The organism is Dryocola clanedunensis subsp. sulfonylureivorans, assembly GCF_016756775.1.
Lineage (GTDB): Bacteria > Pseudomonadota > Gammaproteobacteria > Enterobacterales > Enterobacteriaceae > Dryocola > Dryocola clanedunensis.
The window spans coordinates 113,137-170,439 of sequence record NZ_JAERMU010000008.1; the positions used below are offsets into that span (position 1 = coordinate 113,137).

51 protein-coding genes and 3 pseudogenes (2 of these 54 cut by a window edge) are annotated in these 57,303 nt (G+C 55.1%); 23 read left to right on the forward strand and 31 right to left on the reverse strand.

Going from position 1 to position 57,303, the window contains the following annotated elements; all coding sequences use genetic code 11:
- A protein-coding gene (gene acnA, locus HYQ67_RS10175; RefSeq protein ID WP_202303576.1) for an aconitate hydratase AcnA crosses the window boundary here: on the forward strand, positions 1–2,650 show its 3' portion. 26 nt of this gene lie to the left of the window's left edge; only the last 2,650 of its 2,676 coding nucleotides appear in the window; its start codon lies beyond the left edge, outside the window; it ends in the stop codon at positions 2,648–2,650.
- A 339-nt stretch (positions 2,651–2,989) separates the two neighbouring features.
- On the opposite strand, the gene ribA is transcribed toward acnA, so the two are convergent.
- A complete protein-coding gene (gene ribA / locus HYQ67_RS10180; protein ID WP_202303577.1) occupies positions 2,990–3,580 on the reverse strand; it encodes a GTP cyclohydrolase II in 591 nt (196 codons plus the stop codon).
- Between the two features lie 206 nt (positions 3,581–3,786).
- On the opposite strand from ribA, the gene pgpB reads away from it, so the two are divergent.
- The 5 genes from pgpB (at position 3,787) to yciH (ending at position 7,444) form a co-directional block, all read left to right on the forward strand.
- Positions 3,787–4,551: a phosphatidylglycerophosphatase B gene (gene pgpB / locus HYQ67_RS10185; RefSeq protein ID WP_202303578.1), complete on the forward strand. Its 765-nt coding sequence runs from the start codon at positions 3,787–3,789 to the stop codon at positions 4,549–4,551.
- Between the two features lie 137 nt (positions 4,552–4,688).
- Entirely contained in the window at positions 4,689–4,994 is a 306-nt protein-coding gene (locus tag HYQ67_RS10190) for a lipopolysaccharide assembly protein LapA domain-containing protein (RefSeq protein WP_202303579.1), read from the forward strand.
- 6 nt (positions 4,995–5,000) lie between these two features.
- Positions 5,001–6,170, forward strand: coding sequence for a lipopolysaccharide assembly protein LapB (lapB, locus tag HYQ67_RS10195; protein ID WP_202303580.1), 1,170 nt, complete (start codon positions 5,001–5,003; stop codon positions 6,168–6,170).
- Positions 6,171–6,377: 207 nt separating this feature from the next.
- Positions 6,378–7,115 (forward strand): orotidine-5'-phosphate decarboxylase, encoded by a 738-nt coding sequence (pyrF, locus tag HYQ67_RS10200; protein WP_202303581.1) that lies wholly within the window; start codon positions 6,378–6,380, stop codon positions 7,113–7,115.
- 2 nt (positions 7,116–7,117) lie between these two features.
- The gene (yciH, locus tag HYQ67_RS10205; RefSeq protein ID WP_202303582.1) at positions 7,118–7,444 is read left to right on the forward strand and encodes a stress response translation initiation inhibitor YciH; all 327 of its coding nucleotides are present in this window, start codon (positions 7,118–7,120) and stop codon (positions 7,442–7,444) included.
- A gap of 130 nt (positions 7,445–7,574) precedes the next feature.
- On the opposite strand, the gene osmB is transcribed toward yciH, so the two are convergent.
- The 4 genes from osmB to HYQ67_RS10225 all read right to left on the reverse strand — a co-directional run bounded on the left by osmB (position 7,575) and on the right by HYQ67_RS10225 (position 12,193).
- Complete coding sequence (gene osmB, locus HYQ67_RS10210) at positions 7,575–7,793, reverse strand: osmotically-inducible lipoprotein OsmB (protein ID WP_202303688.1); 219 nt, start codon at positions 7,791–7,793, stop codon at positions 7,575–7,577.
- A 260-nt stretch (positions 7,794–8,053) separates the two neighbouring features.
- Positions 8,054–8,812 (reverse strand): DNA-binding transcriptional regulator YciT, encoded by a 759-nt coding sequence (gene yciT, locus HYQ67_RS10215; RefSeq protein WP_202303583.1) that lies wholly within the window; start codon positions 8,810–8,812, stop codon positions 8,054–8,056.
- 43 nt (positions 8,813–8,855) lie between these two features.
- Positions 8,856–11,288: a formate C-acetyltransferase/glycerol dehydratase family glycyl radical enzyme gene (locus HYQ67_RS10220; protein ID WP_202303584.1), complete on the reverse strand. Its 2,433-nt coding sequence runs from the start codon at positions 11,286–11,288 to the stop codon at positions 8,856–8,858.
- Between the two features lie 5 nt (positions 11,289–11,293).
- Positions 11,294–12,193, reverse strand: coding sequence for a glycyl-radical enzyme activating protein (locus HYQ67_RS10225; protein WP_202303585.1), 900 nt, complete (start codon positions 12,191–12,193; stop codon positions 11,294–11,296).
- Between the two features lie 133 nt (positions 12,194–12,326).
- Between HYQ67_RS10225 and fsa the strand changes: the two genes are divergently transcribed.
- Positions 12,327–12,989 carry a fructose-6-phosphate aldolase gene (gene fsa / locus HYQ67_RS10230; protein WP_202303586.1) on the forward strand — a complete coding sequence of 221 codons (663 nt, stop codon included), beginning with the start codon at positions 12,327–12,329 and terminating at the stop codon, positions 12,987–12,989.
- Positions 12,990–13,031: 42 nt separating this feature from the next.
- Here the strand turns inward: fsa and yciZ are convergent, their stop codons facing one another.
- Complete coding sequence (gene yciZ, locus HYQ67_RS10235; RefSeq protein ID WP_202303587.1) at positions 13,032–13,214, reverse strand: protein YciZ/DeoL; 183 nt, start codon at positions 13,212–13,214, stop codon at positions 13,032–13,034.
- Positions 13,215–13,582: 368 nt separating this feature from the next.
- On the opposite strand from yciZ, the gene HYQ67_RS10240 reads away from it, so the two are divergent.
- Genes HYQ67_RS10240 through HYQ67_RS10250 form a run of 3 tightly spaced genes read left to right on the forward strand, consistent with a single transcriptional unit; the run spans position 13,583 to position 16,445 of the window.
- Complete coding sequence (locus HYQ67_RS10240) at positions 13,583–13,942, forward strand: GtrA family protein (protein WP_202303588.1); 360 nt, start codon at positions 13,583–13,585, stop codon at positions 13,940–13,942.
- Positions 13,942–14,898 (forward strand): glycosyltransferase family 2 protein, encoded by a 957-nt coding sequence (locus HYQ67_RS10245; protein WP_202303589.1) that lies wholly within the window; start codon positions 13,942–13,944, stop codon positions 14,896–14,898. Before HYQ67_RS10240 ends, HYQ67_RS10245 begins: the two co-directional genes overlap by 1 nt.
- A complete protein-coding gene (locus HYQ67_RS10250) occupies positions 14,898–16,445 on the forward strand; it encodes a DUF3329 domain-containing protein (RefSeq protein ID WP_202303590.1) in 1,548 nt (515 codons plus the stop codon). Before HYQ67_RS10245 ends, HYQ67_RS10250 begins: the two co-directional genes overlap by 1 nt.
- 60 nt (positions 16,446–16,505) lie before the next feature.
- Here HYQ67_RS10250 and umuC read toward each other — a convergent pair whose 3' ends face one another.
- On the reverse strand, positions 16,506–17,768 hold the full coding sequence (gene umuC / locus HYQ67_RS10255; RefSeq protein ID WP_202303591.1) for a translesion error-prone DNA polymerase V subunit UmuC: 1,263 nt from the start codon (positions 17,766–17,768) through the stop codon (positions 16,506–16,508).
- Positions 17,769–17,775: 7 nt separating this feature from the next.
- On the reverse strand, positions 17,776–18,222 hold the full coding sequence (gene umuD, locus HYQ67_RS10260) for a translesion error-prone DNA polymerase V autoproteolytic subunit (RefSeq protein WP_202303592.1): 447 nt from the start codon (positions 18,220–18,222) through the stop codon (positions 17,776–17,778).
- 212 nt (positions 18,223–18,434) lie between these two features.
- Between umuD and HYQ67_RS10265 the strand changes: the two genes are divergently transcribed.
- Positions 18,435–20,123, forward strand: coding sequence for a sensor histidine kinase (locus HYQ67_RS10265; protein ID WP_202303593.1), 1,689 nt, complete (start codon positions 18,435–18,437; stop codon positions 20,121–20,123).
- Positions 20,117–20,836, forward strand: coding sequence for a two-component system response regulator BtsR (gene btsR / locus HYQ67_RS10270; RefSeq protein WP_202303594.1), 720 nt, complete (start codon positions 20,117–20,119; stop codon positions 20,834–20,836). The genes HYQ67_RS10265 and btsR overlap by 7 nt, the downstream gene beginning before the upstream one ends.
- Before the next feature lie 14 nt (positions 20,837–20,850).
- On the opposite strand, the gene yjiA is transcribed toward btsR, so the two are convergent.
- The 4 genes from yjiA to HYQ67_RS10290 form a co-directional block, all read right to left on the reverse strand.
- Positions 20,851–21,813, reverse strand: coding sequence for a GTPase (gene yjiA, locus HYQ67_RS10275; protein WP_202303595.1), 963 nt, complete (start codon positions 21,811–21,813; stop codon positions 20,851–20,853).
- 11 nt (positions 21,814–21,824) lie between these two features.
- Positions 21,825–22,028, reverse strand: a complete 204-nt coding sequence (locus tag HYQ67_RS10280) for a YbdD/YjiX family protein (protein ID WP_105592421.1) — start codon at positions 22,026–22,028, stop codon at positions 21,825–21,827.
- A 133-nt stretch (positions 22,029–22,161) separates the two neighbouring features.
- Positions 22,162–24,315: a carbon starvation CstA family protein gene (locus tag HYQ67_RS10285; RefSeq protein ID WP_202303596.1), complete on the reverse strand. Its 2,154-nt coding sequence runs from the start codon at positions 24,313–24,315 to the stop codon at positions 22,162–22,164.
- Positions 24,316–24,599: 284 nt separating this feature from the next.
- Positions 24,600–26,018 (reverse strand): DHA2 family efflux MFS transporter permease subunit, encoded by a 1,419-nt coding sequence (locus tag HYQ67_RS10290; RefSeq protein ID WP_202303597.1) that lies wholly within the window; start codon positions 26,016–26,018, stop codon positions 24,600–24,602.
- Between the two features lie 129 nt (positions 26,019–26,147).
- Between HYQ67_RS10290 and HYQ67_RS10295 the strand changes: the two genes are divergently transcribed.
- Both HYQ67_RS10295 and HYQ67_RS10300 read left to right on the forward strand, forming a co-directional pair.
- On the forward strand, positions 26,148–27,062 hold the full coding sequence (locus tag HYQ67_RS10295; protein WP_202303598.1) for a LysR family transcriptional regulator: 915 nt from the start codon (positions 26,148–26,150) through the stop codon (positions 27,060–27,062).
- 108 nt (positions 27,063–27,170) lie between these two features.
- Positions 27,171–27,464 (forward strand): YicS family protein, encoded by a 294-nt coding sequence (locus HYQ67_RS10300; RefSeq protein ID WP_202303599.1) that lies wholly within the window; start codon positions 27,171–27,173, stop codon positions 27,462–27,464.
- Between the two features lie 104 nt (positions 27,465–27,568).
- Here the strand turns inward: HYQ67_RS10300 and pqqU are convergent, their stop codons facing one another.
- The gene (gene pqqU / locus HYQ67_RS10305; RefSeq protein ID WP_431355435.1) at positions 27,569–29,698 is read right to left on the reverse strand and encodes a TonB-dependent receptor PqqU; all 2,130 of its coding nucleotides are present in this window, start codon (positions 29,696–29,698) and stop codon (positions 27,569–27,571) included.
- A 281-nt stretch (positions 29,699–29,979) separates the two neighbouring features.
- On the opposite strand from pqqU, the gene HYQ67_RS10310 reads away from it, so the two are divergent.
- The 3 genes from HYQ67_RS10310 (at position 29,980) to HYQ67_RS10320 (ending at position 31,813) form a co-directional block, all read left to right on the forward strand.
- Positions 29,980–30,540, forward strand: coding sequence for a fasciclin domain-containing protein (locus tag HYQ67_RS10310; RefSeq protein ID WP_202303601.1), 561 nt, complete (start codon positions 29,980–29,982; stop codon positions 30,538–30,540).
- A gap of 65 nt (positions 30,541–30,605) precedes the next feature.
- Entirely contained in the window at positions 30,606–31,163 is a 558-nt protein-coding gene (locus HYQ67_RS10315) for an RNA polymerase sigma factor (RefSeq protein ID WP_202303602.1), read from the forward strand.
- The gene (locus HYQ67_RS10320) at positions 31,160–31,813 is read left to right on the forward strand and encodes an anti-sigma factor (RefSeq protein WP_202303603.1); all 654 of its coding nucleotides are present in this window, start codon (positions 31,160–31,162) and stop codon (positions 31,811–31,813) included. The genes HYQ67_RS10315 and HYQ67_RS10320 overlap by 4 nt, the downstream gene beginning before the upstream one ends.
- Before the next feature lie 46 nt (positions 31,814–31,859).
- Here HYQ67_RS10320 and HYQ67_RS10325 read toward each other — a convergent pair whose 3' ends face one another.
- From HYQ67_RS10325 to ycgZ, 6 genes are all read right to left on the reverse strand, one after another.
- On the reverse strand, positions 31,860–33,551 hold the full coding sequence (locus HYQ67_RS10325) for a thiamine pyrophosphate-binding protein (RefSeq protein WP_202303604.1): 1,692 nt from the start codon (positions 33,549–33,551) through the stop codon (positions 31,860–31,862).
- A gap of 37 nt (positions 33,552–33,588) precedes the next feature.
- Positions 33,589–34,329 (reverse strand): SDR family oxidoreductase, encoded by a 741-nt coding sequence (locus HYQ67_RS10330; protein ID WP_202303605.1) that lies wholly within the window; start codon positions 34,327–34,329, stop codon positions 33,589–33,591.
- A gap of 77 nt (positions 34,330–34,406) precedes the next feature.
- Positions 34,407–34,613 (reverse strand): hypothetical protein, encoded by a 207-nt coding sequence (locus tag HYQ67_RS10335; protein WP_202303606.1) that lies wholly within the window; start codon positions 34,611–34,613, stop codon positions 34,407–34,409.
- Positions 34,614–35,045: 432 nt separating this feature from the next.
- Positions 35,046–35,324: a biofilm development regulator YmgB/AriR family protein gene (locus HYQ67_RS10340; RefSeq protein ID WP_202303607.1), complete on the reverse strand. Its 279-nt coding sequence runs from the start codon at positions 35,322–35,324 to the stop codon at positions 35,046–35,048.
- Between the two features lie 40 nt (positions 35,325–35,364).
- Entirely contained in the window at positions 35,365–35,670 is a 306-nt protein-coding gene (locus HYQ67_RS10345) for a hypothetical protein (RefSeq protein WP_202303608.1), read from the reverse strand.
- A gap of 162 nt (positions 35,671–35,832) precedes the next feature.
- A complete protein-coding gene (gene ycgZ / locus HYQ67_RS10350; RefSeq protein ID WP_202303609.1) occupies positions 35,833–36,078 on the reverse strand; it encodes a regulatory protein YcgZ in 246 nt (81 codons plus the stop codon).
- A 343-nt stretch (positions 36,079–36,421) separates the two neighbouring features.
- Between ycgZ and HYQ67_RS10355 the strand changes: the two genes are divergently transcribed.
- Together HYQ67_RS10355 and HYQ67_RS10360 are read left to right on the forward strand one after the other, a co-directional pair.
- Complete coding sequence (locus HYQ67_RS10355; protein WP_202303610.1) at positions 36,422–37,645, forward strand: diguanylate phosphodiesterase; 1,224 nt, start codon at positions 36,422–36,424, stop codon at positions 37,643–37,645.
- A gap of 245 nt (positions 37,646–37,890) precedes the next feature.
- A complete protein-coding gene (locus tag HYQ67_RS10360; protein WP_202303611.1) occupies positions 37,891–38,622 on the forward strand; it encodes a MerR family transcriptional regulator in 732 nt (243 codons plus the stop codon).
- An 87-nt stretch (positions 38,623–38,709) separates the two neighbouring features.
- Here HYQ67_RS10360 and HYQ67_RS10365 read toward each other — a convergent pair whose 3' ends face one another.
- The 6 genes and pseudogenes from HYQ67_RS10365 to HYQ67_RS10390 all read right to left on the reverse strand — a co-directional run.
- Positions 38,710–38,946: a biofilm development regulator YmgB/AriR family protein gene (locus HYQ67_RS10365; protein ID WP_202303612.1), complete on the reverse strand. Its 237-nt coding sequence runs from the start codon at positions 38,944–38,946 to the stop codon at positions 38,710–38,712.
- Positions 38,947–39,134: 188 nt separating this feature from the next.
- Positions 39,135–40,133, reverse strand: a complete 999-nt coding sequence (locus tag HYQ67_RS10370) for a hypothetical protein (RefSeq protein ID WP_237391184.1) — start codon at positions 40,131–40,133, stop codon at positions 39,135–39,137.
- Positions 40,134–40,460: 327 nt separating this feature from the next.
- Positions 40,461–40,592: pseudogene (locus HYQ67_RS10375) on the reverse strand (Ail/Lom family outer membrane beta-barrel protein); the annotation flags it as partial.
- Positions 40,583–40,996 (reverse strand): annotated as a pseudogene (locus HYQ67_RS10380) (DUF6862 domain-containing protein); the annotation flags it as partial. The pseudogenes HYQ67_RS10380 and HYQ67_RS10375, both read right to left, overlap by 10 nt.
- Before the next feature lie 44 nt (positions 40,997–41,040).
- Positions 41,041–41,283 carry a hypothetical protein gene (locus HYQ67_RS10385; protein WP_202303614.1) on the reverse strand — a complete coding sequence of 81 codons (243 nt, stop codon included), beginning with the start codon at positions 41,281–41,283 and terminating at the stop codon, positions 41,041–41,043.
- Positions 41,280–43,418, reverse strand: a pseudogene (locus HYQ67_RS10390) (hemagglutinin repeat-containing protein); the annotation flags it as partial. The pseudogene HYQ67_RS10390 and the gene HYQ67_RS10385, both read right to left, overlap by 4 nt.
- 402 nt (positions 43,419–43,820) lie before the next feature.
- Here HYQ67_RS10390 and HYQ67_RS10395 point away from each other — a divergent pair.
- Positions 43,821–44,168, forward strand: a complete 348-nt coding sequence (locus tag HYQ67_RS10395; protein ID WP_202303616.1) for a helix-turn-helix domain-containing protein — start codon at positions 43,821–43,823, stop codon at positions 44,166–44,168.
- Between the two features lie 69 nt (positions 44,169–44,237).
- The gene (locus tag HYQ67_RS10400) at positions 44,238–44,600 is read left to right on the forward strand and encodes a SymE family type I addiction module toxin (protein ID WP_202303617.1); all 363 of its coding nucleotides are present in this window, start codon (positions 44,238–44,240) and stop codon (positions 44,598–44,600) included.
- 47 nt (positions 44,601–44,647) lie between these two features.
- On the opposite strand, the gene HYQ67_RS10405 is transcribed toward HYQ67_RS10400, so the two are convergent.
- The 5 genes from HYQ67_RS10405 to ansP all read right to left on the reverse strand — a co-directional run bounded on the left by HYQ67_RS10405 (position 44,648) and on the right by ansP (position 55,143).
- A complete protein-coding gene (locus HYQ67_RS10405) occupies positions 44,648–44,914 on the reverse strand; it encodes a hypothetical protein (protein WP_202303618.1) in 267 nt (88 codons plus the stop codon).
- A complete protein-coding gene (locus HYQ67_RS23990) occupies positions 44,901–45,728 on the reverse strand; it encodes a VENN motif pre-toxin domain-containing protein (protein ID WP_348519209.1) in 828 nt (275 codons plus the stop codon). Before HYQ67_RS23990 ends, HYQ67_RS10405 begins: the two co-directional genes overlap by 14 nt.
- A gap of 15 nt (positions 45,729–45,743) precedes the next feature.
- On the reverse strand, positions 45,744–51,773 hold the full coding sequence (locus tag HYQ67_RS10410) for a two-partner secretion domain-containing protein (RefSeq protein ID WP_237391186.1): 6,030 nt from the start codon (positions 51,771–51,773) through the stop codon (positions 45,744–45,746).
- 10 nt (positions 51,774–51,783) lie between these two features.
- Positions 51,784–53,469, reverse strand: a complete 1,686-nt coding sequence (locus HYQ67_RS10415; protein WP_202303619.1) for a ShlB/FhaC/HecB family hemolysin secretion/activation protein — start codon at positions 53,467–53,469, stop codon at positions 51,784–51,786.
- A gap of 174 nt (positions 53,470–53,643) precedes the next feature.
- Positions 53,644–55,143: an L-asparagine permease gene (gene ansP / locus HYQ67_RS10420; RefSeq protein WP_202303620.1), complete on the reverse strand. Its 1,500-nt coding sequence runs from the start codon at positions 55,141–55,143 to the stop codon at positions 53,644–53,646.
- Between the two features lie 229 nt (positions 55,144–55,372).
- Between ansP and HYQ67_RS10425 the strand changes: the two genes are divergently transcribed.
- Both HYQ67_RS10425 and HYQ67_RS10430 read left to right on the forward strand, forming a co-directional pair.
- On the forward strand, positions 55,373–55,723 hold the full coding sequence (locus HYQ67_RS10425; RefSeq protein WP_202303621.1) for an MmcQ/YjbR family DNA-binding protein: 351 nt from the start codon (positions 55,373–55,375) through the stop codon (positions 55,721–55,723).
- 23 nt (positions 55,724–55,746) lie between these two features.
- Complete coding sequence (locus HYQ67_RS10430; protein WP_202303622.1) at positions 55,747–56,625, forward strand: LysR family transcriptional regulator; 879 nt, start codon at positions 55,747–55,749, stop codon at positions 56,623–56,625.
- 419 nt (positions 56,626–57,044) lie between these two features.
- On the opposite strand, the gene HYQ67_RS10435 is transcribed toward HYQ67_RS10430, so the two are convergent.
- A protein-coding gene (locus HYQ67_RS10435) for a beta-galactosidase (RefSeq protein WP_202303623.1) crosses the window boundary here: on the reverse strand, positions 57,045–57,303 show its 3' end. 2,837 nt of this gene lie beyond the right edge of the window; 259 of the gene's 3,096 nt are visible here — the last part of the coding sequence; its start codon lies beyond the right edge, outside the window — the gene reads right to left on this strand; its stop codon occupies positions 57,045–57,047.

The following is a 57,303-nucleotide window of genomic DNA, read 5'->3' on the forward strand; positions in this document are numbered from 1 at the left end:
TAAGGATACGCTACAGGCGCTGGATAAAACCTATCACTACTACAGCCTGCCGCTGGCATCAAAGGAACTTGGGGATATCACCCGTCTACCCAAGTCGCTAAAAGTTCTGCTCGAAAACCTGCTGCGCTGGCAGGATGAAGATTCGGTGACCCGAGAGGATATTCATGCGCTGGCGGGCTGGCTGAAAAACGCCCACGCCGACCGTGAAATTGCCTACCGCCCGGCGCGTGTATTAATGCAGGATTTTACCGGTGTTCCCGCAGTCGTTGATTTAGCCGCTATGCGCGAAGCCGTTAAACGTCTCGGCGGTGATACCGCCAAAGTTAACCCCCTTTCACCTGTCGACCTGGTCATTGACCACTCCGTTACCGTTGACCACTTCGGCGATGATAATGCCTTCGAAGAAAACGTGCGTCTTGAAATGGAACGGAACCACGAGCGCTATGTCTTCCTGCGCTGGGGCCAGCAGGCTTTCAGCCGTTTCAGCGTCGTGCCACCGGGCACCGGCATTTGCCACCAGGTCAACCTTGAATATCTCGGGAAAGCTGTCTGGAGCGAAATGCAGGGCGATGAACTCGTGGCCTATCCCGACACGCTGGTCGGTACCGACTCCCACACCACGATGATCAACGGCCTCGGCGTTCTGGGCTGGGGAGTGGGGGGCATCGAGGCGGAAGCGGCCATGCTCGGTCAGCCGGTCTCCATGCTGATCCCCGATGTTGTGGGCTTTAAGCTCGACGGTAAACTTGGCGAAGGGATCACCGCCACCGACCTGGTGCTGACCGTCACGCAGATGCTGCGTAAGCACGGCGTGGTGGGTAAATTCGTTGAGTTTTACGGTGACGGGCTGGACTCGCTGCCGCTGGCGGATCGCGCCACTATTGCCAATATGGCCCCTGAATACGGCGCAACCTGCGGCTTCTTCCCGATTGACGCCGTCACGCTGGACTACATGCGCCTCAGCGGCCGCACGGAAGATCAGATTGCGCTGGTCGAAGCCTATGCTAAAGCACAGGGTATGTGGCGCAACACCGGTGATGAACCTGTCTTTACCAGCACGCTGTCGCTGGATATGAACGAAGTTGAGGCGAGCCTGGCCGGGCCAAAACGTCCGCAGGATCGCGTGGCGCTCGGTGATGTACCCAAAGCGTTTAGCGCCAGTAATGAACTCGAGATCAATACTTCGCAAAAAGATCGCGCGCCGGTCAGCTACACGATGAGCGGACGCGACCATCAGCTCCCCGACGGCGCGGTAGTCATTGCTGCGATAACTTCCTGTACCAACACGTCTAACCCCAGCGTACTGATGGCGGCGGGCCTGCTGGCCAAAAAAGCGCTGACCCTGGGGCTCAAACGTCAGCCTTGGGTCAAAGCCTCGCTGGCACCCGGTTCGAAAGTCGTCTCCGATTATCTGGCAAAAGCGAAACTGACGCCTTACCTGGACGATCTCGGCTTCAACCTTGTGGGCTACGGCTGCACAACCTGCATCGGCAACTCCGGGCCGCTGCCGGATCCTATTGAGCAGGCAATTAAAAAAGGCGATCTTACCGTCGGTGCGGTGCTCTCCGGTAACCGTAACTTTGAAGGCCGTATCCATCCGCTGGTAAAAACGAACTGGCTGGCGTCGCCGCCGCTGGTGGTTGCCTATGCGCTGGCCGGGAACATGAACGTTAACCTGATGACCGATCCGCTGGGCCACGATCGCAAAGGCGATCCGGTATACCTGAAAGATATCTGGCCGAGCAGCCAGGAAATCGCACGTGCGGTCGCCCAGGTTTCCACGGAAATGTTTAACAAAGAGTATGCGGAAGTCTTCGAAGGCACGCCGGAGTGGCGTAACATCCAGGTTGACCGTTCCGATACCTACGGCTGGCAGAGCGATTCCACCTACATCCGGCTGTCACCGTTCTTCGACGACATGGAGGCCGAACCGAAGCCCGTTGAGGATATCCACGGTGCTCGCGTGTTGGCGATGTTAGGGGATTCGGTTACCACCGACCACATCTCACCGGCGGGGAGCATTAAGCCTGACAGCCCGGCGGGACGTTATCTGCAAAACCACGGCGTGGAGCGCAGAGATTTCAACTCCTACGGATCACGCCGCGGCAACCATGAAGTGATGATGCGCGGGACTTTTGCCAACATCCGTATCCGCAATGAAATGGTTCCGGGCGTAGAGGGCGGCATGACGCGCCTGCTGCCTGGTGATGAAATCATGTCCATCTATGATGCGGCAATGCGCTATCAAAGCAAAGGCACGCCGTTAGCCGTTATAGCGGGTAAAGAATACGGTTCCGGTTCAAGCCGTGACTGGGCTGCAAAAGGGCCGCGTCTGCTCGGGGTAAGGGTGGTTATTTCCGAGTCGTTCGAACGTATTCACCGTTCAAACCTGATTGGTATGGGGATTCTGCCGCTGGAGTTCCCGCAGGGCGTGACTCGTAAAACGCTTGGATTGACGGGGGACGAGATATTGGATATCACAGGCCTTAATGACCTGAAACCGGGCGCAACGGTACCGGTGACTCTGACGCATAGCGATGGCAGAAAAGAGGTGATGGAGTGCCGCTGCCGTATCGATACCGGAAATGAACTAACCTATTTCCAGAACGACGGCATTTTGCACTACGTGATCCGTAATATGCTGAAGTGAAAGAGTAGTTCCGCCTGAAGCGTAGGGCGGATAAACGAGGTGTCATCCGCCGCAAGGTTGTCTGGTGGATGGCGCTGCCGCTTGTCCGCCCTACAATTTCTCGAGAATTATTCGGAAAGCAAATGCCCATCTGAAGCGTAGGGCGGATAAACGAAGTGTTATCCGCCGCAGGGTTATCTGGTGGATGGCGCTGCCGCTTATCCAACCTACAATTCCTCGAGAATTATTCGGAAAGTAAATGCCCATCTTAAGCGTAGGGCGGATAAACGAGGTGTCATCCGCCGCAAGGTTGTCTGGTGGATGGCGCTGCCGCTTATCCACCCTACAATTTCTCTATGATTATTCGGAAAGCAAATGCCCCATCTTGGCGGCTTTAGTGTCCAGATAGTGCGCGTTCTTCGGGTTACGCCCCACGATTAACGGCACTCGTTCAACGATATTAATACCCGCCTCGCTCAGAATTTCGACTTTCTTCGGGTTGTTGGTCAGCAGACGCACCGCGTCCACGCCCAGTAGCTTGAACATATCCGCGCATAGGGTGAAGTCCCGCTCGTCTGCCGCAAAACCTAACTGGTGATTTGCCTCAACCGTGTCGTAGCCTTTGTCCTGCAGGGCATAGGCGCGGATTTTATTCAGCAGCCCGATGTTGCGGCCTTCCTGGCGATGATAAAGCAATACGCCACGGCCTTCTTCGGCAATGTGCGACAGCGCGGCTTCAAGCTGGAAACCGCAGTCACAGCGCAGGCTAAACAGCGCATCACCCGTCAGGCATTCAGAATGCACGCGGGCGAGTACGGATTCTTCCCCGGTAATATCACCAAAAACCAGGGCGACGTGATCCTGCCCGGTTGCCAGTTCTTCAAAACCCACCATCAGGAAATCGCCCCATGGGGTTGGCAGTTTGGCTTCTGCCACACGTTTAAGCTGCATGTGATTCTCCAGGTACTTTTTTTGACGCCCGCAGGCGACTGCCAGCTTTCTGGCGGCAATGATTATCGTTATTTTGCCACAAGGCAGAACACTTCGCCTAATAGACTGGTTGGTCTGCTATTTTTACCTGTAGCACAACGTGCCATTTTCCCTTCCGTGCACTTTTTCGGGTATCCTTGGGCGACTTTGATTGTTAAGGAGCAACAATGCGGGCTATCGCTAAACGAACGGCTGCCGGTGCCGGACTGCTGTTAATCATGCCGTTAACCGTCTGGTTTTCAGGCTGGCAATGGGCGCCGGACGGCGGGAATGCATTGCTAAAAGCGATGTATTGGGTCACCGAGACCGTGACTCAACCCTGGGGCATTATCACGCACGTTTTGCTCTGCGGCTGGTTCCTGTGGTGCCTCAGGTTCCGCTTAAAAGCGGCGCTGATGCTTTTTGCTATCCTTGGTTCGGCTATCCTTATTGGTCAGGGCGTTAAGTCGGTTATTAAAGATAAAGTCCAGGAGCCGCGTCCGTTTGTGGTCTGGCTTGAAAAAACGCAGCATGTCCCGACCGATGAGTTCTACAATTTAAAGCGTAAGCAGCGCGGCGAGCTGGTTAAAAACCAACTTTCCACCCACAGCGAAGTGCCGGGCTGGCTGCGTCAGCACTGGCAAAAAGAGACCGGTTTTGCATTTCCGTCGGGCCACACAATGTTTGCCGCCAGTTGGGCATTATTAGGCGTTGGGCTGCTCTGGCCCCGTCGCCGCACGTTTACCATCGTCCTGCTGCTGGTATGGGCTACGGGCGTAATGGGGAGCCGTTTGCTGCTGGGCATGCACTGGCCACGGGATCTGGCGGTGGCTACGCTCATCTCCTGGCTGCTGGTCACGCTTGCCACCTGGCTTGCTCAAAAGTGGTGTGGGCCGCTTACGCCGCCGGCAGAAGAAGACCAGGAAATAGCCGAAAGGGACGAAGAACCTTGAGATTATTGATTTAAGCCCCATTTCTTATGAATTGGACGTCGCTAATGGATTCCCCGGGCTCCCCGGAAATGGTAATTTATACCGTTGAAAAGCATTAGGGCATAACAGTCGCGCAAGACCACATAACGGGAAGTAATGTGAAATATTTATTCATCTTTTTACTGCTGCTGGCGATCTTTGTGGTTTCCGTTACCTTGGGTGCGCAAAACGATCAGGTAGTCAATTTTAATTACCTGTTGGCACAGGGCGAATACCGTGTCTCCACGTTGCTGGCAACACTCTTTGCCGCTGGTTTTATCATCGGCTGGCTCATTTGCAGCCTGTTCTGGCTACGCGTGCGCATTCTGCTGGCGCGGGCCGACCGTAAAATTAAACGCCTTGAGCAACAGGTGACCGTGGACCCAGTGGTGCCAGCGACCTCCGTTCCGGCAGTGAAGGAATAACCGTATATGCTGGAGCTGCTGTTTCTGCTGTTGCCCGTGGCTGCCGCTTACGGCTGGTACATGGGACGCAGAAGTGCGCATCAAGATAAACAACAGGAAGCCAACCGCCTGTCGCGAGACTACGTCGCCGGGGTGAACTTCCTGCTGTCTAATCAGCAGGACAAAGCGGTCGATCTCTTCCTGGATATGCTGAAAGAAGATACCAGCACCGTGGAGGCTCACCTGACGCTTGGCAATCTGTTTCGCTCACGTGGGGAAGTCGATCGCGCCATTCGCATCCATCAGTCGTTGATGGAAAGCGCCTCGTTGACCTACGAGCAGCGCCTGCTTGCCGTTCAGCAGCTGGGGCGTGACTACATGGCCGCCGGACTGTATGACCGGGCAGAAGATATGTTTGCTCAGCTGGTCGACGAAACCGACTTCCGGGTCAGCGCGCTGCAGCAGCTGCTGCAAATTCATCAGGCAACCAGCGACTGGCAGAAAGCTATTGAAGTCGCGGAGCGCCTGGTCAAGCTCGGCAAAGACAAGCAGCGTACCGAAATCGCCCACTTCTATTGCGAGCTTGCTTTACAGCTGATGGGCAGCGACGATCTGGATCGCGCCATGTCGCTGCTGAAGAAAGGCGCGGCGGCGGACAAAAACTGTGCCCGCGTCTCTATCATGATGGGCCGCATTTTCATGGCCAAAGGCGAGTACGCCAAAGCCGTAGAATCCTTACAGCGCGTTATCGATCAGGACAGCGAGCTGGTCAGCGAAACGCTGGATATGTTGCAGGTTTGTTTCCAGCAGCTCAATAAGCCCGACGAGTGGGAAGCGTTCCTCAAGCGCTGCGTTGAAGAGAATGCCGGTGCCGTAGCGGAACTGATGCTGGCCGGTATTCTGGAGCAGAAAGAGGGGGCCGATACGGCGCAGGTGTATATCAACCGGCAGCTGCAGCGCCACCCGACAATGCGCGTCTTCCACCGCCTGATTGATTACCATCTCCAGGAAGCAGAAGAGGGGCGTGCGAAAGAGAGTTTGATCGTGTTACGTGATATGGTGGGCGAGCAGGTGAGGACTAAACCGCGCTATCGCTGCCAGAAGTGTGGCTTCACCGCCTTTACGATGTACTGGCACTGCCCGTCATGCCGGGCCTGGTCAACCGTTAAGCCCATTCGGGGTCTGGACGGACAATAAAACGGCGGCGGGTTAGCGCCGTTTTTAAAAAAGCCCGCACTTTAGTTACAACATACTTATCTGTGGTTAAATCTCCTTATTCCGGCCTCGAGCAGCCATCGCCTGGCAGGGTGCAATGGCAACTGTAAATTTTCCCTGCGCGCGAGTAGAATGCTTGCCGTTTATCCCCTGCGCCGCGCTGGTGCCCAACAGTCAGAAGGTTAAGTCATGAATTCAACTGCATCCTCCTCCTCCCGTGTTGCCACCGATTCGCCCGTTGTCGTTGCGCTCGACTACGACAAGCGCGACAGCGCGCTGGCATTCGTCGACCGTATCGACCCGCAGGACTGCCGCATGAAGGTCGGTAAGGAGATGTTCACGCTGTTCGGGCCGCAGTTCGTCAGCGATCTGCAGCAGCGCGGCTTTGATGTCTTCCTCGATTTAAAATTCCACGATATTCCAAACACCACCGCCCGTGCGGTTGCGGCGGCGGCCGATCTTGGCGTATGGATGGTTAACGTCCACGCCAGCGGCGGGGCGCGCATGATGAGCGCGGCACGTGAGGCGTTAACACCGTTTGGCAAAGATGCTCCGCTGCTGATCGCCGTCACCGTGCTGACCAGCATGGAAGCCAGCGACCTGGCTGATTTAGGCATTCATACAACCCCAGCGGATTACGCAGAGCGCCTGGCACGTCTGACGCAAAACTGCGGTCTGGACGGCGTGGTCTGTTCGGCTCATGAAGCAGTACGTTTTAAAAATGAGCTGGGTCAGGCATTTAAGCTGGTCACGCCGGGCATCCGTCCGGTTGGCAGCGAGGCAGGCGATCAGCGTCGTATTATGACGCCGGTTCAGGCGCAGACGGCGGGCGTGGACTATATGGTTATCGGGCGTCCGATCACCCAATCTGCCGATCCGGCGCAAACCCTACGTGATATTCGCGCGTCGCTGCAACAGGGAGCATAAGCATGAAAGATGACAACAGCCGTCTGGTCTACTCCACGGATACGGGACGAATCGACGAGCCTAAAGCGGAAGTGGTGCGTCCAAAAGGGGACGGTATTGTACGAATCCAGCGTCAGACCAGCGGGCGCAAAGGCAAAGGGGTTTGCCTGATTACCGGCATCGATGCGGACGATGCAACCCTTGCAACCCTTGCCGCCGAGCTGAAAAAGAAATGCGGCTGCGGTGGCTCGCTAAAAGACGGAGTGATTGAAATTCAGGGGGATAAACGCGACCTGATTAAATCATTGCTGGAAGCAAAAGGAATGAAAGTAAAACTGGCGGGTGGCTAACGCTTTTATTTCATAGAAATTATCAGGCCACGGTAATTACCGTGGCCTTTTGTTATGTCTGCTGCAAGACCTGAAAGTCGTTACGTTTTTTATTCGTCAAAGCCCGTTAGGCTCTTGCTGGCATCCTGCCTTATTTACCGACCTGGTGACCAATAATACCACCTACCGCTGCACCACCCAGGGTACCCAGGGTACTGCCATCGGTAAGTACCGCACCGCCTAACGCACCTGCACCCGCGCCAATCGCGGTATTTCGATCGCGTTTGGACCAGTTTGAACAAGCGCTCAGAGACATCGCAACGGTCACAGCCAGCACAATGGCGGCAATTTTTTTGTTATTTAAGGTCATCATTTTTTTCTCCTGAATAATCGATTCACGGAAATTAACCTCCCCACAAGTATAGTGGCTTAAGCGGAGTTATCGTGAAACTGTATGGCAATACCAACCCAGAAAAATAACCCGGGTGATAGTTACATCCTGTTATATGGCTAATTAACATTCTAAGTTTTGCAGGAGATTACGACAGGTAAAAAATCTTAAAGGAGGCGCAGGAAAAATCTGATTCAAGCACTGCCTGCGAAAGCACAGGCAATGGCAAAGGATTTTAGTTAACTTAAAGGAAATTGCTTCACGATATCAACGAGCAAACCATTGTTTTGCAACTGCTGACTTGCCGTGTCGCTCAGACCATCGTCGGTAATCACACGGCTAAAACGATCCATCGGACCAAGTGTATACGGATGCGTTGCGCCAAACTTGCTGCTGTCCGTCAGCACAATTGCTTCACTGCCTTTTTCCAGCACCGCGTTTACCACGTCGGCGCGCATCATGTCGCGGCCGGTAAAGCCTGTTTCTGGCAAGAATCCATCAATACCGATAAATGCCTTACTGAAGTGAACCTGCTGGATGAACTGACGGGTCAGGGGGCCGACCATGCTTTCACTTTTCTTCTGGTAAATGCCGCCCAGCAAAATTACTTCGCAGTTGGTATCTTTGAGAAGATGAGCGATATAGCTGCTGACGGTGATAAGCGTCACACGCTTACGTTCGGCAAGCGTACGGGCGAGAAGTGCATTGCTGCTACCGTTCTCAATGAACACAGTCTCACCGTCGCTAACCAGCGATGCCGCAAACTCAGCAAGATTTTGCTTCAGCGTGAAGTTGTTCATCATGCGGGTTTCGACGTCGTCACTTTCCAGCGGCACCGCGTAACCGTGGGCGCGACGCAGGTAGCTCCGCTTTTCCAGAAGATTCAAATCCTGACGGATGGTCACTTCGGAAACGCCGGTTGTCTTAGCGAGATCGGCCACGCTCATACGGCCCTGATCGATCACCATCTGTAATATGATTTGTTGTCTGGAATTCATGTCAGCCAATTATAGGCGGTGGTTTTCGCCACCGCCGAAGTTATCAAAGAGTGTGTTCAGTTCGGGCTATAATATCATCCTGCGCGTCCGGAGATAAGGCCGTAAAGAATGCCGAATAACCTGCTACGCGCACCACTAAATCGCGATACTTGTCAGGATGTTGTTTGGCATCGAGCAGCGTTTCGCGGGAAACGATGTTGTATTGCACGTGCCAGCCTTTATGCGCTTCGAAGAAGGTGCGCAGCATAAACATCAGTTTCTCACGGTCGCGCGGGTTATCGAGCGTGGCGGGATTCAGTTTCTGATTAAGCAGTACGCCGCCCAGAATCTTGCTGGTTGGCAATTTCCCAACGGAGCTTATTACCGCAGTCGGCCCCAGGCGGTCAGTACCTGATGCCGGGCTTGCCCCTTCCGCCAGCGGCGTTGTCGCCTTACGGCCGTCAGGCGTTGCCATAGTTGCGGCTCCAAAAGGCACGTTTGCAGAAATTGACGAGGTGCCCGCATAGTAGGTGCCGCCAATGGGCCCGCGTCCAAAACGGGTATTGTGATACTGCTTCAGTTCATCAATATAGGTCTGGTAGGCTCGCGCCAGCAGCAGATCCACTTCGTCTTCGTCATTGCCATACTTAGGCGCGCCGTTGATCAGACGCTGGCGCAGCTGTTCGCCGCTAAGCCCGTCAAAATCGTTCGCCAGCGCTTCGGCGAGCTGCTGCTGACCAATCACACCCTGTTCAAACACCAGCTTACGCACCGCCGCCAGGCTGTTGCCCAGGTTGGCGATCCCCACCTGCAGGCCAGAAACCCAGTCGTACTTCGCGCCACCCTGTTTGATGCTCTTACCGCGTTCGATGCAGTCATCCACCAGCGCAGAGCACAGAATATCGTGGGCGTTTTCTTCCAGCACGGTATCCACCACGCATTCGATCTCAATGGACTTCTGCGTGTAGTAGCGAATCTGCTCGTCCCAGGCGTTCATCACCTCGTCGAAAGAGGTGAAGCTGCCGTCAGACAGCGCCTTTTCCTGCGGCAGGAAAACTTTCCCGCTGGTGGCGTCACGGCCATGCTCAAGCGTTGCCAGCATGACGCGGGCAAAGTTGATGAAGCTCATGCCGGTGCAGCGGTAGCCCCACTTGCCGCCGACGGCGGTTTCGATGCAGCCAATCGCCGCATAGTCGTAGGCATCTTCGCGGCTGACGCCGAGCCTGATGAACTCGTCGATAACTATTTCGTCGTTGTTAAAGGCAGGCATCCCAAAGCCGCAGCGAATGACCTGAACGCAGGCGTCCAGGAAGTCATTGCTCATTCCCGCGTGGTAACGCACGCTGAGATTTGGCTGGGTAGATCGCAGCTGGCCGCAGGATTCCAGTACGGCATAAGAGAGCGGGTTGACCGCATCGACCGCATCCCCGTTGAGCAGCGTCTGGCCGCCGATGGTCACGTTCTGATACAGCGGGCTGCCCGCCGAGGCTTTGGAATGCGAGCCGGAGCGAATTTTGTTTACCTCCAGCAGCTTAAGCCAGCAGCTTTGCAGCAGTTCGATGGCCTGCTCGCGGCCCAGGGTTTGCTCCAGCTCAACGTCGCGGCGATACCAGGGATAAAGGTACTGGTCCAGACGACCAAAGCTGACGGAGTGGCCGTTGGACTCAATCTGCAGCACCAGCTGTACGAAGTAGCTCAGCTGTAGCGCCTGCCAGAAGGATTTCGGCGGCCGGTGGGCGATATATTCGCAGTTATCCGCCATTGCCAGCAGCTCGTCGCGGCGGGCAGGGCGAGATTCTTTGCCCGCCATCTCTTTTGCCAGCGCCGCAAAGCGCAGGATATGGTCGCTCAGGGCGCAGAAAGTAATCTCGATCGCCTTCAGGAACTGCTCTTTATGCAGATCGTCCCAGTCGGTGAGATGCAGACGTTCGCGGCGTTCGGCGACTTTCTCGCGCAGCCCGTCAAGCCCCAGCTCCAGCAGCAGCGGGAAATTCACCGCCAGGTGCGCGTCGCCGGAGGTCATGTTGCCTTCAGCTTTGATAATGCCAGTGGCCAGCAGCGCTTTTTGCTCGTCGGTAAACATCCCGTAGCAGCGGTCCTGCACAGTCTGGCCTTTCCACCACGGGCAGATTTCATGCATCACGGCTTTGTCTTCTTCCGTAATAGAGAAGCCCGCGCCCGGACGGTCGCCCAGCTCGTCGATCTCTGTTTCAATCCAGCCCACGGTATATTCCGGGAAGAAAGGCGCACCGCGCACGTGGCTGGCCTGGTTGCCGACAATCAGCTCATCATGTTTGATCCAGATGGTGCGTTCGGCGAGATGATGTGCCAGCGCCAGCGCGCGGCGAACCGGCAGCGGTTTATCCTGATGCTGCTGATAAATAGTAGTGTAGTGCCGGGCGCGCTCGGTACACACCGGCGGCTTCACGATATGGATCAGCGCTTCTTTGTGCGCTTTGACGCGCGGGCTGAGAAAGTTCAGGTTCAGTTCGGTCATGATGTTTATCCTCTTATCCAGGCGGTCATGCCTTTCTGGCTGGCATACTGTTCGGCAAACTGCAGCAGGTCGGGCGCATCAAGGGGTTTCTGCGCTGCCAGATAGGGCACGTTCAGGAGTTTGTATTTGTTGATACCTAAGGTGTGGTAGGGCAAAAAATGAATCGCCTTCGCGCCGATTTCGTCGGCGGCAAAATCGCTGATGGCGCGAATGGACCGCTCATCAGCGTTAAAATCAGGGATCAGCGGCACGCGAATGGTCATCTCCACGCCGTGGGCGGCAAGCCTGCGGAAGTTATCCAGCACCCGGTCGGCATTGCCGTCCGTCCACTGCTTAAAGCGCTGTTTATCGACGTGTTTGAGATCCGCCAGCAGCAGATCCAGATGCGGGAGTGAAGGTTCGATATACTTCCACGGCACGTGCAGACAGGATTCTACGGCGGTGTTGATTCCGGCTTCTTTGCTGCGTTGCAGCAGCGTGCGCGCCAATTCAGACTGCATAAACGGCTCGCCGCCCGAGAGGGTAATGCCGCCGCCGCTGCGGTCGTAAAACGGCTTATCGCGCAGCACTTTTTCCATAATGGCGTCTGCGCTATGGGTTTCGCCGCACACGGTCAGCGCCTGCGTCGGACAGCAGTCGTTTAAAGCAAGAATGTCGGCATCGGTGACTTTTCCCCGGGCGATAACCAGTTTGTTATCTGTGCGGGAGATCGCCTGCGGCGCGGCATGCTGGCAAAGCTCGCATCCGGCGAGGCAGAGACGTTCGTCAAATAAGATGTCGTGCGTGCGGGCGCGGCTTTCAGGGTTCTGGCACCAGCGGCAGCCGAGAGAGCAGCCTTTCAGGAAGACGACCGTGCGGATGCCCGGGCCGTCATGTGTCGAGTAACGCTGAATATTGAAAAGCATAATTACGCCCTTAACTTTCTTTCGTAAATTAAATAGGTTTCGAATGAAAGTTTTATTGATTTCGATCAGGAATCAATCAGAAGGCGAAGCTATGATGACGGCAATGAGATCTGCAACGAATCTGGAGAACCTTATGGAACTGTATTTAGATACCGCCGACGTGGCTGCCGTTAAGCGGCTGGCTCGCGTTCTGCCCCTGCAGGGCGTGACGACTAACCCATCGATTGTTGCCAAAGCCGGCAAGCCGATCTGGGACGTATTACCTGCGTTGCAGGATGCGCTGGGTGGAGAAGGCAAGCTGTTTGCTCAGGTCATTGCGGCAAATGCGGATGAGATGGTGCGTGAAGCGCAGCTGTTGACCAGCCGTATACCGGGAATCGTAGTGAAAGTACCGACGACGGTCGAAGGCCTTGCGGCGATGAAACAGCTGAAAGTTCTGGGCATCCCAACGCTTGGCACCGCTGTCTACGGTGCGGCACAGGGGCTGCTGGCCGCGCTGGCCGGTGCGGAATACGTTGCGCCGTATGTGAATCGCCTGGACGCGCAGGGCGGCGACGGCATTCAGATGGTTCAGGATCTGCAGCAGCTGCTGACGCTGCATGCGCCGCAGTCCAAAGTGCTGGCCGCGAGCTTCCGCACGCCGCATCAGGCCATGTCCTGCCTGCTGGCGGGCTGTGAGTCCATCACCTTACCGGTAGACGTCGCCGATCAGCTGCTGACCACACCCGCCGTCACCGCCGCCATCGCTACCTTTGAAAAAGACTGGCAGAGTGCTTTTGGTTCTTTAAGCCTCTGATAAATGACCTCCTCTCCGCCGGGAGAGGAAATATCAGGTGTCTCAAATCTCCCACGGCGATTTTTTCAACTCGCCGTCCTGCGGCGCTTCGCCGCGGGCAATGCTCAGCAGCTCCGCCTTCAGGATCTCAAGGTTGTTAATCGCCGAGGCGTGATCGCCGCCGACCAGAATATCCAGTACCGTATCAATACGTCTGGCGAGCTGCTGCGGGTCCACTGTAGGCATAGCGCATCCTTTTATCTGCGGGTTAACGTTAGCGAATAATGCAAAAAAAGGCCGCCAAAGAGAAGGCGCAAGAGCCATTTTTTCCGCTATTCATCAACAGATTATCGCACAAGATATAAGTAATGATGATTAAAGGCGGCTATCCGCGAGCATGAGCCACGGGCACGTCGCTGATTTTTGTTGTCCAGGAGGAGGCTGGGCTGTACCGCCCAGTGGATTTCAGACTCTCCTGTCTTGACAAAACGTTTTAAGGAAGCAACGCAACAGCTAAATTTTGTGCTTTTCAGTGATAAATGTTGATTTGAGTTCGGGATGTCCAGGGAAATGATGGTAAACTTTCCCGCTTTGCATAACTCATCAAATTGATAATGTGGCATTACTTCATTAAATACACGTCTGTCGGCGTGATAAATACGTTAATACACTGGTTGGTGTTCGCGGTTTGCATCTACGTGTATCACACCCATCAGGCCCTCGCTAATTTCCTGGGATTTAGCCTCGCGGTCAGTTTTTCTTTCTATGCTAATGCCCGCTACACCTTCAGGATGACAACAACAAAGCGGCGCTATGTGATGTATGTCGGTTTTATGGGCTTGCTTAGTATTGCCTCCGGCTGGGCAGCAGAAAAATGTGGTCTGCCACCGCTTGCAACGCTTGTTGGTTTTTCCGCTTTGAGTCTGATCTGCGGTTTTATCTACTCAAAATTCATTGTATTCAAGGACGCATGATGAAAATCTCACTGGTTGTTCCTGTATTCAACGAAGAAGAAACCATTGGTATTTTTTATAAGGCGGTTCGCGAGTATCAGGCGTTACAGGCCCATGATGTTGAAATTGTCTTCATTAATGATGGCAGCCATGATGCTACAGAATCGATCATCAACGCACTAGCTGTTGCCGATCCTCTTGTTGTCCCCCTCTCGTTAACAAGAAACTTTGGTAAGGAGCCGGCACTTTTTGCCGGGCTGGATAACGCCAGCGGTGACGCCATTATTCCTATTGATGTGGACCTTCAGGATCCGATTAGCGTCATTCCACAACTCATTGATAAATGGCTTGAAGGCGCAGATATAGTGCTGGCTAAACGCTCAGATCGTTCCATTGACAGCCATTTGAAACGTAAAACGGCCGGCTGGTTCTATAAGCTACATAATAAAATTAGCACCCCGCATATTGAAGAAAACGTTGGTGATTTTCGGCTGATGAGCCGCGAGGTGGTGGATAACATCAGGCAGTTGCCTGAACGCAACCTGTTCATGAAAGGCATTCTGTCCTGGGTCGGTGGGCGTACTGAGGTCGTCATGTATGCCAGGGCAGAACGTATCGCCGGTAAAAGTAAGTTCAACGGCTGGAAACTCTGGAACCTGGCGCTGGAAGGTATCACATCTTTCTCTACTTTCCCTTTGCGTATATGGACTTACATTGGTCTGGTTGTGGCAATGCTCTCCTTCACTTATGGCTTCTGGATGATTTTAGACAAGGTGATTTGGGGGAACAGTGTCAGAGGGTATGCCTCGCTAATTACCTCTATTTTATTCCTGGGCGGTATCCAACTCATTGGGATTGGGGTTCTGGGTGAATATATTGGGCGCATTTATATTGAGGCGAAAAAACGCCCAAGGTATATCCTCAAGAAACAAATCATTACCAGACGACAAGAAACAAAAGAAGATAAGGATCGTTAATGAAAAGCATCACCAATAAACTTGTACTTTTAATTGCCTTTTTTTCTGTATTCATTATTGAATGGTATACCCCGATTCACTCAGATGATTATCGGTATGCATTACTGGGACTCTCCTTCGACGCGCACCTGCATCATTACCTTACGTGGAGCGGACGTATTGTCGCTGACTACAGCAGTACACTGCTACTCGCTTCCGAATCAAGGTTCATTTTTTCTGCGCTGACGGCCCTGGTGGCGGTACTATTCTGTTATATCATCGTTAAAACGCCGACCGGAACATTGCGATGGAGAAAATATGATGCCGCCATATTTACGCTCATTTTTGTCACATTTTGGGTCGCTAACCCAAACATTGGACAAACAGTTTTTTGGCTAGTCGGTAGTGCGAATTATCTCTGGACCAACCTGTTTGTCGTCGCATGGATATGGAATCTTTACCGTATTCAGATTCAGCGAGAGGAACGTACGCAATTTGTTATGCTCCTTTTAGGCGTACTCGCGGGTTGCTCCAATGAAAGCGCTGCCCCCTTCGTTGTGGGGCTTGCGGCGCTCGCTGTTGTCTATGATTTCTGGTTAAACAAGAAGTTACAGCTTAACAAGTGTCTTTATTTTATCTCGACACTGTTCGGTGCCAGCGTATTAATTTTTTCGCCAGGGAATTTTATTCGTGCATCAGGATTACATGCCGTCAACTGGTACAATAAATCTATCCTCGAGAGGCTGGAAATTCATCTCAGCGAGCGTTTCTTCAACCACCTTGCGCTGATCTGGATCTCCTATGTCGTGCTGGCTTTGCTCGGCATTATCTTTGTCTTTGCTCGTAAAAAAGAGTGTCGGTTTAACAAATTCAACCTCAGCATAATTGTGCTTATGCTGTTGGTCGGGGTCGGCACGGCCTTCATTATGATGGCTTCTCCTTCTTACCCGGATCGGGTAATGATGTCGACTTTTGTGTTTTTCCTGTTAGCGATCTCGTTTCTGGTACGTGAGCTGGTTAATACCACAAACAAACAAGTGCTCAACGGTGTGTATGTGTTGACCGCCATCGTGTGCGCGGTGTTTATCTGGTCGTTCTCTCTGATGTATGCAGCATATACCCGTGTATACCAGCAGGATCAGGTACGGCTTGATGTCATTAAATCCCAGTTAATGCAGAAAAAAACTGACTTTACGATCCCTGATTTTCACTTCCTGAAAATGCAGAACAGCGGCGGCGAGTTTGGCTTTTTCCACGATCCTGCGGTCTATGGGGAGTATTTTGGGGCGCGCACAATCAACAGGAAAAAAGTTAATTTTGATTATTCTGTGTTGGCTGCAGGTAAGAGTGTCGCGCTGAACGACTTCACCACGGTCAGATATAACAACGACGGAGATTTGATGCTGGTTAGCCTTCGTCCGTTAGAGGGCACGTTGCATTTCAATGCCGGGGGCATCGCAACTGAAATGCCGATGTCACGATGGAAATTTGCACAAATCAACAACCAATACTGGTATTACACCCATATCAACAAAGGTGACGTAACCAACGTTACGCTGGCCAAGTAAATCAGGCGGCCTGCCGCCATTGGTGGCAGGCCGTGATCGGTTGCTGACAAAGCAAATCTTTCATCCGCGAGCATGAGCCACGGGCACGTCGCTGATTTTTGTTGTCCAGGACTGGGAAAGCAGAGCGCGTTTCATCTGCCACTCCTGCTGAATACCCTGACCGGCAAACCAGAGTTTGCTCATACCTTTCTTTTTCACCTCGTCGAGCAGGCCCATCAGGGCTTCGCTGTTGGGGCGCGGAGCACGATCGTCAAACAAATTCAGCTGCGCTACGCCCTGACTGTAGAAATCCCCCAGCATGACTCCCGCCTTTTGATAGCGTGGCCCGCTCTTCCAGATTTCATCCAGGCAGCGAGTCGCCGCCGCTATAATGTCACGAGTGTCCTGCGTGGGGGTCATAAGCCGGGTGCCGCAGCTGTTGCCGTAATAAGGTTCGTGAAGATCGAACGGGCTGCTTTTGATAAAGGCGCTGATGTAGCAGCAATACTGGTGCTGGGCGCGAAGTTTTTCGGCGGCGCGTGCGGCATAGTTGCATATCGCTTCCCGAACGGAGCGGTAATCCTGCACGCGGGTGCCAAACGAGCGGGAGCTGATAATTTCCTGTTTTACCGGCACAAACTCCTCAAATGCCAGACAGGGCTCACCGCGCAATTCGCGAACCGTTCTTTCCAGCACGACGCTGAAGTGTTTGCGGATAAACCGCAGATCGCTGTCTGCCAGCTGGAGTACGTTGTCGATTCCCATAGCGTTCAGCTTTTTACCTATTCGCCGTCCCACGCCCCAGACTTCGCTGACGGGCATCAGCGCCATCAGCTTTCGTTGCCGCTCGCGGCTGGAAAGATCGACCACGCCTTCGGTCTGCGTCCAGAGCTTAGCCGCATGGTTGGCGAGCTTCGCCAGCGTTTTGGTGGGCGCTATTCCCACCCCTACGGTCAGCCGGGTGCGTTTATAAATAGTCCTGCGGATCTCTCGTCCAAAAGCGTCCAGATCGCGAATACCGGTTACGTCGGCGAAGGCTTCATCGATGCTGTAAACCTCCACGCGTGGGCAGATCTCTTCCAGCGTATCCATTACCCGATAGCTCATATCCCCATACAGCTCGTAGTTGCTGCTGAAGGTGATAACGTTATGCTTCTCGAAGATATCCCGCTGCTTGAAGTAGGGCGCACCCATGGTGATAGCCAGCTTTTTAGCTTCTGCCGAACGGGCGATCACGCAGCCATCGTTATTGGAAAGCACCACCACCGGCAGGCCCTGTAGCTTTGGGTTCCAGGCCAGCTCGCAGCCGGCATAAAATGAATTCACATCGACAAGGGCAAACATAGCGCGATCAACTGGCTGACTGGCGGGCGCAAACGCGACGAAAAGTATTAATGACGGTAGTGACAACGCCCACGATGCGGGTATCGTCCTCATCATTAAGCAAAATAGGCGCATACTCCGGGTTTTCTGCTCGCAGGTGTGGTGTGGGGCGCAGCACCAGGCGCTTCACGGTGAACTCACCGTTCAGGCAGGCGACAACGATATCGTAATGGTCGGCCCGCAGGCTGCTGTCTACCAGCAGCAATGAGCCGTCCAGAATACCGGCATCCCGCATTGACTCACCCGAGACGCGCAGCACGTAGGTTGCAGAAGGGTGGGAGATCAGGTGCTTTACCAGGTTGATCCCCTCATCCATATAATCGGCCGCCGGGCTGGGGAAGCCAGCAGAGATACGCTCCAGGTACAGGGGAAGCGTCGGGGAGGTCGGGCTGACGTCAAGACGGTACAACATCATGATCGGTTACTCATATGTACTGTGAATATATACAGTGTTAACTGAATCGCTGTCGCGATCAAGCCGCTTGCCGACACTTTCTGAAAAGCGCTTGATGTACTGATGAATTTAGCTCGTTATCACGGCGCGTTTCGGTAACTTCAGGCTAATTCAAAGAAATCGTTTCCGTTGCAGGGTAGAGTAGCGGCGTGTTGGATAACGGATGTCCGGATATGTATGAATTCAATTTAGTTTTGCTGCTGTTACAGCAAATGTGCGTGTTTCTGGTTATCGCCTGGCTGATGAGCAAAACGCGCCTGTTTATTCCGCTGGTGCAGGTCACCGTGCGTCTGCCGCACAAGCTGCTGTGCTACATCACCTTCTCCATCTTCTGCATTATGGGCACCTATTTTGGCCTGCATATCGAAGATTCAATTGCCAATACCCGCGCTATTGGTGCCGTAATGGGCGGCCTGCTGGGTGGGCCGGTGGTCGGTGGATTAGTGGGCCTGACCGGGGGCATTCATCGCTACTCCATGGGCGGAATGACGGCGCTCAGCTGCATGATCTCCACCATTGCGGAGGGGCTGCTGGGCGGCCTTGTTCACAGCGTGCTTATCAAGCGCGGGCGGCCCGATAAAATTTTTAATCCGCTGGTGGCAGGCGGCGTCACGTTCGTGGCGGAAATGGTGCAGATGGCGATCATTCTGCTTATCGCCCGGCCTTTCCAGGACGCGCTGTCGCTGGTCAGCAATATTGCCGCGCCGATGATGGTGACCAACACCCTGGGCGCCGCGATGTTTATGCGCATCCTGCTGGACAGGCGCGCCATGTTTGAAAAATACACCTCGGCTTTCTCGGCGACGGCGCTGAAAGTGGCGGCCTCGACGGAGGGGATCCTGCGGCGGGGCTTTAACGAAGAGAACAGTATGAAGGTGGCGCAGGTGCTGCTTAAGGAGCTGGATATCGGCGCCGTGGCGATCACGGATCGCGAAAAGCTGCTGGCCTTTACCGGCATCGGTGACGATCACCATCTGGTGGGCAAACCCATCTCTTCTGACTACACCTGGCGGGCCATCGAGCACGACGAGGTGGTCTATGCGGACGGCAACGAGATGCCTTACCGCTGCTCGCTGCACCCCAACTGCAAGCTCGGCTCAACGCTGGTGATCCCGCTGCGCGGTGAAAATAAGCGGGTTATCGGCACGATAAAATTGTACGAGGCCCGTAACCGACTCTTCAGCTCCATCAACCGTACGCTGGGGGAAGGCATCGCCCAGCTGCTGTCGGCCCAGATCCTTGCCGGCAAGTTCGAACAGCAAAAGGCGCTGCTGGCGCAGTCGGAAATCAAACTGCTGCATGCCCAGGTGAATCCGCACTTCCTGTTCAACGCCCTGAACACGCTGATGGCGGTCATCCGTAACGACAGTGAGAAAGCGGGGCAGCTGGTGCACTACCTGTCGACGTTCTTTCGCAAAAATCTTAAGCGCTCCTCCGGCACGGTCACCCTGGCCGACGAGCTGGAACACGTGAACGCCTATCTGCAAATTGAGCTGGCGCGCTTCCCGACCCAGCTGAAGGTGGATTTACAGGTGCCGGACGCGCTGTCACAGCACAGCCTGCCCGCATTCACTTTGCAGCCGCTGGTGGAAAATGCCATTAAACACGGCACTTCGCACCTGCTGTGCAACGGCAATATCATTATTCGCGCCTACGGCGAAAACGAGCTGGTGGTTGTTGAGGTGGAAGATAACGCCGGGCTGTACCAGCCGGAAAAAATCAGCGACGGGCTGGGCATGAGCCTGGTGGATAAACGTCTGCGCGCGCGTTTTGGCGACGATTACGGTATTACCGTAAGCTGCAAACCCGATGAGTTTACCCGCGTCACTTTAAGACTGCCGGTGGAGGGATCCGCATGTTGAGAGTACTGATTGTTGATGACGAACTGCTGGCGCTCGAGAATTTACGTTTGCTGCTGGAGGACGAAAGCGACATTGAGATCGTCGGGGAGTGCGCCAACGCCATAGAGGCGATTGGCACCGTTCATAAGCTCCGTCCCGACGTGGTGTTTCTGGATATTCATATGCCGCGCATCAGCGGGCTGGAGATGGTCGGCATGCTTGACGAGCAGCATCGCCCGCACATTGTTTTTCTCACCGCCTTTGATGAGTATGCGGTGCAGGCTTTTGAACAGTGCGCCTTTGACTACCTGCTGAAGCCCATTCAGACGGCACGTCTGCAAAAGACGCTGGACAGGCTGCGGCAGGGAAATCAGACGCAGGATGTCTCGACGTTGCCTGACTACCAGCAGCCGCTAAAATTTATCCCCTGTCTGAGCAACAGCCGAATCTGGCTGTTACAGATGGAAGATGTGGCCTTTGTCAGCAGTCGGGTAGGCGGAGTGTACGTCACCCGGCAGGATGGCACGGAGAGCTTTACCGAGCTGACGTTGCGCACGCTGGAAACGCGCACGCCGCTGCTGCGCTGCCACCGGCAGTACCTGGTGAACATGAACTACCTGAAGGAGATCCGCCTGGAGGATAAAAATCAGGCGGAGCTGCTGCTGCGCGACGGGCAAATCGTGCCGGTCAGCCGCCGCTATCTGAAAGCGCTGAAGGAGACGGTGGGGCTGTAAAGCCCACCGTTGTATCAGGCAGGCCGTAGCCGGGCAAAGGCCTCACGGATTTCGGCTTCGGGCAGCTGCAGACCAATGAACACCAGCGCGCTGCGCGGCGTTTCGTCCGGCTGCCATGGGCGATCCCAGTCTGCGCTGTACAGCCGCTGTACGCCCTGGAACAGCAGGCGGCACGGCTGCTCTTCGATCCACAGCATGCCTTTATAGCGCATCAAATTATCCGCAAAGCTGCTCAGCAGCTGTTCCATGACGGCAGACACAGCGGACAGCGCGACCGGGTAGTCCAGCTCCACAACAATAGACGAGACGGCGTTTTCAGCTGGCGCGATGCGGTGGAAGAGGGGTTTTGCAACCACCACATCTTCTTCCAGCATAAAGCCGCGGGTATCAAACAGCAGCGTCAGGTCGATATCACCCTGAACCACTTTATAAACGGGCGCGCGAGCGTTAATGCGCTGCAGCCGCTCAATCAGCTCGGGACTGTCGCCGGCAATATCAGTTTTGGTCAGCAGGATGCGGTCGGCATAGCCAATCTGCGACTGGGCAATAGCGAACTTATCCAGCTGCGAACCCGCATGCACCGCGTCCACCAGCGTGATAACCCCGTCCAGCAGATAGCGTTCGCAGATGATTTCGTGGGCGAAGAAGGCCTGTAAAATCGGCCCCGGGTCAGCCATGCCGGTACACTCGATAACCAGCCGGTCAAAATAAACCTCGCCTTTGTCGTAGCCGTCCAGCAGATCCAGCAGCGCCGCTTCCAGCTCGCCGGAGCGGGTACAGCAGATGCAGCCGTTGGCAAGGGTGGTGATGCGGGTGGCGCCGTCGCCAAGCAGCTGGCTGTCGATGGGCATCTCACCAAATTCATTCTCGATAACCGCTATTTTATGATCCTGCTGCTTATGGAGAATTTGCTGCAAAAGGGTGGTTTTCCCTGCGCCGAGAAAGCCGGTTAAAACTGTTACCGCAATCGGGGTCATAATTTTTCCTGTTAACAACAACGCATTCCGCCTTTACCGTCCCCGCCATAGCGCGCCTGCTGGCGTTCACGGAAAAACTCTTTGTAGGTCATCACGGGCTTATCCGGATGGTTAGTCTGCATATGCAAAACGTAGGTATCGTAATCCGGGATGCCTACCAGCATGCGGGCGGCCTGGCCGAGATACTTTTTTGCCGCGCCTAAGTTATCAAACATACGTCACCTCTGGAGCTTGCTGAAACCTCTTTTGCAGATTGGATAAACGCAGCGTCACCCGTTAGCTTCACCTGTCGAAGCAGGCAAAGCGGTGGATGACGCTGACGCTTATCCCCCCTACAAAACCCAGAGATTAATGACCGTTGGAGATCTCAATGCCGCCTTCAGGCACCGGCACAAACGGCGTCTCTTTGTCGGTTCGCTGGTCGTTATTACGGGCCTGCTTAATCGCGCGGATGCCGTAGAAAATAATGCTGTACACCACGATCAGGAACAGGATGCTCAGCCCGGCGTTAGTATAGTTGTTGATGACGATGTGGTGCATGTTGCTGATTTGCTCCGGCGTCAGATCCGCACCGGCGTTAGCGATGCGCTCTTTATACTGGCCGGCCATATAGAAGAAGCCTTCCATCTGCGGATTGGTGCTGAACAGCTTCATGCCCAGCGCCCAGGTAGTGCAGAGCAGCAGCCACAGTGCAGGCACCACGGTAACCCAGATATAGCGGGTGCGTTTCATCTTCACCAGCACGACGGTGGCGAGGATCAGCGCGACGGCGGCCAGCATCTGGTTCGAAATACCAAACAGCGGCCACAGGCTTTTCACGCCGCCTAACGGATCGACCACGCCCTGATACAGCAGATAGCCCCACAGGCCAACACAGCCAGCGGTGCCGATAATACCTGCCACCAGCGAATCGGTTTTTTTCAACCCCGGGATAAAGTTACCCAGCAGATCCTGCAGCATAAAGCGGCCGGAACGCGTGCCCGCATCCAGCGCCGTCAGGATAAACAGGGCTTCAAACAGAATACCGAAGTGATACCAGAAGCCCATGTCCGCCAGCGGCATGATCTTGTGGAATACGTGCGCAATCCCTACCGCAAGCGTAGGAGCACCGCCCGCGCGGTTCAGCACGGATGGCTCGCCGATATCTTTCGCCGTTTGCAGGATCTGCTCAGGGGAGATAACAAAGCCCCAGGAGCTGACGGTGGCGGCGGCATGGGCGGTCACGTCTTTTAGCTGCGCCATGATAAGCGGTGCGTTCTCACCGCCCAGCTCGTGCAGGTTTGGCATGGTAATGCCCAGGCCCGCAGGCGGCGTATTCATGGCGAAGTAGAGGCCCGGTTCGATGATAGAAGCGGCAACCAGCGCCATCACCGCCACAAAAGACTCCATCAGCATGGCGCCATAGCCAATGAAACGCGCGTCGGTTTCGCAGGCCAGCAGTTTTGGCGTGGTGCCGGAGGCGATCAGCGCGTGGAAACCAGACACCGCACCGCAGGCAATAGTAATAAACAGGAACGGGAACAGCGCGCCTTTCCACAGCGGGCCAGTGCCGTCCGTGTACTGGGTCAGTGCAGGCATTTTCAGCTCAGGATTCAGGATCACGATGCCGATGGCCAGCCCGACGATAACGCCGATTTTCAGGAAGGTCGCCAGGTAGTCGCGCGGGGCCAGAATCAGCCAGACCGGCAGCAGGGCGGAGACAAACGCGTAGCCAACCAGGGCAAAGGTGATGGTGGTATCTTTAAAGGTCAGCGCCGGGCCCCAGTACGGGTCGTGGGCAATCACGCCGCCGAACCAGATGGAAGCCACCAGCAGGATCACGCCAATCACCGAGATCTCGCCCACGCGCCCAGGACGGATGTAGCGCATGTAGATCCCCATAAACAGGGCAATCGGCACCGTTGAGCAAACGGTAAACACGCCCCACGGGCTTTCCGCCAGCGCCTTAACCACGATTAAGGCCAGCACGGCCAGAATAATAATCATGATCAGGAAGCAGCCGAACAGGGCGATAGTGCCGGGAACCGGGCCCATCTCTTCTTTGATCATCTCGCCCAGGGAAGCCCCGTTACGGCGCGAGGAGATAAACAGCACCATAAAGTCCTGCACGGCACCGGCCAGTACAACGCCCGCCAGCAGCCACAGCACGCCGGGTAAATAACCCATCTGCGCGGCAAGCACCGGCCCGACCAGCGGACCCGCCCCGGCGATAGCGGCAAAATGGTGGCCGAACAGCACGTTGCGGTTCGTTGGCACGTAGTTCAGTCCGTCGTTGTTCAGCACGGCTGGCGTCGCGCGGTTAGGGTCGAGCTGCATAACCTTTTGCGCAATGTAGAGGCTGTAGTAGCGATAGGCCACGATATAAACCGAGACCGAAGCCACGACTATCCACAGCGCGCTGATATGTTCACCCCGTCGCAGGGCAACCACGCCCAGGCAGCAGGCGCCGAGGATGGCAATCACCATCCATGGCAGGTGCTTGAATATCTTATTTTTGTTCATAATCATCCCAGTGTTTAATGACCAGCGAAATTCCCTCTCAGGCTTGTCCGTTCAGGCTTAATGTCAGAGGGAGCCTGTTTTCGGGCAACAGGGTGCCAAATCTGGCGGCCCGAAAGGGGAAAAATTGCCCAGCGGTCACAGAGGGGAATAAGCGGTTATCTGACGGGATAAGCGGTTAAGGGGAGGCAAAACGGCCTGAAATTTGCGAGTCAGATCACGGTGAACGGGGCGAAGGCCAGCAAAACGTCAGCCGTCGCGCCTCGTTATTAGGGATTTAAATAGCCTCAGGCCCGGTGTGGCTGGCGGCGTCGGTTACGCAGGCTGCTGAATCCAATGGCTAAAATCGTAGCTGCCGCAGCCAGCCACAGGCTCATGCGCACCGCCTGAGCTTCCTGCATCACGCCAGCTCCCGAGTGCAGCCAGAACGACAGAATCACCCCGACCAGCGCCGCGCCCAGGCATTGCCCAAAAGTACGCATTACCGCCAGCACGCCAGAGGCATAGCCGCTGTTTTCTCGCGACGCGTTAGCCAGCATCTCGCGGTTGTTGGGGGTTTGAAAACAGCCGAACCCGAGGCCGCAAATCAGGCTGCGCAGCGCGATATCCCAGGTCTGAGCCTGTTCCGGCAGGAGCGCGAGCAGGATCAGACCGGCGGCAAATACGCACAGCCCAACGGTGGAAATCATTGCGGGCGGATAGCGGTCCGCCAGGCGTCCGGCGTGCGGGGCGGCAAGCATGATGCCAACCGGCCACGGCATAAACAGCAGCGCCGAAACGAAAACGCTGTGGCCGTAGACGCTCTGGAACAGGAACGGCAGGGCGACGAACGTGATGCCCTGGCTGACAAAAGAAGCAAGCGAGGTGAGCGCAGCAAGAGAGAATCGCGATGAGGCGAACATTTCAAGCGGCAGCAGCGGCTGCGCGGCGCGGCGTTGACGCCAGATAAACAGCCCGGCCGCGGCGATGGCGGTCAGACCATAGGCCGATGCGCTGAGCAGCTCGTGAGCGTCTGCTTTGGCAAAGCTATCTGCCGCCACGATCAGTGCGCCGAGCATAACGGCCGAAAGCAGGGCGCCCGCGTAGTCAAAAGGTTTGCTCTGGCTGGTCTGATTGGCGGGCAAAACTCGCAGGCTGAGCAGAAACGCGATAACGCCCAGCGGAACGTTTATGGCGAACAGCCACGGCCAGCCTAAAGAAGAGAGCAGGGTGCCGCCGAGCAGCGGCGCGACGGCGGTGCTGGTGGCAATCAGCAGGGCGTTCATGCCGAGGATGCGCCCCAGCAGCCGGTTGGGGAATATTGTCCGCAGGATGGCGGGTGCGATGCTCAACGTTGCCGCGCCGCCGATCCCCTGAACGATGCGCATCACGACCAGCATATCGAGAGAGGAAGAGAGCGCACAGCCGAGTGAGGCAAAGGTGAACAGCGCCAGGCCAAAGGTGAACAGGCGGCGGAAGCCAAGGCGGGTGGCGAGGGCGGCGAAAATCGCCAGCGTCATTGCCGCAGATAATAAATAGCCGTTGGCGACCCAGACGGACGCGCCTGCCGTCACGTTCAGCGCCTTTGCAATCTGTGGAAGAGCGATATTAACCATCGAGCCGTCGAAGACCGCCATCGTTGTGGTGGTCATTACTGCGATTGTCGCTAAACGCCGCTCGCGCCCCGGAAGTCCTTCATCGCCGGGTTGATCTGAAAAAAGTGACATTAACTACCTCTGCCGTTCGGTGGGGAATTGTCGATGCGGGGACTATAGCCAGCGGGGAGATAAGGCGGAAGGCGCAGCGGTTGCAGTTATAACCTGCACGAAACGCCATATGTGATGCTAAGATGCGGTATGACTGAACCAGATCTCAATTTACTCATCGCCCTCGACACGTTTCTGGCTGAAGGAAGCGTGGCCGGGGCTGCCCGCCGCCTGGGATTAAGCGCTTCGGCGATGAGCCGCACGCTCGGCCGCCTGCGAACGGCTACGGGCGATCCTCTGCTGGTGAGAGCGGGGCGCAACATGGTGCTCACGCCCTATGCAGAAGCGATCCGCGAGCGGGCGCGAAATGCGGCATTTGAAGCTCGTGCGCTGCTCAGCCTTTCAACCTCGGAACTCTCCCTCACCACGCTGGAACGCACTTTTGTCATCCGGGCCAATGATGGCTTTGTTGAAGCGTTTGGCGCGCAGCTGATAGCGGCGGCCGCAAGCACCGCACCGCTCGCACGCCTGCGCTTTGCGCCAAAGCCCGAAAAGAGCGCGAAACACCTGCGGGAGGGGCTGGTCGATCTGGAGATTGGTACGCTGGGGGAGATGGGGCCGGAAATCCGCCTACAGGCTCTGTTCAGAGACCATTTTGTCGGCGTGGTGAGGAGAGGGCACCCGCTGTCAGAGGTGGCCGTCATAAGCGCTGAGCACTATGTTGCCTTCGGTCATGTCGTGGCGTCGCGCCGGGAGCGAGTGACGGGACCGGTGGACGAAGCGCTGGCGGATATCGGTTTGCAGCGCAATATTGCCGCTATTGTACCGAGTTTCCCGGCCTCGCTGGCGGTGGCAAAAGCTTCCGATCTTATCGCGCTGGTGCCTGGCTTATTTCTGCTAAATCAGCCGGCGGACGCGTTTTATGTGTTTGAACTCCCGGTAAAAACCAGGGGGCTGACCGTTTCACAGATGTGGCATCCCCGTAACGAAGTTGACCCTGCTCAGCGTTGGTTAAGACGGCTGGTGCTGGACGTTTGTCGCGAGCAGCTGCCCGCCAGCCGTTGATATTCATTTTCAGCGGCCCAGGCCGCACGTTTGCGGATCTCTGCCGACTTACATATAGTTAACAAAGGAACAAACCTATATCGCTAACTTATGATTCAAGGAGATCCAATGGGTGCTTTAAGAGTGACTGTGCTGTTGTTTTCCTGCCTGTTTTATATCAACGCCCAGGCAGATTCACCCTTCAGGGACCTTCAGTTTGGGGAGAATAAACTGCAGATCCTGAGCGATCTGAAAAAAATCTGTCACACGCAAAAGCCGATGACAGACGATGCGCTGGCCAACAAACTGCTCGCCTCAGATGAAAATAAAGCGCATCTCCGCGACGCCAGAATAGCGCTTGAGCGGAACAATCAGCAAAACTACTGGGACGCGCTGGGCAAAGTAGAGTGCCCGGAAATGTGAAGGTGCAGAAAAGCTGTGAGGTCGGGTGACGCTTGCGCTTATCCGACCTGCGCCTCAGTTGGTAGGGTAGATAACCGCAAACGTCATTCACCGCAGAGAGTGAATTATAAGAACGAATAACTCAGGTTGACGCCAATGCCGTAATTCCGTCCCGGTGCCGGTTCGAAATAGCGGTCATTACCTTCGTTAACGATGACCGATCCGACATACTCCCGGTCGAACAGGTTATCTACCCGCCCCCAGACGTCCAGCTGCCAGCTTTCGCGAATACGGAATTTGTAGCCGCTGTTCAGTGACGCTACGGTGTAAGTCGGGGCTTTCGCATCATTTTCATCATCTGCCTGAATATCACTCATATAACGCACGTCCGCACCGGCGTAAAAACCTTCCGCAGGGGCGTATTCCAGCGCCGCGTATCCCATGTTGCGCGCGATACCCGGCATCCGGTTGCCTTTGCAGTTATCGTCACCGCAAACATTGGTACGGTAGGTTGCGTCAAGATAAGTCCACGCGGCCTTCACCCGCCAGTCGTCAGCAAACTGCTGATCGAGAGAAACTTCAACGCCACGACGGCGGGTTTCACCGGCATTTTTGTAGGTGGTGCGTCCGCCGCTGCTTTGATCTACCACGATCTCATTGTCGGTATCCGTCTGGAACACGGCGGCGGTGAACAGGCCGTTGCCGACGCGGGTTTTGCTGCCCACTTCGATGGTGTCGCTGGTGGACGGTTGCAGACCAAAGTTCAGCCCGGACAGGCCATCGTCGCGATAGGACAGTTCGTTGATGGTCGGGGTTTCAAAGCCGCGGCCCGCGGAGGTATAGACATTCCACGAATCGGTAATCGCGTATTTCAGGGACGCGGCTGGCAGCCACTTATGATAGCTTGCATCACCGCTGTCATCGCCGTTGGCACCGGTGATGTAATAGTCGTTAGAGTCGAAATAGACCGAACTGAAGCGGACCCCGGCATCCAGACTCAGCTTATCGGTGAACTGCCAGGCGGTTTGCAGATAAGGGTCAACGTTCCACATCAAGTTACGTTCGTTACGGCGCAGGTTGCCTTTTTCTCCCAGCTCGGTCGTGCCGTTTTCCACCACGAAGTTTTCATAACCCTTGCGCTTTTCAGACATGGTTTCGTAATCAAGGCCAGTGGTGAAGGTGAACGGCATAGAGAGCAGATTGCCACGATGCGTCCAGCGAGAATCAATGCCCTGATAGTGACGGGCCAGCTGGATCACGCCTCCCGGATGGGTCGGATTAAGCTGTGGGCCAACGGGAATTGACTGGTATTGTGTTGTTTCGCGTTCACCGGCGTAGGCCATGATGCTCAGATCGTCATTCGCCGTCAGCTGGCGCTCGTAATGCAGGCCAGCCTGCGTCTGTTTGGTGGTTTTACGGGTGTTGTACTGCTCGGCACGCGGGGCCTGGGTTGGGTTGTCGTGCCACTCCTGTTCGGTCAGGCCGCCCGGATCGTTTGCATCGATATCCACGCTGTTGAACAGGAAAGTCAGCTTGCTGGCATCGTCCAGGCGCACGCCCAGTTTGGCATTGCCGAGGTTTTTCTGCGCGCTGCTGTGGTCACGATAGCCGTGGGTGGTAAAGCGTGATGCGGACACAGAATAATCGACATCGCCAGCCTGCGTACCGTCACCGGTAGAGCCAGACGCTTTGACGCTGTTGCGCCAGCTGCCAAAACTGCCGTAATAAGTGCTGGCCTCAAGCGTCGGCGGCTGCGTCCCCGTGGTGGTGGTGACATTGACCACGCCGCCGGATGAGTTGCCGTAGAGCGCTGAAAATGGGCCGCGCAGAACTTCGATGCTGTCCACGCTGTTGATATCAATGTTAGAGGTCTGACCCTGACCATCCGGCATGGTGGCCGGAATCCCGTCAACGTACATGCGTATACCGCGTACGCCGTAAGTCGAACGCGAACCAAACCCACGTATTGAAAGTTGCAGATCTTGCGCGTAGTTCTGACGGTTCTGCACCTGCAAACCGGGCACCGCGCTCAGACTCTCTGACAGATTGACGCGTGGCGCGGCCTGGCGCATATCGTCGCCATAAACAACGCTAACGGCCGCGGGGGTATCCAGTTCGGATACAACGCCGGGGCTGGCGGTCACCACCATAGTTTGTTCATTTTCTTTGGGTGTCTCATCCGCAAGAGCCGGAGATACCCATGGCGACAGGGCTGGCAGCAGGAGCAGAGACAGGCGGGACTTTCCGTGTGGCATCATTTTCATCAGTACAAATTCATCAGGTGAGAAGGGCGAGCGTCCAGACGAACCATCTGGAACATTTGCGCATATGTTAATACTTATGAAGAAAGTTTGAAAACTGTAAAGGCACTTTACGTTAATGATAAGTGTTGGTGAAGAAGGTGGTTGAGGCAAGCAGGGCTGGTGTTTTTCTGTCTTTTTAAAAAACTTTCATTTTAACTGCATCCGATTTTCATCCTCATCCGTATATCAGAGTGTGAGCACCTTTCCCGCTCCCTACCATAGAGGACAGAACCATGAACAAATATCTCGTTTCCGCCTTCTCCACGACCTTACTGTTCAGCGCGTTAAGCTCGGCCGCCATGATGAATGATTCCGTGATGGTGGGCGGCGCGGCAATGTATCCTTCTAAAAACATTGTTGAAAATGCCCTGAATTCAAAAGATCACACCACTCTGGTTGCCGCCGTTAAGGCCGCGGGCCTGGTCGATACGCTGCAAGGGGCGGGTCCCTTCACCGTCTTTGCGCCAACCGACGCGGCTTTTGCCAAACTGCCTGCCGGGACCGTGGATAAGCTCATCAAACCAGAAAACAAAGCCATGCTGACCAGCATCCTGACCTACCACGTGGTGGCCGGGAAATATGATATGAAACAGCTGGAACAGAAAATCAAAGCGGGTGGCGGTCATGCGGAGCTGAAAACCGTGAACGGGCAGCCGCTGTGGATCATGAGCAACGGCCCGCACAATATTCAGCTTAAGGATGGGAAAGGCAACGTGGCTAACATCAGCACCTATGATGTGAATCAGAAGAACGGCGTGATTGACGTTATCGATACGGTTCTGATGCCTAAGTAATCTCTGTCTATACTCGGTGTGGGCAGGCGCAATCGGTGACCTGCCCACACTCAATCAGGACAGCTATGGATAATGCGTTAGTGCAGCAGCAGGTGGCTTTGGTCAGGGCAATTGCCGGAGGCGATCGCCACGCGTTTGAACAGCTCTATCGCCTGACGTCGCCGCAGCTTTTTCCGGTGGCGCTGCGTATGTTACGGCGCTCCTCGTGGGCCGAAGAAGTCCTGCATGACAGCTTTCTGGCCGTATGGAACCGGGCGGCCAGCTACGATCCCGCCTGCAGCTCCCCAATGACCTGGCTTACGCATATTGTTCGCAACCGCTGCATCGACTGGCTGAGAAGCGGAAGCGCGCAAAGCAGCGGGCTTGAAGAGGAGCTCACCGAATTCACGCCGACGCCAGCGTCGCAGACAGGTGTGGATGCACTACATGACGATGATGAAGTGGATAAGCTCACCCGATGCCTGGCCCATCTCGAACCCGATCAGCGCCAGAGCGTGGTGCTGGCCTATTATCAGGGGATGTCGCACAGTGAGATTGCCGCCTGGCTGCACCAGCCGCTGGGCACGGTGAAAAGCTGGGTGCGCAGGGCGTTAACTCACCTCAGGGAGTGCGTCGGGCTATGAACAGCAAACAAGAAAACGACAGCGCGCTGGCGGCCGAATATGCTCTGGGCACGCTGCGAGGCGGAGCACGCCTACATTTTGAGAGACGTCTGGTGAGCGATCCCACCCTGGCTGAACAGGTAGGACGCTGGCAAACCATGCTTTCCAGGCTGGATGCGACCGTCGTGCCGCTACGACCACCTGAGCGCGTGTGGAAGAAAATTAAGCTCAGTTTACCGCCGCAGCGCAGCGCATCACGCTGGAACTGGAGCTATCTGGGCTGGGCGCTTGCCGCCGGACTGGCTGCGGTGGTGCTGATACCGTATATCACATCGAAACCGCAGGTGCTGTCGCCGCTGGTGGTGTTAAATAGCAGCGACGCAGGGAAAGGGCAGTGGATTGTCAACGCCGACCGCGAGCGCAGCCAGCTAAGCCTGACGCCGGTGCAGTCGCAGTCGGTAGCCGCTACGAACAGCCTGCAGCTCTGGGCGATACCCGCGGGTGAAAAACCTGTTTCACTCGGTCTGCTGGACAGCGGTAAGCCAACGCTGCTGAAGGTCGCTAACGTGACGTTGTCACCTGGAACGACCATTGCTATCAGCCTGGAGCCTAAGGGAGGGTCGCCGACCGGACAGCCAACGGGGCCAGTGGTCTACAGCGGGGCGTTGTAAACAAACGAGGAGCGGGAAAACCGCTCCAGACGTCAGGCCGGGCTGGCTAACCCGCCGAGATTATCACCTCAATCAGATTTGTCTTCCCGCTGGCTATGCCGCTCTTAACCGCCGCTGCGATATCCACTGCTTCGGTGACCCGGCATGCGCTGATGCCCATCGACACCGCGAGCGACTGAAAGTCAATGCAGGGGTTGACGAGATCCATGCCAATGAATCTCCCTTGGGCAACGGAAGTGTAGGATGCTTGGCTTTTCATGAAGTTTTTAAGCACGTTGTACTCAAAATTATTCATGACGATAAACGTCACCGGCAGTTTTTCGTGGGCGGCAGTCCACAGCGCCTGTGGTGAATACATTGCTGCGCCGTCGCCCACCAGACAGACTACCGGCTCGCGGCCGCGCCCCAGCGAATGACCTACCGCAGCAGGCATGCCCCATCCCAGGCCTCCGCCGCGCATAAAGTAATATCGCTGGTACTGCTGGTCGGAAATAAATTTCCTGATGTAGTCGGTTGTTGCAATCGCCTCATCAACGATAGTGACGCCCGGCGGGATAGCGCGAAGAACCTCGTGGGCTGCGACCAGGGGCGAAATAACGGGGTGGGTAAATTCCGATGAGAAAACAGCCTCAAGCAGCTGCTGGTTTTTTTCACGCTCGCTTTTCGCTTCGTTAATACGCTTCTGAAAAAGCGTTTTCTTACGACAGGTCAGGCGTTCGAGCTTAGGCAACAGCTGCTGAAGCGAGATTTTGATATCGCCCATCAGCGACAGCCTGGTGGGATAAGTTCTGCCTAACTCGTTCATATCTGAAGAAAGCTGATACACCACACAGTCCTGTGGAATAGCTTCAGCTTCGCTGTAGAGAATAGTGATTAAACTTTTGCCGCCCAGAATGAAGACGGCATCGTAGTTCATAATGATTTTTGCGATATCCCGGGACACCGTAGGCATATTCCCTCGCCACAGGGGATGATGGGGCGGGAAGGGCAAATTTAACGGCCAGGACGAACCGTAAACGCACGCCCCCAGCATTTCTGCCAGCAGGACAGTCTCATCCGTTGAATGGTTGCTGTGAATTTCATCACCGGCAATCATCATCAGCTTACCTGGCTGCACATTGCTTAGCTCAACCGCAAGCTCATTCAGCGAGCTGGCGACGGTATGGTAATTCACCCGCGAAGAGGCAAGAATACTGGCATCGTGCATCTCTTCCATGACGTCCATGGGGAGCGACAGCAGCACCGGACCAGCCGGGGGATAGCTGGCATCGTGAAACGCTCGCCTTACCAGTACCGGAAGCTGAGCGGCGCTGGTCACTTCTTTTGTCCACTTCGCGACGGGAGAGGCAATGGACACCACATCATCATAAAGCAGAGGCTCGCGCACATAGTGCCGGGTGTCCTGCTGGCCGACCGTCACGACAAGCGGCGTTTTCATGATTCGCGAGTTAATCAGGTTACCCATGCCGTGGCCCAGTCCGCTTGCGGTATGCAAATTCAAAAAACCTGCTTTACCTGATGCCTTTGCGTATCCGTCGGCAATCGCCACCGCGCTGCTTTCCTGCAATGCCAGAACATAATGAATATCCTCGTGGCGAAGCAGGGCATCGATGAGCGGCAGCTCTGTGGTGCCAGGATTGCCAAAAATATATTCAACGCCTTCGCTTTCAAGCACTTCAAGCAGCATATCTGCACCCGAACGCAGCGAGAAGTCTGCCAGCGTATTGATGGATTTCATGGCCTGTCTACCTTATTCAGAGGAACGTCATACGGCTTCAGTATTCTTCGCGAGTCGGGCGGATGACTATCTCATTCACGTCAACCTCCGCGGGCTGTTCTATGGCGTAAGCAACAGCTTTTGCGATAAACAGCGCCGGAATGGCCTGCTGATAAAATTCGCCCAGAAACGCCTTGCTGTCGGCGTCAGAGCTACCGTGCAGCAGTTCACTCTCAACGGCGCCAGGGGAGATAAGCGTTGTGCGGATATGACTGCCAGCCTCGTATCGCAGCCCCTCGCTTAGCGCCCTGACGGCAAATTTTGTCGCGCTATAAACCGCGCCTCCCGGACTCAGCACTTTTATCCCGGCGACCGAGGCCACGTTGATGAAATGTCCAGACTTCTGGTTTTCGAAAACGGGCAGCGCCGCAGCGATACCGTTAAGCACCCCTTTAATATTGGTATCAATCATCCGATCCCACTCCTGCGTTTTAAGCGAGGCCAGGGGAGCGATTGCCATGTAACCTGCGTTGTTGATAAACACATCAACACGACCAAATTTTGCAACAGCCACGTCCACTACACTTTTAACCTCGCTGAGACGGGTCACGTCGGCCTTAATAGCCATAGCCTGGCCACCTGTTTGGATAATTTTTTCGACCAGTGCGTTGATGCGATCGATGCGCCGGGCTACGAGCACCAGCGTTGCCCCTTTTTCGGCAAGAAAAAGAGCGATAGCTTCACCAATTCCACTGCTTGCTCCGGTAACGACGACAACCCGTTGAATTAAATCACTCACAAATCACCTCTTGATTACTAATTAAACCAGATGTTCGAATTTTAAATATCAATAAGCGGAGCATTCTTTTAGCGTTGTCACGCGTCATTAGCACGCACATTAATTAATGGGTGGCGCAACTGGACCGCATGCAGGGCTACGGTCCAGGCATCTAAAGTCGTATTACCGGCGATCTCGGCGGTAACCGTGAAATGTTTTGGGTTAACCGGGTCGATTAACCATGCATAACTTTCCAGTGGGCCGAGTGTTCTGAGAAAAACTTCGCTTTCGGTTTCAGTTTTCATAACGCCCTCATGAAAATATAATTAACACAACGAATGTTGTCATGTGCGTGTCAGCACAATAAATATATTGTATATGCAGGGGGTGATATCTATCTAAAGTAACTATTTGAAGTAGATTATTGATCTGTTTTTTATGAAAGAGTGAGTTCTTATATTCTTCGTGATGACTATACGTAGAAAATAGGTTCTTGCAAATAAAAGTAACGCCGATGGCATAGCAATAAAACAGCAAAGTAATATTGTTTTCTTATGGTCTTATAAATATATTATATTTTCGGGATCTGTTGCGTGCGGATTTTATGTTAAAAAGAGAGTTTATTCTTTGCCACTACAAAGTGTTAAACATTTGGGAGAACTTTAGCTGGACTTGAAATCATTTCAGAAGCGGGGGAGAAAAAATTATCCATCCATGGATAGCACTAAACGTTACGTTCAGATGTCGTCCATTGTGTAACCAACAACGATTTCCAGCGTCTTACGAATCACGTCAGCCGTAACGACGTCATCGGTACATTCCAGGGCGTTTACCAGCCACAGAATGATCGTTTTGTTCGTGACATGGCCTTCCGAGGCGAGAATATCGCTAATCGCGGAACCCAACAGGGCAGACTCTTCGGCCAGCAGGTCGCCAGCACAACGAAAATATTCTGACATAGCCGTGTTTGACAGGGCTTTATAGATATCTGATTGCTGTTGCGTAGCCTGTATCATGTCGTTTCACCGTAAGTTGATTGTTAGTGACCTTTTTAAGTCAGTGGATGTTGTCTTTGCCCTGTGGCTGTCCGTCGCGAAAAAACGAACCGGGCATTTCGCTATTACCTTGATCTCTTTCATTTAACTCATGTTTGAGACGGCGGCGTTTTGTTGCCATCTCCTTGACATCATTAATAACACGCACGATGGCCTCACGGCGCTGAAGGTCGGTTTCTCCAGCCTCCATGGCCCGCAGTTTTGCTAACAGGGTCTGAGTATTAATCGCCCCCTTACCCCTCAGCAGGGCCAAAACCGCTTCACCAATAAGTTCATCTGCCTGTCGATCAAATTCACTACTTTTCATAACTACGTCTCTGATGGCCACACTATCCAGCACCGGAAGCGCAGCAAGAAGCCAACTTTCCGATGGAACAGGTCCGCCGGAGACTGGCAGCCAGAAGTGAAATCGTGAACTTACCTCTGCCAGAGTTGACAAAAATAAACGGATAAATCGTAACCGTTGGTCTTATACCTCGCGTTCAAACAGCAGGCCAATCAGCGCATGATAATGACTCTCTTCTTCCGGCCCGGAGGCATGTTCAAGGCGGGAGAGCAGTTTAGTACACAGCGTTTTACGGTTCAGGTTACGGCGGTCGCCAAGGATCTCCACCACAATCTGTCCCAGCGTTTCCTGTTGGGTCGGTAGCTCAGCCTTGTTGAAATATTGGGCAATATCATTGGCGGCGTCCGGTAGGCTGCTGTTCTGGCGCATTTGTCGCTCCTGTAAAAATTAAGTCATCAAAAAGTTATATTTAAACTATACGCATTTTAAAAATCTGTACATAAAACTTGTACAAAAAAATGAGTGTTTTTGAGATGAAATTTTATTTCTTTTTTTATTCAATTGGTTAGGCTGGTAAGTTTAATGGTTTCGCTCCGTTAATATTGTACATTTAAAATATAGAAGGGATGAGAGCGAGGCGAGAAGAGCTAAGCTGCTGTCCTGAAAGGTTTTCTTTGTGTAAATAGCTTGTTAATTTCAGGCCCATTTCGAGACGAGCTGACAACAATCTGCTAATGTAAGTGCTCTAAACAGCCATCGTTTCGGAAAATTCATGCTTACAACAATCCTGTATCGCAGCCATATTTGCGACAACGTTTCGGTTAAATCGCTGGAGGAGATGGTCGCTACAGCCAACCAGCGTAACGGCGATGCGGATGTCACGGGTATTCTGCTGTTCAACGGCACGCATTTTTTCCAGCTGCTGGAAGGACCCGACGAGAGCGTTTCGACAATTTACCAGCATATCTGCGGGGACCGCCGTCACTACAACCTTGTGGAACTGATGCGCGATTACGCCCCTGCGCGGCGGTTTGGTAAGGCTGGCATGGAACTCTTTGATTTAAGGGAGCATGACAAGGACGACGTCCTGCAAACCGTGCTGGATAAAGGCACGACAAAATACCAGTTATTCTATGATGACAGGGCGCTACAGTTTTTCCGTACCTTTGTCGAAGCCACTGAAAAAGAAAACTATTTTGAAATTCCCTCCGCTGATTCATGGGAGTTTATTGTCGATGATTCTCTTCTGCCGCCCGCGAAGGTGGTCCCGGCGGATTCAGCGGCATGCAGTTTCGCCTTCCAGCCGATTATTGACCCGCTTGCCAGGGAGGTGGTGGCGCTGGAAGCACTGCTTCGTACTCCGGACGGTCTTCCCCCGCAGGCCTGGTTTGAGGGGCTGGCGGGTGATGAAATCTACAAAGCAGACCTGAACAGTAAAAAAATCGCCTTCGCCATGGCCAGGGACTTAGGGCTTCGGGATCGGACGCTGTCCGTGAATCTATTGCCGATGACGTTAGTGCACATCCCCGGCGCGGTGGGGTTATTACTGCAGGAAATTGAAGCCAACGGCCTGGTGGCCGAGCAGATTATTGTCGAGTTCACCGAGCGGGAGGTCATCTCTCGTCTCGATGCGTTCACCGATGCGGTCAGGCAATTAAAAGCTGCGGGTATCCGGGTTGCGATTGAGCACTTTGGCGAAGGCTTCGCGGGGCTATCGCTGCTGGCCCAATTCCAACCTGATAAGATTAAAATTAATCGTGATTTGATCAGGGATGTGCATAAAAGCGGTCCGCGGCAGGCTATTATCCAGGCCATCATACGCTGCTGTACTTCTCTTGAAATTACGGTCACCGCCGTGGGCATTGAAAAAGCTGAAGAGTGGATGTGGCTTGAATCTGCGGGGATTTATCAGTTTCAGGGGCATCTTTTCGCCAGCCCATGTCAGGCTGGCATTCCCGCTATCCGCTGGCCGGAAAAGAAAATCCCTTTCATTTAAGCCACCTCAGTCTGGCGGCCGGCGTGTGCTGGCTGCCGCGCATCATTAATCCTCTCTGCTTGATGAAAAATCCTGTACAACCTGGCGTGAACTATCTTTCAGACGCAGCCCTTTGCTATGCTTAATCAGCGTAAGATAAGCTGATTATCCGCTCTCCTTCCTTTTGTACAAAAAATTAAATTTGTACAACCTGGTGAGAATGGTTAGTTTAGGGATCGACGTATCAGGTCAGCGTGGGGAGATTTATGGCCTATTACAGTATCGGCGACGTTGCCGAACGATGCGGGATTAACCCCGTTACGCTGCGTGCCTGGCAGCGACGCTATGGTTTACTGAAGCCGCAGCGCAGTGAAGGCGGCCATCGTCAATTTGACGAGGAGGACGTCCAGCGTATCGAAGAGATAAAACGCTGGATGCAGAGCGGCGTGCCGGTCAGTAAAGTCAAAGCGCTGCTGGAAGAGAAAAAGAACCACTCTGATGACAACTGGACATCGCTTCAGGAAGAGATGATGGGCATCCTGCGCCAGGTGCGTCCCGCGAGATTACGCGCCGCCATTGCGACTCTGGGGCGTGATTATCCAGCGGACGACCTTATCGACCACGTCTTTGTTCCGGTACGCCAGCGGCTTTGTCTGGAGCAGAATACAGCGCGCGCAATGGGCAGCCTGCTGGACGGGGCGCTGATTAACTATGCGGCGTTGTGTCTGGGCGAATCGCTTAAAAAAAGTGGGCGCGAGGCGCTGCTGATTGGGTGGGGCACTGAAGATCGTACCCGTCTGTGGCTTGAGGCCTGGCGTCTGTCCAGGCGTGGCTGGCACATTGATGTCCTTGCTGAACCGCTGGACTCACCGCGCCCAGAGCTTTTTCCCGGGCAGCACATTTTTGTATGGGCAGGACAGGTGTTGTCACTCCGTCAGCAGGAACAGCTGGATCACTGGCAGGAGCAGGGATATACGATGTATTGCCACACGGCATAGTCAGCAATATTTTAACAGCAACCCGGGCTTACAAGTCAGAATAGTTACCCGGGCTTTGAAAGATATATTCCCCTTACGTTACGCTTATCAGGAATTTATCTCGCTGGTGCTCAATAAAAATGTCAGGGTTTGCCGATAAATATCGACCAGAATGACATTCGTTTCGCTTTCCATCTGCTTCGTCATTATCATCCGCACGTCACGAAGGGTGGCAAAACCTTTCTCGGCCAGCAATTTTTCTTTTACTGCATTGACCAACGCAGAGTCTGATAAAAACTGCGCAGGAATAGTATGAACAAAACTGTTCACTGAAATATCAGTCATGCAAAACGATCCTCAAAAGTTAAATACAATTCAGGGTTGACGGGAAATTATCGGTCAAGGCCGAGGCTAAAAGCAGGCAAAACATTCGTTGCTTTGCCTGCTAAAAAGTCCATTACTTATAGTCGATGCTGCATTATTCGTCGGATAATCTCACTGTTTTAAGATAAATCCTGGTACGGCCCGGCGGCTTATCGTAAAGGTCTTTGATGGCTCACGACCCTGCGCGAGTAGCCACGAAAGCCCAGCATCCCCATGGCGCCTGCCAGAACAGCCTCGATGATCAGCATGAAGAAGGTGAACCAGCTGGCTTTCGCCGTTGCCGAGGCCGCTTTTTCCCCTGCTTCACGCGCCTTTTGCTCGGCCTGTTTTTTCAGCTCTTCATATTTCGCCCGTGCTGCCTGATAGTTTTTCTCGGCTTGGTCAACTAGTTGCTGAGCTTCAGCATCAGTTTTGCCGGTGCGGGCAACAATAATATTTTTAAGCGCTTCTTTATCCGCGGCTTCAAAGGTATTGCTGTTGCGGGACACCAGGCCTTTCACGAAAGCAGTGATGTCTTCCCCCTGGCCCAGCCGATCTTCTGCTCTTTGCCCCTCGTTAGCCGCCTGTTGTTGCAATGCTTCCGGCTGGAGTTCAGGCTTGCCCGTTTGCCTTAGCGTTGTCAGCAGCTGGTTCTGGAAATCATCAAGGTTGATGTTATTTTCGTCGAGCTTCTCTTTGGCCATATTGGCAACCGAAGGGGCCGCGGCCGAAAGACCATTCCCCAGCGTTTGTACGCCTGCCCCCAGCACATTAGCTGCGCCGGTGACGGCATAGTTCGCCATAGCGAGTAAAAAAGCGCTGCAGATTAGTGTGTTGACGCCAAACATCATTACGCCATGCAGGCATCCATCACGGTGGGCCAGATAGCCGCTGAGATAACCTCCTGCGGCGATAGCAATCAGCATGCTGATACCGGTCCAGATAGCCGCTCCGGTCGCCACCCCGTCAAGGGGGTTTTGCTCTTTCAGAGGATCGATTGTTGTTGCACCCACGGCGGTTCCTAACACCATGAGAAGTAGATAAATCACCATGGAAATAACCACACCGGCAAAAATAGCGCTCCAGGAAATACGCTTCAGTAATGCTCCTCGTGCCGGAATAATTTCGGTTTCATAAGTGCTGGTATCATCAAAGTTACGGTCGGTCATATCGAACTCCACGTTTTTGTGATAGCGAAGAAAGCCCAACGGGAGCTGCGCTTTTATCTGACGCAGCGGACTGTATAAGAATAGTCCTTTAGTTAAATGCCCACCTTAATTGGCTTAAAAAAATGTAGTTAAGCGGATTGCGGGGAGGGATTTTGACAGTGGGAGTGTTTAATTATTTGAAATATTGCTGAGGTGTTAGACTAAAAGCACTATAACGCCAGTTAATAACCTGGATTATTTTCTGGCCGCTGAAGTGGATACCTTGCGAGAAGCGAGACGGCATTATTTAGCTGGAGCGGAGAAGCCGCTCCAGCAGCATAAGCTCACTCAGAAACGATAGCCGATGCCTACGTTGAATCCATTGATAGCGAAGGTATCACCGTCACCGTTCTTATAATCAGAGCCTTCGTAACCAACATCAATAACCAGATTATCCATTGGGTTTATTTGTACGCCTGAGCTGTCTGTCGATCAACACCCAACACATCCATTGCATACTGCGTTAGTGCATCCTTCACCTGCTGCTGATTCTGTGCATCAACACTGGTGATATTCAGCAGATTTGTTATCTGACCGTAGGCATCCGCATACTGCTGACTGGCTTTTGAGTTGTAGTTGCCGGTGGTCTCGTATTCACCTTTGGCCGCGATAACTTCCAGCCTTGCTCCGGCACACGCCGCACTTCCGGCATTTCCGTTACCACAGGCATCAATGACCTTCTGGTCACTGGCGATATCTTTTTCACGCAGCTCGTTCACTGCCTGCTGCGCTTTCTCACGTTCAACCGGATCTTTACTGTTGAGTTTAAGCTTCGCCAGCTCAAGCTCCGTCTTATCCGACACGCTCAGGAAGTTATTTTCAACTACAGTTCCTACTCTGTGAATGAATTTTTTATCTTGTCTTCATTCTAAAATCCTTTTAATTTAAATAGCCTGGCAATAACAAAAATAGCGCCAGTGAAACTGCCAATTACACAAGCAATTTTAATAGTTTTCAGAATATCGGCTTTTGTCAAATCGAAAGATCCTGTTAGCATCCAAACTAAAACGTCTATAGACAAGGCTATACACAGGAAACTAATCACAACCCCCAGCGTACAGGCGATAAAAAGAATCAGCAGGCTTGATACTCTCTCATTGAAAGGTTTCATTTCATTTTATCCTCAATGATTGGTTCGAGTTTTTTTCCGCCATACTCGGAAGAGAAAGATGCTCCTATGTCGCCAAAACTGCCAGGAATGTTACTCGGTATTACTTCTTTTGAAATACCAAAATCGCCCTTAATCTCAGTATACTGTTGCAGAGTCGGATTATATTTCGGGTCCCATCCACCTTTCCACCAGTTTGCCCCAGCATTTACTCCCCATGAGAACCCTTTACCAATGCCATAGCCGACACCCGATCCAGCACCATTGATGAGCGCGCCAGAAAGTGGATCCTTATCGTCTATCCAATTACCAAATGCTCCACCGGCTGCATTCCAGCCGACAGTACCTGCCAACCCATTGCCCATACTTATAACATTCACCCAGCCACCAATCGCAGCGTTTGCCGGATCTATCGTGCCATCTGCAAGATAACTAATACCGGCATTTGCTCCAGCGCCAAGTGCCCACATAGCCTGAGCACTTCCTGGCAGTAAAGCAACTCCGCCCCCCGCAAGCGCCAGACCTACAGCATCACTTTCATTTTTCGCTTTTTGGCACGCTGATCCGGCCGGATTATCGGAACAACTCGCCATATCTGCTCCATGCTGACGTATCCATGCCGCTTGTGACTCTTCATTTCCGCCAAACAGGTTATTCTCAACCACCGTCTTCCCGGTCTGCGCCCCGGCAACGGCATCGGCTGTGCTGTTTCCGGCCAGTCCGCCCGCAAGACCGGCTGCCAGTGTAGCAAGAGCTGAGACGGTTTGCTTCTCCGTTTCGCTCAGTTCACTGACCGGCTTTCCGTAAGCATTCAGCGCTATCAGTCCGACCAGTTCCCCGGTTGCAGCACCTGCTGCACCCACCAGGGGGCTGTTTTCCTGGGCCGCGGCGAGGGCGGCGTTCACGACGGCGTGGGCCATCGTTCTGGCAGCCGGGTCGTCAACGCTGTCGGCAATCACTTTGGTTATATACGGGGCGGCACCGTTGGCGAGTGCTCCGGCTATATCGCCCCCGACCAGCCCCTGTACCGCAGCCGTGGCCGCCTGTATCCCCTGCTGGATGGCGCTGCCGGTGCCATACTTCTGCATTTCAGCTTTGTAGACATCCGTTTTTCTCAGCTCGTCGGCGCTGAGTTCAGGATGTTTTTCTTTCGCCTTTTCCAGCCCGTTGATATCACCCTGCGTCCGCGCGATGTCAGCGGCCTGGCTCCCGATTTCCCCAATCAGCTGCGCTTCCTGCAGGCGCCTCTGCTCTTTTTCCTTGTCAAAGATAGGGGAGAGCGTCTGGTTGGCGTGCTCCACGTCGCGGCTCAGGCTGGCGACGTCCTGGGGCTGGCTGTCCTTGTCCCGGATGGTTATCGTGCCGTTACTCACCGCCGAGCGGGTCGTCGAGTCCGCGCTGTCGCTGCCGTTAACGCCAACCAGCAGGCTGTTGGCCATGTTGCCGGTGAACTGGTCCGCAATGCTGCCGCCGGTGCTGGCTCCGATGCTCAGGTGCTCCACCTTATACTCCGCGTGGTTGTTGATATCCCCGAAGCCCAGCGTGCCGGTGTCGAGGCGGTTCTTCTCCGCGCTGCCCGTTGAGCCAATCACGGCCCCGTTCAGCTGCGTGTGTTCACCCACCGTGATATCAAAGCCGCCGTTACCCGCAAAGATGCCGGTCTGCTCGATAACCGAGTCCCAGGTGCTGTGCATCTTGTCCAGCGCCAGGTTCACCGAGGCGGAGCCGCCACTCATACTGCCGCTGATGCCGCCGCTGGCGCTGGTCTGCTTCGAATCGTAGCTGTCGCTGTCCTGCTCGCTGGTCAGAACAAGGCTGCGGCCCACGTCCATCGTCACCCGGCTGCCGCTGACCTGCGCCCCGGTCAGCGCGGTGTCGCGCCCGCTGACGATGCTGACGCCGCTGCCCGCGTCCAGCGTGGTCTCCGAGTGGGTGGTGCCGTTGCCGCGCTCGTTGCCCCTGCTTTTGTTGCCGCTGGCGTTAACGGTAAGGCCGTTGCTGCCCTGGCCGAAGTTAATACCCACGCCCACCGCGCCGCCGTGGCTCTCGTTTTTGCCGTCGAGCCTGCTGGTGTTGACGCCGGAGTCCAGCAGCACGTCGCGCTTCGCGCCGAGCGTCAGGTCGTTCCCGGCCTGCATGCCCAGCTGGCCGTCGTAGAAGGGATAAGTTTCATAAATCATCCTTGATTTACTCAATAATATTTAAGAACAGAGTGATGGAATATACGTAAATGTCAGGACCAATAGAATAACATCAGTACTATTCCTGATAAATTAAAGATTAATGTTAGCCTCTGTAAACTTATGATTTAATAATTACTGAAGCTTTGAATGCATTATCTGTTGTCTTTTTCAGTAATTCGTATCGAATTTACATGGAATGGTAACCTAAATATTTTTATCAGCAGCCGTAAGAATGAAACTGAATGAAAACGATATAAATATATTGTGCACTGTTACGCATAATCTTTTTATACCTGTTGAGACAAAACTGTGTCCTTCGTAACATGAAATAATCAGTTATACAGACGAAGGAATTATATGGACCTCTCTGCGCGTCTTTACAAGATCCGTAAGCATAAAGGACTCACCCGAAAGATGATGGCCTTGTCTTCAGGCGTAAATCTCAATCAAATCAGACGATACGAAATCGGACTAGCGACGCCATCACTGGAGGCTTTGAAGAGAATAGCGCAAGCGCTACGGGTGACAGCAGATTCATTAATTTTTGATGAGAGTGAACGTCTGCCGGAGAACGACCTGCTTCTTCAGTTCAGAGCAGTTTCAGAGATGACGGCAGAACAGCAGTACATTGTTAAGCAGTTGATAGAAGGGATGATCATTAAGTACGAAACGGAAAGGTGGTCATCAAGAATGAAAGGGGAATAATGTGCGCAGTGATAACGGGTTGCCGCCCATTACCACCGCTGACCACCATTAACTATGAAGGAGTTAATCATGGCTGAGAACGATTCTAAGTCAGAAGTCGTCACAACTGAAGTACCAGAGTTAAAAAATCGCCGTTATACCGTGGGTTACATTCGGGACTGGAAAACGCATGAACCTGCCACTTCCATCACGCTTAAGGGGAACTGGCTAAATGATGCGGGGTTTGCGACCGGGACGCCGCTGAAGATCCGCGTCATGCCCGGTTGCCTGGTGCTCACCGCTCAGGAACCATTACCCGCACCGCCGCCAGAGCCGGAGATTATGCAGACGCTGAAGAAGGTCTGTAAGCTCCCGATCCGCAAGCAGCGGCAGATCACTGATTTTATTGAGATGATCATGGCTAAACGGCCGTCTGTCGGGAAGTGGAGTTGACGGCTGACAGGCAAAAGATCCCAACCAGAAATGGTTGGGATCTTTGGTTACTCCTTGGGGAGTGATTGCTTATCTTTGCGTGCCTTCATCCAGGACATAAACCAGATTCCTGCACCTAGAGGAAGACCGCCACTTAAACCATATTTCACAGAATAAAAAGCTTCTTTTTTCCAACTGAAGAAAAACTTACCGTCTTGTAAGTAAAATATTATTGCTATACCCAAACTCACTAAGAAAACGGTAATAAATATAACAAATGGCCAATATATACATAGAAAAAGAAAATAATAAAAACCGGTTTTATTTATTTTCATTATCTTTCTTCCTTTTATCTAACTGGTCCGTTACTTTTCCGCCAGCGACTTCTGATGTTAGAGAACCAACAACAGCCCCGCCAATTTCTGAAGATACTTTCTCAGTAATCTTACCGGCAACAGACCCTGCAGCCGTACCCACTCCAGCCCCGATCATCGCATTAGTCGGATCTTCACCTTTGATTGTGCTGCCAATATAAGCACCACCAATGCTGACTCCTTCCGTAAGCAATGGACCTTTGCCCTGCGTTAACGCCCCTGTTCCTATCGCGATCAACGCATCAGTATAACTAAAGGGTTTGTCACCATTCACCGTAAGCTGCGTACTCACATTAGCCGCACCACCGATAGTACCGCCCGTTGCCACCGCTCCCGCATCGACTACGGAACCCGTCCCCATCGTAGCAGCGGTACTCATCAGTAACGCCCAGGATTTCACCAGTTCACTGGCCGGTTGAGGTGCACCTGTTCCCAGTCCTTTCGCAAGATCGCTTTGTGCCTGCGCTATTTCTGTGGCAGTAGCGCCGTTCTGCGCCATAAACAGGCCTAATGAAGACGAAGCCTGAACACTGTTCATCATACCGCCGGGCAGACTCAGGGCATTTTGTTCAACCACCGTTTTCCCGGTCTGCGCCCCGGCTACCACATCCGCCGTGCTGTCTCCGGTTAAACCGCCCGCCAGGCCTGCTGCAAGGGTAGCAAGGGCCGACACGGTTTGCTTCTCCGTTTCGCTCAGTTCACTGACCGGTTTTCCGTAAGCATTCAGCGCTATCAGTCCGACCAGTTCCCCGGTTGCAGCACCTGCTGCACTCACCAGGGGGCTGTTTTCCTAGGCCGCGGCGAGGGCGGCGTTCACGACGGCGTGGGCCATCGTTCTGGCAGCCGGGTCGTCAACGCTGTCGGCAATCACTTTGGTGATATACGGGGCGGCACCGTTGGCGAGAGCCCCGGCTATGTCGCCGCCTGCCAGCCCCTGTACCGCAGCCGTGGCCGCCTGTATCCCCTGCTGGATGGCGCTGCCGGTGCCATACTTCTGCATTTCAGTTTTGTAGACATCCGTTTTTCTCAGCTCGTCGGCGCTTAGCTCAGGATGTTTTTCTTTCGCTTTTTCCAGTCCGTTAATATCACCCTGCGTCCGCGCGATGTCAGCGGCCTGACTCCCGATTTCCCCAATCAGCTGCGCTTCCTGCAGGCGCCTCTGCTCTTTTTCCTTATCAAAAATAGGGGAGAGCGTCTGGTTGGCGTGCGCCACGTCGCGGCTCAGGCTGGCGACGTCCTGGGTCTGGCTGTCCTTGTCCCGGATGGTTATCGTGCCGTTACTCACCGCCGAGCGGGTCGTCGAGTCCGCGCTGTCGCTGCCGTTAACGCCGACCAGCAGGCTGTTGGCCATGTTGCCGGTGAACTGGTCCGCGATGCTGCCGCCGGTGCTGGCTCCGATGCTCAGGTGCTCCACCTTATACTCGGCGTGGTTGTTGATATCCCCGAAGCCCAGCGTGCCGGTGTCGAGGCGGTTCTTCTCTGCGCTGCCCGTTGAGCCAATCACGGCCCCGTTCAGCTGCGTGTGTTCACCCACCGTGATATCAAAGCCACCTTTCCCGGCAAAGATGCCGGTCTGCTCGATAACCGAGACCCAGGTGCTGTGCATCTTGTCCCGCGCCAGGTTCACCGAAGCGGAACCGCCGCTCATGCTGCCGCTGATGCCGCCGCTGGCGCGGGTCTGCTTCGAATCGTAGCTGTCGCTGTCCTGCTCGCTGGTCAGAACAAGGCTGCGGCCCACGTCCATCGTCACCCGGCTGCCGCTGACCTGCGCCCCGGTCAGCGCGGTGTCGCGCCCGCTGACGATGCTGACGCCGCTGCCCGCGTCCAGCGTGGTCTCCGAGTGGGTGGTGCCGTTGCCGCGCTCGTTGCCCCTGCTTTTGTTGCCGCTGGCGTTAACGGTAAGGCCGTTGCTGCCCTGGCCGAAGTTAATACCCACGCCCACCGCGCCGCCGTGGCTCTCGTTTTTGCCGTCGAGCCTGCTGGTGTTGACGCCGGAGTCCAGCAGCACGTCGCGCTTCGCGCCGAGCGTCAGGTCGTTCCCGGCCTGCAGCTGACTACCCTGAACGTGGACGTCGGTGCCGGTGGCGCTGACGCTGAGGTTTTTGCCCGCCTGCACGGTGCTGCCCTGTGAATAGCGGTTGGTCTGGGTCTGTTCGGAGGTGGACGACTGGCTGCCGTAAGACAGGTTCACCCCAATCATGCTCTCAGGGTTACCGCCCTGCGCCTGGCTCAGCTGCGTACCCTGATAAGCCTGCACGCCGGAGAGCGCCGCTTTGACGCCGTTGAGGGCGGCGAGCCTGCCGCTGTCTTCGTTACCGGCGGTGTTGGCGCTGCTGACGGCGGTGCTGATGGCGCTGCCGACGGTGCCGGAGAGGGCGAGGGTGAGGCCGCTCTGCTTCTGCTCCACCTTATGGGTCTGGCTGCTCTGGCTGTCCGCGGCGAGGATGTTCACCGCTTTGCCCGTGAGATTGATGTCCCGGCCCGCCAGCACGTCGGAGCCTTTTACCGTCAGGGTATTTCCGGCGGTGAGGTCCACGCTGCCGTTAATGCTGCCGACGGTGCTGCCCGCGCTGGTCAGGGTGCTGCCGGCGTCGGTGGTTTTAACGTCTTTTTTGCCGTAGCTCACGCCGATGCCGCCGGTGCCGGACAGGCCGGTCTTTTTCACCTGGCGCTGATGGTCCTCCTGGCGGGACTCCTGCGCGTCGAGAATGGCGAGACTGTTTCCGGCCGCCAGGCTCAGATCACCGGTGCCGGCAACGCTGCTGCCCTGGACGGTCAGGTCATGTCCCGCCTGCATCCGCACCGTGTCGCCGCCAAAGTCGCTGCCCACGGCGGTACGGCTGCTTATTTCGTCGTGGGTGAGGGTGGTTTTTTTCGACAGCGCGCCTTTCGCCGTCTGGCGGCTGTTCTCGGTCAGATGGAAGGCGGCGTCCCCCTCGCGGATGCTGATATCGTTGCCTGCGACGACCAGAAGATCGCTGCGGGCGTTGACCGTTGCCGCGCGGGCGCTCACGTCATGTCCGGCCTGCAGCTGAATATCGCCGGCGCTTATCTGCGTGCCGACGTCCGTACTCTGCGTCAGGGTGCGGTCGGTGCCTTTGCCCCACGAGCCGGATTCGCTATGGGTGATGGTCAGCGTGCCCATCGTGAGATCGTGACCGGCGAGGATCTGCGTCAGGCTGCCGCTGCCCGCGCTGCCGATGTCGGTGGCGGTCAGGTTCATGTCGTTCCCGGCCTGCAGGCCCAGCTGGCCGTCGTCGTTCTGCACGTAAATGCCCGCCACCCGGTCAATGTGGCGCTCCGCATCCGCGCCGCGCAGGGTGCTGCTGCTGGTGAAGTCCCGCCCGGCGTAGGCCGTTAGCGCGTCTGCGGCCCACAGCGTGCCGCCGGTGTTGGTGATGTCGTTCCGTGCCTGCAGGTTTACCTGGCCGCCGCTAATCAGGCCGCTGTTGAACAGGTTCTCCGCGGTGAGCTGCGTAACGTCGCGCCCGGCAATGGTGCCGCTGTTGGTCAGATCCCCGCCGACCGCCAGCCCCACCTGCCTGCCCGCGAGCAGGGCGCCACTGCCGTCCAGGTCGCCCGGCACCCCCTTCGCGTAGACCTGCGGCACCAGCACCTGCTGGCGGCTGCTGTCCGGGAGCAGCACGGTCTGGTTCACCATCCACACGATGTCGGTGGTGAGCTGGCTCATCTGTTCGGCGGTCAGCGCCACGCCGGGCTTCAGGCCCCATTTTTGTCCGATCTCAATGCCGTTGTTCATCAGCATCTTGTACTGCTCTTCGTCGCTGCGGGTCTCGCCGAGGTAGCGCTGCCCGGTCAGGGCGATGACCTGTTCGCGGATCAGCCGCTGCTCGTAATAGCCGTCGCCGAGCCGTTTCTGGATGTTGTTCGGGTCGGCGATAAACGCCTGCATCATGTAGTCAGAGCTGAGCCATTTTTTCCGATCCGTAAATCGCGGGTCGGTTTCTATCAGGTACGTGGCGGTATTTTCAGGATGCCTGCGGAACAGGCTGCCGTCGGGCAGGCGCAGCTCGGGAGTGGAGGTGGTCATGCCGTCCATCGTTGGAAGTCCCTGAGACAGAGAGCTGGTATCCCTGCGGGCGATCGTGGTTCCGCTGCTGGTGATATCGACGTTTCCCTGACAGGCCATCGTTTTGAGGTCGATAGTGCGCACGACCGGGGCCGGTTGGTAATTGCTTTTTTTCGTGCCCTGGGAGGTTTTCGTGCCGGTGATGCTGTGCTTTTTCCTTGCATACCAGCGGGTCTGTTTGCCGACATCCGTCGTGATCTGCTCGCCCATGGTGGCGACATTGTTCAGGGTGCTGATTGCCGCAGAAAGTAACCCACCCGCGACAATACGGCTGTCGTGGTTGTTCAGCTCGCGGCTTTTAATGGTCATGCTGCCGCCGGCGATAATCTGCCCCGGGTCGGTTTCCACCACCTGGGTTTCGGTTACCGTGCGGTCGTATTTGTACTCGTAGAAGGTATTTCCGCTGGTGCCGTCCGGCATTTTCGCTTTATGTACGCCGTACTTGTTCTTGCTGGATGTGTCGATGTCCGCCCAGTCAAAACGCTGGGTGGCACCGGAAAGTCCCCCTTCGTGGTGCGCTGATTGCTCGGTCACCACCGTTCGGGTCACCAGATTATCGTTGATGTTGTTGATCTGTCCGATGCTAAGCCACATGTCCCCGGCGGATTCAACGGTAGAACTGTGGTTGTTGAGCCTGTCGGTCTGGCCTGTGGCGGTGAGGTTCTCGTCAAGTGCGCCGCCGATAGCTAAGCTTCCGCCGCTGTAGATCAGCCCGTGGTCAAGGTTGTTAATGGTGCCAGCGCCGATGTCGAGCTGCTCGCGTGAGGCAATTGTTGCCGCCGTTCCGTCTTCGGCAAGGTTATCGAGCGTGCCGGTGATGATGGCGATATGGTCACCATAAATTCGTCCGGTGCCGGTATTGAGCAGGCTGACGGAGTCAATGTGCGTCAGCCCGCCGTCAATCAGCCCCCGGTTGGCCAGCGCGCCTGCGATGCGCAGATGGTTCTCACCGGCGCTGATTTCCGCCGCCGCGCTGTTCAGCAGGCTGGCTGCATCCAGATTCAGTACGCCACCGGCTTTGATAATATTGTCGTTGGTCAAGCTTTGCGGGGTAGAGAAGGTCAGGGTGCCGTTGGCAATCACCTCGCCCTGGTTGTGGAAAGCCTGACTGAGCGCAAGCGACATGTCTCCCTGCGACAGAACCTGCCCGTCGCCGGTAAGAGACCTGGCGACAAGATCCAAAGACTGCCCGGCGATCATCGTGCCGCCCAGGTTGTTGATATTCAGAGCTTGCCCCGCGCTAGTGTCGCTGACCTTCATGGCCGCACCGGACGAGAGCAGGCCTTTGCTGTTATCCAGACGCTCACTGGCAATCTCCAGCATTTCGCCGCTACGAATGATGCCCGTGTTGTTATCCAGTATGGCGGTGGAGAGTTTTAGCGTTTTTTGGGCAGAGACGGATGCCCGTGAAGTGTTGATATTTTCGCTGGCAGAGACTGCCAGACTGCCGCCCGCCGTCCGGCTGTCGCTGATATCTACCGATACGCCCTGCATGCGCAGGGAGCCAGCAGCGATATTCTGCCCGTGGGCGTTTAGCCTCCCCTGGCTGTTGAGGGTTAACTCTCCGGCACTCTGGCTTTTACCGGTACTGTCTACGCCCGCGGCAAACACGCTTTGTTTGCTGGCATCAATGGTTTTTGCGCTGATTTGCGTCTGTTTCCCACCAGCAATAATGCCGCTGTTCACCAGATTCTCCGTGGCGCTGACCGTCATATTTTCTGCTGCGTAAAGCGAGCCGCTGTTTTCAATTCGACCGTCAGCCGTAACCGTCACGCTGCCAGCCGAAGCGCCCAGCGAGCCGGCGTTACGCACGCCAACGCCTTTTTCGGTGCCAATCAGACGGATTTTCTGCGCGTACATGCCGCCAAGCTGGGAAACATCTATCGCTACCGCAGGCGGAGAGGGAGAGGCGGACGTTTGTTTTTTCATGGCCTGGTGATCGGCGGCGACGAGGTTCTGGCCTGCGGTAACATTCAGCTCATTGGCCCAGATCCCAGCGTTGACTTTGACCGTGCGGGCAATGAGATCGGTGCTGTCCTGGCCGGTAGAATCCATGCCGCGGCCCTGAATAACGATCTCACCCAGGCGTACGTCGTAACCTGTTACCTGACCGTTGCTGAGCTGCGTCTGGCCGGTGGTCAGCGTGCTGCGGCTGGCGTTGATGAAACCGCAGCCGTCGCAGGTGATGCCCGCAGGATTGGCGATAATAACCTGGGCTCTTTGACCGGCGACTTCAATCGCGCCGTTAAGCTGGCTGGGGTTGCGGGAATTCACCTCGCTTAAGATGATTTTCGCTTCACCTTTTGCCAGCCAGGGATTGGCGGTGACCATGCCTCCCAGCTGGCTCTGCGCGGCCTTGTGGGAGTTATTGAGGATGACGCCGCGCTGGTTAACATCAAACTGGCTGTATTTGTTATGAGAAACGCCTTTGCCGTTCGGCGTCTGGATGTTGACCTGCGGCGTTCCGTTTGCGCTGTTGATGATAGTAGGTCGCTGATTTTTAGCGGCGGTATTATCGGCAACCAGACCTGCCTGAGCGTTCACGCTGATGCAGCCCAGTGCCAGCAGCAGGCTAAAGCTGAGCCTGGACAAAGCACAGGTACGCTGGGCCGTCTGTTCCACGCAGGATGAAGATGATGAAGCTGCACGGCCTGACGCCGCGATATCTGCGACCACCATCAACATGCCGCGCGCTTTGTTATAGATGACGCGATAGCGATTTTTATTCATCCTTGAATCCTTAGTATTGCCAGTTCAGGTTAAAGCCCAGCGTCACCGGGTCGGTGATGAAGCCGTCTGGTTTTGAGAACGGGACCCCGGCGAACAGATCGTAACTGGCTCCCCACAGGCCGCCGCGGATCCCCGCTACGCCACCCGCCAGATGATGGCCGATGAGGTAATCATTGCTGTGGCCGCCCACCTCACCATAATCCGCTGCCACATAGAGCTGCTGGTTGGACAGCGGCGTTTGCCATGACAGATCGTTGCGGATGTACCAGCCGCGATCGGCGTTCAGGGTTCTTTCGCCGTCGAAACCTCTCACCGTCCAGCGGCCGCCGAGAGAGAACTGGTCCTGCGGGGTGAGCGGCGTGCTGCTGATTTGCCGCAGATACTGGGCGTTGTAGCGAAAGTTTTGATTCAGCAGCGCAAACGGCAGATCGAGCTGGGCATTTATCTGGGTAATTTTGCTTAGCGCCGTGGCTTCGTTGAAATACTCTTCAGAAGCCGGCACGGCCCCGAACCAGCGGGTGCCCCGTTGGTAGCTGATGCCGGCATCCAGCGTGGCGGCCGCAATGTAATGGCGGTGCTGAAGGCCAATTTTCCAGGCGGAAGTCTGACGGCGCTGAACGTCTATCTCTTCACCGTCGACGTAGTTTTTAGCGTCGCGGGTCAGGACATCATAGGTGAACGTCGTTTTCTGACTGCCGTTGCGGTGCAGCAGGCGGCTTAGCTGCAGATCGAGATTGTTGCTGCTGCCGCTGTAGCGATAATCGCCGTTCAGCCCCGCAACGGTCTGGTGATAATCATTGCTGCTGGCGGTTAGTGCTGCCGTCCAGTAGGAAAAGGGCAGGGAATACTGGCCGGTATAGTTGTGCGTTCCTTTGCCGTCCGCGGCGAACAGCGAACTTCCCGCTGACAGATAAAGGGTATCGCTCAGGCTCAGCAAATTGTCGCCGTAGGCGGTGACGCTGCCCTGATAGCGCCCCGTGCTGCGTGAACCGGAGTCATCGAGCGAGAGGCCAACGCGCCACATGCGCGACTGCTGCCAGCTCAGCGCAATATCGCTTTCACCTGCCTCTTCGCCGGGAAGGATCTCCATGCTCGCCTGCACCGTCGGCACTCTTTGCAGGTTTTCCAGCCCCTGCTCGATATCCCGAAGATCCAGCAGGTCGCCCGCGTGGGCCGGGAAAGCGGAGTAGAGAGACACATAATGATCGCTTTCCTGCGTCAGAATGACGTGGCGCACTTTGCCGGGAATGACGGCTAAGGTGAGGGTGCCCTTAGTCAGATCCTGCTGCGGTGCCACGACGCGCGTGGTGACATAGCCGTGATCGATCAGCCTATTTTGCAGCGCGCTCATCAGGATATTGATGCCCGAGCTGCCTGAACAATGGCCCTTTGCCTGGTCGGCGATTTTTTGCAGAGGGAGCCAGCGGGGCAGTGCCTCAGCATGGGTAAGTTTTATCTCATTGAGGGCGAAGCAGGGTTTCTCTACCGGAAAGACTATTTTCCCTGAAGAGGCCGGGGAGGGGGAAAGCCTGACATCCGGCGTTTCCGGCGCAAGCGTTGCTTCCAGCGCGCGCTGTCTCTCCTGTTGCAGGATGAGCTGCTGGTCGCCCGGCGCGGCGAGGGCCGCGGTGAACGTCAGGGGGAGTAGCACGGCAGGCAAAGCAAACGCACGGCGGGTGCGCAAAGGGCAGGGCATAAATCATCCTTGATTTATCAGGCAGATTAAAAGTGTTCAAAAACGAAGCAAATTATTTTAGGAGAAGGTTGGGCGAAGAGGAATGATGAGAGATTGAATTCAATCTGTAGTGATGGTTAAACAAGGGCCTGGGCAGAAAAATGCGGGCATCCAGCGATGCCCGCTACGGGAGGATTAACCTTTCAAATCGTCCGCAGGCGTCAGCGTGTCCGCCGGAGTTTCCTCATGGTGATCGTGAACCTGGCCTGCGATTTCATTGACGCGCTTGCGTGCGCCAAACCAGCCCAGCACCAGAATGAGGGCAATCAGCGGGATGGAGGCAATGGTCCAGGTGCCGTTCGGATAGTCAAACGCCATCAGTACCAGCACGCTCAGCAGGAACAGCAGCGTCAGCCATGAGGTAAACGGCGCACCCGGCAGCTTAAAGCTCACCTCTTCCGCTTTGCCCTGTTTGATGGCCTGACGCAGCTTCATCTGACAGACGACGATAAACGCCCAGGAAGCAATAATCCCCAGCGAAGCGACGTTCAGCACGATCTCAAACACCTGAGAAGGCACATAGTAGTTGAGCACTACGCCAATCACGTAGATCCCAAGCGTCACCAGAATGCCCGCATACGGCACTTGCTGTTTGCTCATCTTCGACATGAACTTAGGCGCAGAACCGCCCATCGACATCGAGCGCAGGATGCGCCCGGTGGAGTACAGGCCGGAGTTCAGGCTGGAGAGCGCGGCGCTCAGCACCACCATATTCATCACGTCGCCGATATAAGGTACGCCCAGCTTCGAGAAGAAGGTGACGAACGGGCTTTGTCCCGCCTGGTAAGCGTTCCAGGGCAGCAGCAGCACCAGCAGCACGACGGAGCCAACGTAAAACAGGCCGATGCGCCAGATAACGCTGTTAATCGCCTTCGGCACCATATTCTGCGGATCTTTGCATTCCCCTGCGGCTGTCCCCACCAGTTCGATAGAGGCAAAGGCGAAGACCACGCCCTGCACCAGCACCAGCGCGGGCAGCAGACCATGCGGGAAGAAGCCGCCGTTATCGGTTATCAGGTGGAAGCCGGTGGCGTTGCCGTCGAGCATTTTCCCGCTGCCGAGGAACACGGTCCCCACCACCAGAAAGGCCACAATCGCCAGTACCTTGACCAGCGCGAACCAGAACTCCATTTCAGCGAACCACTTCACGCCGATCATGTTCATGGTGCCAACAATCGCCAGCGCCCCCAGCGCGAATACCCACTGTGGCACATCGCCAAACGCCCCCCAGTAATGCATATAAAGCGCCACGGCGGTGATATCGACTATCCCCGTCATCGCCCAGTTGACAAAGTACATCCAGCCCGCAACGTAGGAGGCTTTCTCACCGAGAAACTCACGTGCATAAGAGACGAAGCTGCCGCTGGAAGGGCGATGCAAAACCAGTTCGCCCAGCGCGCGGAGAATGAAGAAGGAGAAGATACCGCAGACCAGATAGACCAGCGCCAGCGCCGGGCCTGCCATCTGAAGACGCGCGCCCGCCCCCAGAAAAAGCCCCGTCCCGATGGCACCGCCAATGGCGATCATCTGAACCTGACGATTCCCCATCGCCTTGTGATAGCCGGAATCATGCGAGTTAAGCCAGCGCCTTTTGGCGGCACGGTGCTCAGCCTCGGTTTTATGCGTTGTTTTCATTGTTGTTCCTGTTTGCCTTTATGATTAACCCCCGAAATCGGCTGCCCTGTAGTTTGGTGTATCGCGGACATGACAAATTTCGGCGGTGAATCCTGGCAGGAAATTAACGGCAACGCAAAACCTGCTTTACGTTACGTGATGTCGCTGTTATTGCTTAAGAATCGAAACCCTCGCAGTCGATGTGATAACTTTCCCTATCTTCTGCATGACGCCTGTAGGAAAACCGCCTGTGAAACGAGAAAATCTCTTTGCCGCCGTTTTTGAAAAGTATCAGGTAGAGCCTGATTACCCCTGGCAGAAGCTAAGCGATTACGCGGTGCTGCGGCATAAGTTCAAACGTAAATGGTTTGCGCTGATCTACCGCATCGAACCGCAAAAGCTTGGCCTGGAAGGAGAGGGGCTGGTTGAGGCAATGAACATCAAAGTTCAACCTGAGATGATTGGCTCTCTGCGGATGATGGCGGGAATACTGCCCGCTTACCATATGAACAAAGAGCACTGGGTAACCGTCCTGCTCGATAACGTGCCGGAGGAGGAGATCCTCGGGCTGCTTGATGAGAGCTTTCAGCTGACTCGCTGAATCAACATTAAAAAGAGGCTGCGATGACGCTGCTCAACTTTACCCTCGCGCAAATCGAAGCCTTTGCGTGCGTCTGTGAAAGCGGCACGCTGACGCAGGCGGCGCGTAAACTGAAGAAAGACCGCACGACGATCAGCGAGCTGGTGGATTATCTGGAGCTTGATCTCGGCTACCCGCTGTTTGACCGTTCTACGCGGCCGCTCACATTGACCGACGCAGGTCAGTTACTCTACCGGCAGGCCCGCTTGTTTTTGCACGAGGCGCAGGCCTTCGCCCAGATAGCCCGGCAGATTCCCCAGCAGATGAGTGCGCACATCACGCTTTGCTACGATCCTTTTACGCCCCGCGATTTTCTCTTCCGCTTAACTCGCTTGCTGCAAAGCCAGCAGATCCAGCTGGAGCTGATCATGTGCGAGCGCGGTCAGGCAGAGCAGTGGCTTGCGGAGGGGATTGTCGATATCGGCATGTTCCAGGCAATGAACCGTTCAATTAACGACAGCCTGCGCTGGCGGGTAACAGGCAGCATCTCGCTGGCGGTTTATGCAGGTGAAGGATTTTTCCCCGCGATGCCGGTTTCCATTTTACAGCTGGCCTCCAGCACGCAGCTGATTCCCTTCCAGGCGATGCCTGCGTGGCTGGCCCAGCGGCTGCAAATAGCTGACCGGACGATACGGGTGACGGAAATCGCCATGCTGGAAAAAATGCTCGGTGCCGGCGACGGCTGGGCGTTCCTGCCGATCCATTTTCAGGCGGAAAACTGGCTCGGCGTGGAACGTATAGAAACGGAGCTGGGTGATTCGGGCCTGTCGCACCCGATGGTGACCCTTTCAAAACCAGGGCAGATCGCCCAGCCCCTTTTGTCACAGTTAATGGACGCGATGCAGGAGGCATGGGGGGATTAATTGTGCCGGATGACGCTGGCGCTTATCCGGCCTACGGTTGGGTATTGGTGGAATGATTTTTGCCGGATGACGCTGCGCTTATCCGGCCTACGGTTGGGTATTGGTGGAATGATTTTGCCGGCTGACGCTGCGCTTATCCGGCCTACGGTTGGGTATTGGTGTAATGATTTTGCCGGATGACGCTGGCGCTTATCCGGCCTACGGTTGGGTATTGGTGGAATGATTTTGCCGGCTGACGCTGCGCTTATCCGGCCTACGGTTGGGTATTGGTGTAATGATTTTGCCGGATGACGCTGCGCTTATCCGGCCTACGGTTGGGTATTGGTGGAATGATTTTGCCGGATGACGCTGGCGCTTATCCGGCCTACGGTTGGGTATTTTGTAGGGTGGATAAGCGCCAGCGTCATCCACCGGCAGTTTTAACGTTTTGCCCAGCTCACCGCATAATGGTAGCGCTGTTTATCTAACAGATACTCCGGCGAGACGCTCGGGCTCCAGGAGTCATCGCCGCCGACGCCCATGTGAAAACCATCAATGTTCAGCCAGCTCCCCGCCTCCGGTGTTAACCGGTGACGGTGTGACGTTTCCCTCAGCTGCCGCTGGCTGTAACGGCTGATATTGAAGTGGAAATCACCGCGCCATTCGTTGCTGCCGTAGCTGAGGGACTGCGTATCGCAG

Coding starts and splice junctions, on each gene's coding strand:
- ribA (WP_202303577.1), bottom strand. CDS start 3,580: ATGCAGCTTAAACGTGTGGCAGAAGCCAAACTGCCAACCCCATGGGGC.
- pgpB (WP_202303578.1), top strand. CDS start 3,787: ATGCGGGCTATCGCTAAACGAACGGCTGCCGGTGCCGGACTGCTGTTA.
- lapB (WP_202303580.1), top strand. CDS start 5,001: ATGCTGGAGCTGCTGTTTCTGCTGTTGCCCGTGGCTGCCGCTTACGGC.
- pyrF (WP_202303581.1), top strand. CDS start 6,378: ATGAATTCAACTGCATCCTCCTCCTCCCGTGTTGCCACCGATTCGCCC.
- yciH (WP_202303582.1), top strand. CDS start 7,118: ATGAAAGATGACAACAGCCGTCTGGTCTACTCCACGGATACGGGACGA.
- osmB (WP_202303688.1), bottom strand. CDS start 7,793: ATGACCTTAAATAACAAAAAAATTGCCGCCATTGTGCTGGCTGTGACC.
- yciT (WP_202303583.1), bottom strand. CDS start 8,812: ATGAATTCCAGACAACAAATCATATTACAGATGGTGATCGATCAGGGC.
- HYQ67_RS10220 (WP_202303584.1), bottom strand. CDS start 11,288: ATGACCGAACTGAACCTGAACTTTCTCAGCCCGCGCGTCAAAGCGCAC.
- HYQ67_RS10225 (WP_202303585.1), bottom strand. CDS start 12,193: ATGCTTTTCAATATTCAGCGTTACTCGACACATGACGGCCCGGGCATC.
- fsa (WP_202303586.1), top strand. CDS start 12,327: ATGGAACTGTATTTAGATACCGCCGACGTGGCTGCCGTTAAGCGGCTG.
- yciZ (WP_202303587.1), bottom strand. CDS start 13,214: ATGCCTACAGTGGACCCGCAGCAGCTCGCCAGACGTATTGATACGGTA.
- HYQ67_RS10240 (WP_202303588.1), top strand. CDS start 13,583: ATGTGGCATTACTTCATTAAATACACGTCTGTCGGCGTGATAAATACG.
- HYQ67_RS10245 (WP_202303589.1), top strand. CDS start 13,942: ATGAAAATCTCACTGGTTGTTCCTGTATTCAACGAAGAAGAAACCATT.
- HYQ67_RS10250 (WP_202303590.1), top strand. CDS start 14,898: ATGAAAAGCATCACCAATAAACTTGTACTTTTAATTGCCTTTTTTTCT.
- umuC (WP_202303591.1), bottom strand. CDS start 17,768: ATGTTTGCCCTTGTCGATGTGAATTCATTTTATGCCGGCTGCGAGCTG.
- umuD (WP_202303592.1), bottom strand. CDS start 18,222: ATGATGTTGTACCGTCTTGACGTCAGCCCGACCTCCCCGACGCTTCCC.
- HYQ67_RS10265 (WP_202303593.1), top strand. CDS start 18,435: ATGTATGAATTCAATTTAGTTTTGCTGCTGTTACAGCAAATGTGCGTG.
- btsR (WP_202303594.1), top strand. CDS start 20,117: ATGTTGAGAGTACTGATTGTTGATGACGAACTGCTGGCGCTCGAGAAT.
- yjiA (WP_202303595.1), bottom strand. CDS start 21,813: ATGACCCCGATTGCGGTAACAGTTTTAACCGGCTTTCTCGGCGCAGGG.
- HYQ67_RS10280 (WP_105592421.1), bottom strand. CDS start 22,028: ATGTTTGATAACTTAGGCGCGGCAAAAAAGTATCTCGGCCAGGCCGCC.
- HYQ67_RS10285 (WP_202303596.1), bottom strand. CDS start 24,315: ATGAACAAAAATAAGATATTCAAGCACCTGCCATGGATGGTGATTGCC.
- HYQ67_RS10290 (WP_202303597.1), bottom strand. CDS start 26,018: ATGTCACTTTTTTCAGATCAACCCGGCGATGAAGGACTTCCGGGGCGC.
- HYQ67_RS10295 (WP_202303598.1), top strand. CDS start 26,148: ATGACTGAACCAGATCTCAATTTACTCATCGCCCTCGACACGTTTCTG.
- HYQ67_RS10300 (WP_202303599.1), top strand. CDS start 27,171: ATGGGTGCTTTAAGAGTGACTGTGCTGTTGTTTTCCTGCCTGTTTTAT.
- pqqU (WP_431355435.1), bottom strand. CDS start 29,698: ATGCCACACGGAAAGTCCCGCCTGTCTCTGCTCCTGCTGCCAGCCCTG.
- HYQ67_RS10310 (WP_202303601.1), top strand. CDS start 29,980: ATGAACAAATATCTCGTTTCCGCCTTCTCCACGACCTTACTGTTCAGC.
- HYQ67_RS10315 (WP_202303602.1), top strand. CDS start 30,606: ATGGATAATGCGTTAGTGCAGCAGCAGGTGGCTTTGGTCAGGGCAATT.
- HYQ67_RS10320 (WP_202303603.1), top strand. CDS start 31,160: ATGAACAGCAAACAAGAAAACGACAGCGCGCTGGCGGCCGAATATGCT.
- HYQ67_RS10325 (WP_202303604.1), bottom strand. CDS start 33,551: ATGAAATCCATCAATACGCTGGCAGACTTCTCGCTGCGTTCGGGTGCA.
- HYQ67_RS10335 (WP_202303606.1), bottom strand. CDS start 34,613: ATGAAAACTGAAACCGAAAGCGAAGTTTTTCTCAGAACACTCGGCCCA.
- HYQ67_RS10340 (WP_202303607.1), bottom strand. CDS start 35,324: ATGATACAGGCTACGCAACAGCAATCAGATATCTATAAAGCCCTGTCA.
- HYQ67_RS10345 (WP_202303608.1), bottom strand. CDS start 35,670: ATGAAAAGTAGTGAATTTGATCGACAGGCAGATGAACTTATTGGTGAA.
- ycgZ (WP_202303609.1), bottom strand. CDS start 36,078: ATGCGCCAGAACAGCAGCCTACCGGACGCCGCCAATGATATTGCCCAA.
- HYQ67_RS10355 (WP_202303610.1), top strand. CDS start 36,422: ATGCTTACAACAATCCTGTATCGCAGCCATATTTGCGACAACGTTTCG.
- HYQ67_RS10360 (WP_202303611.1), top strand. CDS start 37,891: ATGGCCTATTACAGTATCGGCGACGTTGCCGAACGATGCGGGATTAAC.
- HYQ67_RS10365 (WP_202303612.1), bottom strand. CDS start 38,946: ATGACTGATATTTCAGTGAACAGTTTTGTTCATACTATTCCTGCGCAG.
- HYQ67_RS10370 (WP_237391184.1), bottom strand. CDS start 40,133: ATGACCGACCGTAACTTTGATGATACCAGCACTTATGAAACCGAAATT.
- HYQ67_RS10385 (WP_202303614.1), bottom strand. CDS start 41,283: ATGAAACCTTTCAATGAGAGAGTATCAAGCCTGCTGATTCTTTTTATC.
- HYQ67_RS10395 (WP_202303616.1), top strand. CDS start 43,821: ATGGACCTCTCTGCGCGTCTTTACAAGATCCGTAAGCATAAAGGACTC.
- HYQ67_RS10400 (WP_202303617.1), top strand. CDS start 44,238: ATGGCTGAGAACGATTCTAAGTCAGAAGTCGTCACAACTGAAGTACCA.
- HYQ67_RS10405 (WP_202303618.1), bottom strand. CDS start 44,914: ATGAAAATAAATAAAACCGGTTTTTATTATTTTCTTTTTCTATGTATA.
- HYQ67_RS10410 (WP_237391186.1), bottom strand. CDS start 51,773: ATGAATAAAAATCGCTATCGCGTCATCTATAACAAAGCGCGCGGCATG.
- HYQ67_RS10415 (WP_202303619.1), bottom strand. CDS start 53,469: ATGCCCTGCCCTTTGCGCACCCGCCGTGCGTTTGCTTTGCCTGCCGTG.
- ansP (WP_202303620.1), bottom strand. CDS start 55,143: ATGAAAACAACGCATAAAACCGAGGCTGAGCACCGTGCCGCCAAAAGG.
- HYQ67_RS10430 (WP_202303622.1), top strand. CDS start 55,747: ATGACGCTGCTCAACTTTACCCTCGCGCAAATCGAAGCCTTTGCGTGC.